General features: G+C 68.2%; 47 protein-coding genes and 2 tRNA genes (2 of these 49 cut by a window edge). 27 read left to right on the top strand and 22 right to left on the bottom strand.

Features of this window, described 5'->3' with window-relative positions; all coding sequences use genetic code 11:
* Positions 1–1,595: the 5' portion of a bifunctional lysylphosphatidylglycerol flippase/synthetase MprF gene (gene mprF, locus QE360_RS11150; RefSeq protein ID WP_309701569.1), read on the bottom strand. The gene continues 967 nt to the left of window position 1, outside the view; the window shows 1,595 of its 2,562 coding nt (coding positions 1–1,595); the start codon lies at positions 1,593–1,595; its stop codon lies off the left edge, out of view.
* Positions 1,596–1,983: 388 nt separating this feature from the next.
* Between mprF and QE360_RS11145 the strand changes: the two genes are divergently transcribed.
* The 3 genes from QE360_RS11145 (at position 1,984) to QE360_RS11135 (ending at position 4,422) form a co-directional block, all read left to right on the top strand.
* On the top strand, positions 1,984–2,412 hold the full coding sequence (locus QE360_RS11145; protein ID WP_309701566.1) for a hypothetical protein: 429 nt from the start codon (positions 1,984–1,986) through the stop codon (positions 2,410–2,412).
* Positions 2,381–3,070, top strand: a complete 690-nt coding sequence (locus QE360_RS11140) for a response regulator transcription factor (RefSeq protein ID WP_309701559.1) — start codon at positions 2,381–2,383, stop codon at positions 3,068–3,070. Before QE360_RS11145 ends, QE360_RS11140 begins: the two co-directional genes overlap by 32 nt.
* 89 nt (positions 3,071–3,159) lie before the next feature.
* Complete coding sequence (locus QE360_RS11135) at positions 3,160–4,422, top strand: HAMP domain-containing sensor histidine kinase (protein WP_309701558.1); 1,263 nt, start codon at positions 3,160–3,162, stop codon at positions 4,420–4,422.
* Between the two features lie 107 nt (positions 4,423–4,529).
* On the opposite strand, the gene QE360_RS11130 is transcribed toward QE360_RS11135, so the two are convergent.
* The gene (locus tag QE360_RS11130; protein WP_309701555.1) at positions 4,530–7,832 is read right to left on the bottom strand and encodes a glycosyltransferase; all 3,303 of its coding nucleotides are present in this window, start codon (positions 7,830–7,832) and stop codon (positions 4,530–4,532) included.
* A 190-nt stretch (positions 7,833–8,022) separates the two neighbouring features.
* Between QE360_RS11130 and QE360_RS11125 the strand changes: the two genes are divergently transcribed.
* The gene (locus QE360_RS11125) at positions 8,023–8,772 is read left to right on the top strand and encodes an AcvB/VirJ family lysyl-phosphatidylglycerol hydrolase (protein WP_309701554.1); all 750 of its coding nucleotides are present in this window, start codon (positions 8,023–8,025) and stop codon (positions 8,770–8,772) included.
* Between the two features lie 25 nt (positions 8,773–8,797).
* On the opposite strand, the gene QE360_RS11120 is transcribed toward QE360_RS11125, so the two are convergent.
* Positions 8,798–10,468 (bottom strand): alkaline phosphatase D family protein, encoded by a 1,671-nt coding sequence (locus QE360_RS11120; RefSeq protein ID WP_309701551.1) that lies wholly within the window; start codon positions 10,466–10,468, stop codon positions 8,798–8,800.
* A 174-nt stretch (positions 10,469–10,642) separates the two neighbouring features.
* Here QE360_RS11120 and QE360_RS11115 point away from each other — a divergent pair, with 174 nt between their 5' ends.
* Positions 10,643–13,075, top strand: a complete 2,433-nt coding sequence (locus QE360_RS11115; RefSeq protein WP_309701549.1) for a TonB-dependent receptor — start codon at positions 10,643–10,645, stop codon at positions 13,073–13,075.
* A gap of 98 nt (positions 13,076–13,173) precedes the next feature.
* On the top strand, positions 13,174–14,109 hold the full coding sequence (locus QE360_RS11110; protein WP_309701547.1) for a cell wall hydrolase: 936 nt from the start codon (positions 13,174–13,176) through the stop codon (positions 14,107–14,109).
* Positions 14,110–14,116: 7 nt separating this feature from the next.
* Here the strand turns inward: QE360_RS11110 and QE360_RS11105 are convergent, their stop codons facing one another.
* Together QE360_RS11105 and QE360_RS11100 are read right to left on the bottom strand one after the other, a co-directional pair.
* Positions 14,117–14,812 (bottom strand): HAD family hydrolase, encoded by a 696-nt coding sequence (locus tag QE360_RS11105; protein ID WP_309701544.1) that lies wholly within the window; start codon positions 14,810–14,812, stop codon positions 14,117–14,119.
* 94 nt (positions 14,813–14,906) lie between these two features.
* A complete protein-coding gene (locus QE360_RS11100; RefSeq protein ID WP_309701542.1) occupies positions 14,907–17,474 on the bottom strand; it encodes a PAS domain-containing protein in 2,568 nt (855 codons plus the stop codon).
* A gap of 184 nt (positions 17,475–17,658) precedes the next feature.
* On the opposite strand from QE360_RS11100, the gene QE360_RS11095 reads away from it, so the two are divergent.
* The 8 genes from QE360_RS11095 to QE360_RS11060 all read left to right on the top strand — a co-directional run bounded on the left by QE360_RS11095 (position 17,659) and on the right by QE360_RS11060 (position 25,736).
* A complete protein-coding gene (locus tag QE360_RS11095; protein WP_309701539.1) occupies positions 17,659–18,102 on the top strand; it encodes a hypothetical protein in 444 nt (147 codons plus the stop codon).
* 93 nt (positions 18,103–18,195) lie between these two features.
* The gene (locus QE360_RS11090; protein ID WP_309701538.1) at positions 18,196–19,638 is read left to right on the top strand and encodes a PepSY domain-containing protein; all 1,443 of its coding nucleotides are present in this window, start codon (positions 18,196–18,198) and stop codon (positions 19,636–19,638) included.
* Between the two features lie 71 nt (positions 19,639–19,709).
* Positions 19,710–20,228 (top strand): TspO/MBR family protein, encoded by a 519-nt coding sequence (locus QE360_RS11085; RefSeq protein WP_309701536.1) that lies wholly within the window; start codon positions 19,710–19,712, stop codon positions 20,226–20,228.
* 52 nt (positions 20,229–20,280) lie between these two features.
* A complete protein-coding gene (gene coxB, locus QE360_RS11080) occupies positions 20,281–21,249 on the top strand; it encodes a cytochrome c oxidase subunit II (RefSeq protein WP_309701535.1) in 969 nt (322 codons plus the stop codon).
* A complete protein-coding gene (ctaD, locus tag QE360_RS11075; RefSeq protein WP_309701533.1) occupies positions 21,246–23,756 on the top strand; it encodes a cytochrome c oxidase subunit I in 2,511 nt (836 codons plus the stop codon). The genes coxB and ctaD overlap by 4 nt, the downstream gene beginning before the upstream one ends.
* Complete coding sequence (locus QE360_RS11070) at positions 23,753–24,130, top strand: hypothetical protein (protein ID WP_307100101.1); 378 nt, start codon at positions 23,753–23,755, stop codon at positions 24,128–24,130. Before ctaD ends, QE360_RS11070 begins: the two co-directional genes overlap by 4 nt.
* Positions 24,127–24,705, top strand: a complete 579-nt coding sequence (locus tag QE360_RS11065) for a cytochrome c oxidase assembly protein (protein ID WP_309701531.1) — start codon at positions 24,127–24,129, stop codon at positions 24,703–24,705. Before QE360_RS11070 ends, QE360_RS11065 begins: the two co-directional genes overlap by 4 nt.
* Positions 24,702–25,736, top strand: coding sequence for a c-type cytochrome (locus QE360_RS11060; protein ID WP_309701529.1), 1,035 nt, complete (start codon positions 24,702–24,704; stop codon positions 25,734–25,736). Before QE360_RS11065 ends, QE360_RS11060 begins: the two co-directional genes overlap by 4 nt.
* 10 nt (positions 25,737–25,746) lie before the next feature.
* On the opposite strand, the gene QE360_RS11055 is transcribed toward QE360_RS11060, so the two are convergent.
* From QE360_RS11055 to lon, 4 genes are all read right to left on the bottom strand, one after another.
* Complete coding sequence (locus QE360_RS11055) at positions 25,747–26,517, bottom strand: EAL domain-containing protein (protein ID WP_309701528.1); 771 nt, start codon at positions 26,515–26,517, stop codon at positions 25,747–25,749.
* Between the two features lie 434 nt (positions 26,518–26,951).
* A tRNA-Val gene (locus tag QE360_RS11050) sits at positions 26,952–27,026 on the bottom strand.
* A 64-nt stretch (positions 27,027–27,090) separates the two neighbouring features.
* Complete coding sequence (locus QE360_RS11045; protein WP_042489856.1) at positions 27,091–27,363, bottom strand: HU family DNA-binding protein; 273 nt, start codon at positions 27,361–27,363, stop codon at positions 27,091–27,093.
* Positions 27,364–27,564: 201 nt separating this feature from the next.
* Entirely contained in the window at positions 27,565–29,991 is a 2,427-nt protein-coding gene (gene lon, locus QE360_RS11040; protein ID WP_307100110.1) for an endopeptidase La, read from the bottom strand.
* A gap of 137 nt (positions 29,992–30,128) precedes the next feature.
* Here lon and QE360_RS11035 point away from each other — a divergent pair, with 137 nt between their 5' ends.
* A complete protein-coding gene (locus QE360_RS11035) occupies positions 30,129–31,886 on the top strand; it encodes a M1 family metallopeptidase (RefSeq protein ID WP_309701527.1) in 1,758 nt (585 codons plus the stop codon).
* Between the two features lie 129 nt (positions 31,887–32,015).
* Here QE360_RS11035 and QE360_RS11030 read toward each other — a convergent pair whose 3' ends face one another.
* From QE360_RS11030 to QE360_RS11015, 4 genes are all read right to left on the bottom strand, one after another.
* Positions 32,016–33,143: an ionic transporter y4hA gene (locus QE360_RS11030; protein ID WP_309696714.1), complete on the bottom strand. Its 1,128-nt coding sequence runs from the start codon at positions 33,141–33,143 to the stop codon at positions 32,016–32,018.
* A gap of 195 nt (positions 33,144–33,338) precedes the next feature.
* Positions 33,339–33,932, bottom strand: a complete 594-nt coding sequence (locus QE360_RS11025; RefSeq protein WP_309701525.1) for a GNAT family N-acetyltransferase — start codon at positions 33,930–33,932, stop codon at positions 33,339–33,341.
* Between the two features lie 75 nt (positions 33,933–34,007).
* Complete coding sequence (gene clpX, locus QE360_RS11020; RefSeq protein ID WP_307100117.1) at positions 34,008–35,279, bottom strand: ATP-dependent Clp protease ATP-binding subunit ClpX; 1,272 nt, start codon at positions 35,277–35,279, stop codon at positions 34,008–34,010.
* Between the two features lie 112 nt (positions 35,280–35,391).
* Positions 35,392–36,078 (bottom strand): ATP-dependent Clp protease proteolytic subunit, encoded by a 687-nt coding sequence (locus tag QE360_RS11015; RefSeq protein ID WP_307100119.1) that lies wholly within the window; start codon positions 36,076–36,078, stop codon positions 35,392–35,394.
* Between the two features lie 165 nt (positions 36,079–36,243).
* On the opposite strand from QE360_RS11015, the gene QE360_RS11010 reads away from it, so the two are divergent.
* Positions 36,244–37,635 carry a hypothetical protein gene (locus QE360_RS11010; RefSeq protein WP_309701523.1) on the top strand — a complete coding sequence of 464 codons (1,392 nt, stop codon included), beginning with the start codon at positions 36,244–36,246 and terminating at the stop codon, positions 37,633–37,635.
* Here QE360_RS11010 and QE360_RS11005 read toward each other — a convergent pair.
* The 3 genes from QE360_RS11005 to QE360_RS10995 all read right to left on the bottom strand — a co-directional run bounded on the left by QE360_RS11005 (position 37,599) and on the right by QE360_RS10995 (position 40,536).
* Positions 37,599–38,531: a glycosyltransferase family 2 protein gene (locus tag QE360_RS11005; protein ID WP_309701521.1), complete on the bottom strand. Its 933-nt coding sequence runs from the start codon at positions 38,529–38,531 to the stop codon at positions 37,599–37,601. The genes QE360_RS11010 and QE360_RS11005 overlap by 37 nt on opposite strands.
* Positions 38,532–38,724: 193 nt before the next feature.
* Positions 38,725–40,392 carry a trigger factor gene (gene tig, locus QE360_RS11000; protein WP_309701519.1) on the bottom strand — a complete coding sequence of 556 codons (1,668 nt, stop codon included), beginning with the start codon at positions 40,390–40,392 and terminating at the stop codon, positions 38,725–38,727.
* A gap of 59 nt (positions 40,393–40,451) precedes the next feature.
* Positions 40,452–40,536, bottom strand: a tRNA-Leu gene (locus QE360_RS10995).
* A gap of 122 nt (positions 40,537–40,658) precedes the next feature.
* On the opposite strand from QE360_RS10995, the gene QE360_RS10990 reads away from it, so the two are divergent.
* Complete coding sequence (locus QE360_RS10990) at positions 40,659–40,817, top strand: hypothetical protein (protein ID WP_307100127.1); 159 nt, start codon at positions 40,659–40,661, stop codon at positions 40,815–40,817.
* 8 nt (positions 40,818–40,825) lie between these two features.
* A complete protein-coding gene (locus tag QE360_RS10985) occupies positions 40,826–41,068 on the top strand; it encodes a hypothetical protein (protein ID WP_307100131.1) in 243 nt (80 codons plus the stop codon).
* 263 nt (positions 41,069–41,331) lie between these two features.
* Here the strand turns inward: QE360_RS10985 and gatB are convergent, their stop codons facing one another.
* From gatB to gatC, 4 genes are read right to left on the bottom strand one after another with little or no spacing between them, the layout of a single operon-like run.
* On the bottom strand, positions 41,332–42,813 hold the full coding sequence (gatB, locus tag QE360_RS10980; RefSeq protein ID WP_309701516.1) for an Asp-tRNA(Asn)/Glu-tRNA(Gln) amidotransferase subunit GatB: 1,482 nt from the start codon (positions 42,811–42,813) through the stop codon (positions 41,332–41,334).
* Complete coding sequence (locus QE360_RS10975; RefSeq protein ID WP_307100135.1) at positions 42,810–43,226, bottom strand: hypothetical protein; 417 nt, start codon at positions 43,224–43,226, stop codon at positions 42,810–42,812. The genes gatB and QE360_RS10975 overlap by 4 nt, the downstream gene beginning before the upstream one ends.
* Positions 43,220–44,701, bottom strand: a complete 1,482-nt coding sequence (gene gatA, locus QE360_RS10970) for an Asp-tRNA(Asn)/Glu-tRNA(Gln) amidotransferase subunit GatA (protein WP_309701512.1) — start codon at positions 44,699–44,701, stop codon at positions 43,220–43,222. Before gatA ends, QE360_RS10975 begins: the two co-directional genes overlap by 7 nt.
* Positions 44,701–44,988 (bottom strand): Asp-tRNA(Asn)/Glu-tRNA(Gln) amidotransferase subunit GatC, encoded by a 288-nt coding sequence (gene gatC / locus QE360_RS10965; protein ID WP_037568622.1) that lies wholly within the window; start codon positions 44,986–44,988, stop codon positions 44,701–44,703. Before gatC ends, gatA begins: the two co-directional genes overlap by 1 nt.
* A 138-nt stretch (positions 44,989–45,126) precedes the next feature.
* Here gatC and QE360_RS10960 point away from each other — a divergent pair, with 138 nt between their 5' ends.
* The 5 genes from QE360_RS10960 (at position 45,127) to QE360_RS10940 (ending at position 51,792) form a co-directional block, all read left to right on the top strand.
* Positions 45,127–46,233 (top strand): DUF3089 domain-containing protein, encoded by a 1,107-nt coding sequence (locus QE360_RS10960; RefSeq protein WP_309701510.1) that lies wholly within the window; start codon positions 45,127–45,129, stop codon positions 46,231–46,233.
* The gene (gene ruvX, locus QE360_RS10955) at positions 46,230–46,694 is read left to right on the top strand and encodes a Holliday junction resolvase RuvX (protein ID WP_167345377.1); all 465 of its coding nucleotides are present in this window, start codon (positions 46,230–46,232) and stop codon (positions 46,692–46,694) included. The genes QE360_RS10960 and ruvX overlap by 4 nt, the downstream gene beginning before the upstream one ends.
* A 306-nt stretch (positions 46,695–47,000) precedes the next feature.
* Positions 47,001–49,370, top strand: coding sequence for a TonB-dependent receptor plug domain-containing protein (locus QE360_RS10950; protein WP_309701507.1), 2,370 nt, complete (start codon positions 47,001–47,003; stop codon positions 49,368–49,370).
* Between the two features lie 224 nt (positions 49,371–49,594).
* Complete coding sequence (locus tag QE360_RS10945) at positions 49,595–50,578, top strand: aspartate carbamoyltransferase catalytic subunit (RefSeq protein WP_294238564.1); 984 nt, start codon at positions 49,595–49,597, stop codon at positions 50,576–50,578.
* Positions 50,575–51,792, top strand: a complete 1,218-nt coding sequence (locus QE360_RS10940; RefSeq protein WP_309701500.1) for a dihydroorotase — start codon at positions 50,575–50,577, stop codon at positions 51,790–51,792. Before QE360_RS10945 ends, QE360_RS10940 begins: the two co-directional genes overlap by 4 nt.
* Positions 51,793–51,947: 155 nt before the next feature.
* Here the strand turns inward: QE360_RS10940 and QE360_RS10935 are convergent, their stop codons facing one another.
* A complete protein-coding gene (locus tag QE360_RS10935) occupies positions 51,948–53,687 on the bottom strand; it encodes a DEAD/DEAH box helicase (RefSeq protein ID WP_309701498.1) in 1,740 nt (579 codons plus the stop codon).
* A 208-nt stretch (positions 53,688–53,895) separates the two neighbouring features.
* Between QE360_RS10935 and QE360_RS10930 the strand changes: the two genes are divergently transcribed.
* The 3 genes from QE360_RS10930 (at position 53,896) to QE360_RS10920 (ending at position 56,044) form a co-directional block, all read left to right on the top strand.
* Positions 53,896–54,357 carry a GreA/GreB family elongation factor gene (locus tag QE360_RS10930; protein WP_309701497.1) on the top strand — a complete coding sequence of 154 codons (462 nt, stop codon included), beginning with the start codon at positions 53,896–53,898 and terminating at the stop codon, positions 54,355–54,357.
* A gap of 133 nt (positions 54,358–54,490) precedes the next feature.
* Positions 54,491–55,678, top strand: a complete 1,188-nt coding sequence (locus tag QE360_RS10925; RefSeq protein ID WP_309701495.1) for an NAD(P)/FAD-dependent oxidoreductase — start codon at positions 54,491–54,493, stop codon at positions 55,676–55,678.
* 69 nt (positions 55,679–55,747) lie between these two features.
* A complete protein-coding gene (locus QE360_RS10920) occupies positions 55,748–56,044 on the top strand; it encodes a hypothetical protein (protein ID WP_309701494.1) in 297 nt (98 codons plus the stop codon).
* A gap of 39 nt (positions 56,045–56,083) precedes the next feature.
* On the opposite strand, the gene QE360_RS10915 is transcribed toward QE360_RS10920, so the two are convergent.
* Entirely contained in the window at positions 56,084–57,382 is a 1,299-nt protein-coding gene (locus QE360_RS10915; protein ID WP_309704138.1) for a tetratricopeptide repeat protein, read from the bottom strand.
* Positions 57,383–57,570: 188 nt separating this feature from the next.
* On the opposite strand from QE360_RS10915, the gene QE360_RS10910 reads away from it, so the two are divergent.
* A protein-coding gene (locus QE360_RS10910) for an SPOR domain-containing protein (RefSeq protein WP_309701492.1) crosses the window boundary here: on the top strand, positions 57,571–57,671 show its start. Its footprint extends 1,009 nt past the window's final position; 101 of the gene's 1,110 nt are visible here — the first part of the coding sequence; the start codon lies at positions 57,571–57,573; its stop codon lies off the right edge, out of view.

The following is a 57,671-nucleotide window of genomic DNA, read 5'->3' as shown; positions in this document are numbered from 1 at the left end:
TCCATCGCGGGGTGGTCGGTCTCCCCCGGCGGCGCGGCGAGGAACAGCCGCCACAACCCCGCCCCCGCCAGCATCACCGCAACGCCCAGCGCCGCGCGCAGGAAACGCGAGGCATCGTCGGACAGCGCGAACCGCCACCACAGCGATTCCTGATAATCGACATGCTTATAGGCGAAGAAGCCGATCCACCCCGTCCCGACGATCACCACCGCGACGCTGAACAGCCAGGCGGGTGACAGCGGCCGCGCGACCAGCGAGGTGCGCCGGTAAAAGGCGCGGCGGCTCATCTGCAGCAGCAGCGCGATGGAGAGGCAGACCGCCGCCTCCTCGTAATCGATCCCCTTGGCCAGCGAGAAGACCGCGCCCGCGACCAGCAGCGCACGCGCCGCCAGGCTCGCCCCGTCCAGCCGCCGGTACAGCCCCGGCGCCAGCAGCAGCAGCCCGGTGCCGACCAGGCTGGCGGCGAAATGCGACGCCTCGATAAAGGGCAGCGGCAGGATATGGACGAGGTGATGGACGCGCTGCGGAATGGCGGGCAATGATCCCGACAGCAGCAGGATCGCCCCGCCGCCGAAACAGGCCGCGCTGAGCAACGTCGGGGCCACGCCCAGCAGGACGCGGCGAATGTCGCGCAACGCCTTGATCGGCCGCCGCCGCGCCTCGTCCCAGGCGAGCAGCGCAATGCCCAGGCCCAGCGGCAACAGATAATAGAGGACGCGATAGGCGATCAGCGCGGCGAACAGCTCGGTCCGGTCGACCGGCACCGTCGCCAGCACCACCGCCTCGAACACACCGATCCCGCCAGGCACATGGCTGACCAATGCGACGATGATCGCCAGCGCATAGGCGAGCACGAAGGCGGGCAGCAGCTCGGGCGACGCGCCCGGCAACAGGACGAACAGCGCCGCGCTGGCGCAAAGCAGGTCGAGCGAGGCGATGCCGATCTGCGCCAGCGCCTGCCCCGTCGTGGGCAGCGGCACGCTCCAGGCGCGCCAGCCGACCCGCTTGCCCGGCCGCAATGCGCAGAGCAGGATCAGCGCCAGCGCCCCCGCCACCACCGCCGCGCCGACCCAGCGGACCGCGCTCTGCCCCAGCACCAGCGCGTCGAGCGTGACCGGCCCTTCATGGAATACCAGTCCCAGCCCGGTGACGCTGAACACCCCGAACCAGAAGGTCGCGCTGGCGATCGCGATGACGCGCGCGATGTCGGGACCGTCCAGCCCGGCGGCGGCATAGACGCGGTAGCGCGCCGACCCGCCGGTCAGCAGCGCCAGCCCCAGATTGTGGCTGAGCGTATAGCTGGTGAAGGACGCCATCGCCGCCGTCCGCCAGCGCAGCGGCCGCCCGATCACGCGCAGCGCGATCACGTCGTAAAAGGTCAAGGCGATATAGCTGGCGACGGTCAGCGCCGCCGACAGCATGATCTGGTGCGGGTCGATCGCGTAGAAAGCCGCGCGGACATCGGCCAGCCGGATCTGGCGGGTCAGATGATGCAGCGCCGACAGCCCCAGCGCGACGAGCAGCACCACCGCCGCAACCGCGAGATAGCCGCGCCGTGCCTTGGCATAGCCAAGCGCCCGGTCGAGCCATCCCATGTCCCCCGCCCCTTCCGTCATGCGCCGCCCCCCGGCGAACGTGACGTGACGAGACGGGATAGATCGCCGCCCGCCGCCTTATGGCCCGTCATGGCCGCAAACCTTTCATCCTCTACGCACACCCACCCATCGCCCGCCCACACCCCTGCACGACGCAGCGACCCGCCATGGCCATAGGACCGTCCCTGCCCCTGTCACCTTTCGGCCACCTGACAAGTGTGTCATGTGGATACAAGCGATTTGATGACAGAAGCGTCACGTCTCGCCCACCCTCCCCTCAGGTCGCGATCGATAGAAGGACAGGTGTGAAACGCCTCGCCCGCCCTGCCTCCGCCCATGCCGCCCTGCTTGCGGCCCTGGATCGGCGCGTCCCGGCCGGACGGGCGTCGTGAAGGGGTTGCGGATCGTCGGCTGGGGCGCGGCGGCCGTCGCGCTGCTGGGCGCTGGCGCGATGGCGCTGCTCGTCGGGCACTTGCCGCTTCGCGCGGGCATGCGGACGGGCACGACGCTTTATGGCGCGACCTTCGTCCCGATGGGCGACGACCGACCGGGCCTGGTCGTCACCAGCCTGCGCAGCGACCTGGACGGCGACCCCGGCACGATCGACAATCTGCCGCTGCACGTCGGCGATACGGTGGTGGCGGTCGACGGTCGCCCCGCCACCTCCTTCTCGCTGCTGCGCGACGAGGCGCTTCGCAATCCCGAATCCCCGCTCCGGCTGCGTATCATGCGCGACCATGGCCTCCACACGATCACGCTGCTAAGGACCGGATCGGGAGGACTGCGTGGCCAACAGGATTTTGTTGATCGAAGATGATCGCTCGACGGCGGATTACATCGCCAACGGGTTGCGTGAAGAGGGATACCTGGTCGACCATGCGGCCAATGGCCGCGACGGCCTGTTCCATGCGACCGACGGCACCTATGACTGCGTCGTGCTGGACCGGATGCTGCCCGGCATGGACGGTATGGCGGTGCTGGCCGCGATCCGCGCCGCCGGGATCGAGTCGCCGGTCCTGATCCTGTCCGCCATGTCCTCGCCCGAGGACCGGGTCGCCGGGCTGACCTCGGGCTCGGACGATTATCTGACCAAGCCCTTCGTCTTCGCCGAACTGCTGGCGCGCATCCGGCTGCTGATCCGGCGCGGCGGCACCACCGGCAACGCGCCGCAGACCAAGCTGGTGTGCGACGACCTGGAGATGGACCTGCTCGCCCACCGCGTCCGGCGCGCGGGCAAGCCGATCGAGCTTCAGCCGCGCGAATATCGGCTGCTCGAATATCTGCTCCAGCATGTCGACCAGGTCGTGACCCGCACCATGTTGCTGGAGGGGGTGTGGGATTTCCATTTCGATCCCAACACCAACGTCACCGACGTGCACATCAGCCGGTTGCGCAAGAAGATCGACGAGGGCTTTGCCCGGCCGCTACTGCATACGGTGCGCGGGTCTGGCTATAAGCTGGGGGTCGAGAAATAGCCTCGGGCGTCTTCCGTTCGACCACGCTGCGCTTCGCGCTGCTGGTCTTTGCGCTCCAGCTGGTCGGCGCGGGCGCGATGGTGGCGACCGTGCGCCACCTGACCCGCGGCGAGATCGCCGACCAGGCCGAGGACGCCGCCAGCGACCTGAGCGACGAACTGGCGGGCATGTGGCGCAGCGGCGGACAGGCGGCGGTGCGCGCGGCGGTCGCGCGGCGGCTGACCACCGACCGGGTTCCCCTGTCGGTCATCCTGCTGACCGATGCGCGCGGCCGCTTCGTCACCGGCAATATCGCCGAATGGCCGCCCAACGTCCCCACCCCCGGCGCCGCGACGATCGAGATCTTCCGCATCGGCCATTCGCAGCCCGAACGGATGCGCGTGCTCGCCACCCGCCTGCCCGATGGATCGCGGATGCTGGCGGGGCATGTCGTCGAAAGCGAGCTGCGCGTCGCCCGCGCGATGGAGGAGGCGATGGCGGTCGGCATGGCGGCGGCGATCGTGCTGGCCGCGCTCGCCGCCTGGATCGCGGCGCGGATGATCGAGCGGCGGCTGGAGGATACGGTGGCGACCGCGCATGCGGTGGCGGCGGGCGAGCTGTCGCGGCGGGTCGTCACCAAGGGCGGCGACGACGCCTTCGACGCGCTGGCGGGGGCGGTCAATGCGATGCTCGACCGGATCGCGCTGCTGATGACCGAACTCAAGATCGCGACCGACGGACTGGCGCACGACCTGCGCTCGCCGCTGACCCGGTTGCGTGCCACGCTGGAACGCGCGCTGGCCGAGACCCAGGACGAAAGCGCCAGGGTGTCGGTCGGGCGCGCGCTGGAGGAAGGCGACCGGCTGCTCGCGATGCTCGACACCGCGCTGCGCATCAGCCGGGCCGAGGCGGGGCTGGGCCGCGACGCCTTTGTCGAGGCCGATCTCGCCGCCATGGCGCGCGACGTCGCCGATATGTTCGAGCCGCTGGCCGAGGATCGCGGCATGACGATCCAGGCCGAGGCGCCCGACCGGCTGGTGGCGCTGGTCCACCGCGAGCTGCTGGGCCAGGCGCTGGCCAATCTGGTCGACAATGCGCTGAAATACGGGTCAGGCGCGGTGACGGTGCGGGTCGAGTCCGGCCCGGTCCTGATCGTCGCCGATGACGGCCCCGGCATCCCGCCCGAGCGGCGTGACGAGGCGCTGAAGCGCTTCGGTCGGCTGGACGCGGCGCGCAGCGAGAGCGGCGCGGGGCTGGGCCTGTCACTCGCCAGCGCGGTGGCGCATCTGCATGGCGGGACGCTGGCGCTGGAGGATCATGCGCCGGGGTTGCGGGTCCGGATGACGCTCGCGCCCGACGCCCGTTCCGCCTGAACGACCACCTCCGTTCAGCCTGAGCGAAGTCGAAGGCCACGCTCGACGGCAAACGGCGTGGCCTGTGCTTCGACTTCGCTCAGCACGAACGGTGGTCGTCAGGGGCTTTACGCCCCGACATTCCCCGTCCGCTCCAGCTTGCCCCAGCCGACGATCCACCCGCCGATCGCCGAGCTGATCGCGCGGAGCACGACCCAGTACATGATCTGGCGATAGACCAGCCGCTGCGCGACCAGCAGATGCGCGGGGTAGCGCACCCGGTTGCCGTCCAGCCGATAGGCCAGCCATCCGCACAGCACGTCGATCGCGGTGAACGCCGTCCAATAGGCCGCCATCTGGAACACGTCGGTGCTGGTCTGCGCCCAGCCATGCTGCGCCACCCGCACCGCCGTGCCGACGATCGACAGGATCAGCGCCAGGTCGATCAGCGGCGAGATCGCGGCGAAGATGATCTGGAACAGCCAGGCCTGGGGCAGACCCACCCGCGCGAGCCCGGCGGGCCGGCCGGTGCGGATCACGCGGCGATGCTTCCACAGGCATTGCAGCGTGCCGAACGCCCAGCGATAGCGCTGCTTGGCCAGCGCCTTGAAGCTCTCGGGCGCCTCGGTCCAGGCGACGGCGCGCGGATCATAGGTGACGCGCCAGCCCGCCCGCTGGATCGCGATGGTCAGGTCCTGATCCTCGGCCAGCGTATTCTCGGGATAGCCGCCCACCGCATCGAGCGCGGCACGCCGCCACGCCCCCACCGCGCCGGGCACCACCGTCATCGCATCGAACCCGGCCAGCGCGCGGCGTTCCAGATTCTGCGCGGTGATATATTCGACCGCCTGCCAGCGGGTGACGAGGTTCACCCGGTTGCCGACCCGCGCATCGCCCGCCACCGCGCCCAGCTTCGGGTCGGCGAACCAGCGGGCGAGCTTGGCGATGGTGTCCGGCTCGAACTGGGTATCAGCGTCGAGCGCGATCACCACCTCGCCCGCCGCGTCCTGAAGCGCACGGTTGAGCGCCGCCGCCTTGCCGCCATTGGGCAGGGTCAGCAGCCGGACGCGCGGCTCATCGGCGAACGCCGCGCCCACCACCGCGCTGGTCCCGTCCTTCGACCCGTCATCGACCACGATCACCTGCAATCCGGGATAGTCGCTGGCCAGCACGCGGGTCACCGACTGGGCGATCACCCGCTCCTCGTTGAAGGCCGGGATGATGACCGAGACGCTGGGGGTGTATTCCGGCGGCACCGGCTTGGACTTGCGCCCCTGGAACCAGGCGAGCCCCGCCATCACCACCGCGCGTGCGATGCCCAGCGCGATCGCCAGATAGAACAGCCAGGCGAGCGATGCGGACAGGAAGGCCAGCACCACGAAGATCGCGACGTCGGTGCGCACCGCCAGCAGGTCCTTGCCATCGACCACCGGCATCGCCTGGTCGCGGCTGACCCCGACCAGCTGCGAGGCGGCCACGAAGCGATAGCCCTGTGCGCGCAGCGTATCGATGATGCGCGGCAATGCCTCGACCGTCTGCTCGCGGTCGCCGCCGCCATCGTGCAGCAGGATGACATTGGCCGAATTGTCGGCCGTCGCGCCGTGCACCTGGTCGATCGTCTGCTGGACGATCTGGTCGGTGCCCGGACGCTGCCAGTCATTGGGGTCGACGTGCAGCCCGACGACCGTATAGCCCAGATTCTGCGCGACCAGCGCCGGGTCGATCTCGTCGGCCGTCGTCGGCTCGGCGTCGCCGAAATAGGGTGCGCGGAACAGCGTGGTCGAGCGGCCGGTATAGGCCTGGATCAGCCGCTTGGTCGCATTCAGCTCCAGCTTGATCGTGCGCGCGCCCGTCGTCGCCATGTTGGGATGGGTATAGCTGTGATTGCCCAGCTCGCTGCCGCCTGCGACGATGCGGCGGAGCAGCTGGGGATGCTGCAACGCATTCTCGCCGATGACGAAGAAGGTGGCGGGAACATGCTCGCGCTCCAGCACGTCCAGGATCTTGGGCGTCCATTCGGCATCGGGGCCGTCATCGAAGGTCAGCGCGACCGTCTTGGGCAGCGCACCGGCGCGCTGGACGACATAGGGGGTCGGATAGGTGCGATAGACCTCGTTGCGGATCACCCCATCCTTGTCATAGCGCAGGTCGCGCTGCCCCTCGGTCGGCTGCGCGGTGATGCGCAGGATCTCGCCCGTCCCCTCGACATCGACGTTCAGCGGCGAGGCGACCGCGCCCAGCCGCGGGATGACCCCGCGCGCGGTGCTGCGGAACGCGGCGAAATCCGCCCACAGACCGGGATCTTCCGACCCCAGCTGCCAGAAGGCGATGTCGTCGATGCCGAGACGCTTCAGCGCCTGGAGCTGGTTCCAGCTGGTCGCGGCGTCGAGCATCCAGACGGTGTGATGCTCGCCATTCTCGTCATAGGCGAAACCGGCATTGCCGCTGGCCGGGTCGAAGCTGACCTTCGCCTGGCTGTCATGTGCTATCAGCCAGGCTTCCTCGATCGACTTGGATTCCGCCGGGCCCTTGGCGGGCCAGTCATAGGCATAGCTGCCGAGCGCAACGATCAGCTTGTCGCGGCCGACCTCGCGCAGCGCCTTTTCGGAGGATTGCAGGAACCAGGGCTGCGCGGCGATCGGGCCGGGGGTGCCGGTCTGCCAATGCTGGTCATAGGCCATCAGGATGATGCGGTCGACGACGCGCGCCAGCCGCTGCAACTGCCACGCCTCGTCCTCGGCGGGGACGGTGACGGCCAGCACCGCGCCCTTGGGCAGATGCGCCTTGATCCGCTGGAGCAGCCGGGGATAGCCCGCCATGGCGCTGGCGGGCAGGTTCTCGAAGTCGATGACCAGGCCCGACTGGCGATTGGCCGTCACCGACTGGCCGAGCCGGGTCGCCAGCTTTTCGGACGCCGCCGGGCTGGCGATGATCCGCGCGATCGTCGTGCCGTCCCATTCGTCGGCGGTCAGGTTCTGGACCATCGGCAACAGCCGGGGCGGCCGGGCGGCGCGGGACAACAGGGTGGCAAGCTTGGGATCGTTGCTGATCGTCAGTTCGCCCTTGGCGCCCGCGACGTTCATCAGGCTGGGCACCAGCCAGTCGATCTGCCCCATATGCGCATGGAGCGACGCCAGCGCCGAGTCATTGCCGGGCGTGTAGAAGGCGATGGTCAGCGGGCTATGCCCCTGCGCCACCGACCGGCGCGGCAACCATGCGCCGCGCCGCCCCTTCAGCTGCGCGGTCGGCTCCAGCGTCATCGCCTGGCGCCGCGCGAAGGGCAGTGGCAGCACGCCCGAATTGGGCACCGCGACCAGCGTGGTGGCAAAGGCGATCGCGGCGACGATCACCGACAGGATCAGGACGGCCACCGCACGCCGCGCCCACGCGCCCCGACGGCCCGTCGGGTCAAAGAAGATCGGCTTGGTCACTGCGTCGGTCCCCGGTTCGTTACCATATGATGCGGGTGCCCCTATGCCGCCCGCATGTTTCCATCCCCCCGCCGATGGCAGACGTCGCGCATAGAGCGGGTGATCGCGATATTACAGATTTTTCATGTGACGGCCGCGCCCCGACACATCGATGCATGGCAAGTAGCTGCCCGACCCTTTAGGAAAGGTTATGTCCGTTCTACTTTCACGTCTTGGCCGCCATCGCGGGCGTATCCTTGCCGGGGTTGCGGCATTGCTCGTCGGCGGCATCGCCATCCTGCTCTATTCAGGCAATTATTTTGCACGTGACCCGGTCACGCGCTTTCCGGCGCAAGGGCGGGCACAGCCGATCCTGGTCCTGTCCCTCTCGGGCGACATGGGGCTGCGCTATGGCATGGGGGGCGTGGTGGCGCGCGGCCTGAGCGCAGCGGGGATCGAGGTCATCGGCATCAACTCACCGGTGCTGTTCCGGATTCACCGGACGCGCGAACAGGTCGATGCGATCATCGCCGACGCGGTCCGCCGCGCCGTGGCGGAGGCGGGCGACCGGCGACTGGTGCTGGTGGGGCAATCCTATGGCGCGGATATGCTCCAGACCGGGCTGGCGCACCTGCCCCCCGATCTGCGCGCGCGGGTGGCGGCGATCGTGCTGGTGGTGCCGGGGCAGACCGCCTTCTTCCGCTCCGACCCGACCGGGATCGCCTATATGGGCAAGCCAGACAGCTATGCCATCACCACCGCCCGCACGATCGACTGGGCCCCGCTCACCTGCATCTACGGGCTGAAGGAAAAGGACAGCCTGTGCCCCTTGCTGAAGGGCGGTCCGGCCAGGGTGATCGGCCTGCCCGGCGACCATTATCTGGACCATGATGACGCAAAGCTGGTCGCCACCGTGCTGGCGGCGGTACACGGCGGCCCCTCCCCCGCCGCCCGGCGGTAACGACGGAGGAGGGGCGCGCCGCCGCTCAGACCGGCAGCGGCTCGATCGGCACGGCGGCGCCGGTCCGCGTCCGCCAGATCGCCGCACAGCCCGGCGCATAGGGCTTGGCCATGACGGTCGACACGGTCATGTAGCGCGCCGTCGCGCTGTCGCGGGTCAGCGTCAGATGCAGCCAGCCCTTGTCCTTCTGGTCGCAGAAGCGGACGACCTTCGGATTGGCCGCCGCGATCTCGCGACCGATGCCGGGCATCATGTCGCCCCAGGACGGGCTGGTGATCGAGGTGCCCGCGAATTCGGCCGCGACCAGCGTGCCGTTCGCATCGTACAGGTCGTTCGCCCAGGCCGCATGGCTGTCGCCCGACAGGACGACCGGCCGACTGCCCGCGCGGCGAAAGGCGGCATAGAGCCGCTCGCGCGCCGCCGGATACCCGTCCCAGCTGTCGAAGTTGAGCGGCAGGCCCGCGCGATACCCGGCCTGCGCCTTGGCCAGATTGCGATGCTCGGTTTCGGACAGGCGTTCGGTCAGCCTGGCATAGCCCGCCGGGCCCATCTGCTTCTCCAGATCGGGGCCGTCGATCCGCGCCATCACCACCTGGTTGCCGATCACCTGCCACGGCGTGCCCGCCCTGACCGAGCGGGTCAGCGTCCGTTCGATCCAGGCCAGCTGGCTCGCACCCAGCAGCTCGCGGTCGGGCCGGGCCCGCTCGGCCATCATGGCAGCATATTCGTCCGGCTCGGGCGCGGCACCCTTGGCATGGACCTGCTTCGACCGGGCGAGCAGCCGCGTCTCGACCATCACCAGCGTCGCCAGATCGCCGAAGTCGAAGCTGCGGTTGATCGCCTCCCAGGGCTTGCCGGGCCGGGGATCGCGGATCGGCATCCATTCGAAATAAGCCTGCATCGCCGCCGCCTTGCGCTTGCCCCAGTCGCCTTCGGTCGCGGGCTGGTGGTTCTCCGCGCCGCCGATCCAGTCGTCATTCGCGACCTCGTGATCGTCCCACACGCAGATGAAGGCGGCGCGGGCATGCGCGGCCTGCATGTCGGGGTCGCGCTTCACCTGGGCATGACGCTGGCGGTAATCGGCGAGCGTCACGATCTCGTGCGCGGGTTCGGGCAGGCGGTTGAGTTTGAGCCCGCGATCCGTGCCATAGCCGTCCGCGCCATATTCATAGATATAGTCGCCCAGGTGCAGCACCGCGTCGAGCCGCTCGGTCTTCGCGATCGCGTCATAGGCGTTGAAGAAACCGCCGGGATAAAGCTGGCACGACACCACCGCCAGCACGACATCCTCGACGGCCCCGCGCGGCAGGGTGCGGAAACGCCCCTCGGGCGAGCGCAGGCCCGCCGCCTCGAACCAGTAGCGATAGTCGCGGCCGGGCTGGAGGCCGGTCACCTCGACCTTGGCGGTGTGGTCGCGCGCGGCGCGGGCCGAGACGCGGCCCGTGCGCAGGCCCACCGCATCATGGCCGCCGATCGGCGCGACATGCCAGGTCAGCGCCACGTCCCGCGCCGCATCGCCCTCCGCCGGGGTGGCGCGGGTCCACAGGATCGCGCCGTCGGGGGCCGGATCGCCGCTCGCGACGCCGTGGTCGAAACGCACCGCGCCGGTCGCGGCCTGCGCCATTCCGGCAGGCATGGCCAGCGCGGCCCCGCTTCCCATCAGCGCCATCGCGCGGCGTCGGTTCATGATCGTCATCGTGTCAGTCCTTTCGGACGGCACGGCTAATCCCCGCCCACGACAGGGGGATGGCGTGCGGATGACGGTTTGGCGACACATGTGGAACGCCGTCACGGATTTGAAACAAGCCGGACACCGACTGGTAATCCCTGCTAACTACGAAGCCCGAAACAAAGTCCTTCGGGGGGAAAAATGCATTCGACCACAGGCCGCCTGACGGTGGCCACAATCCTGCTCGGCCTGTCGCAGACGGCCCTCATCGCACCGGCGGGGGCGCAGGCGATGATCCAGCCGCAAGGCGATCCACGCGATGCGGGCGACAAGGCCGACGTCATCGTCACCGCGCAGAAGCGCGAGCAGCGGATCGCGGACGTGCCGCTGACCGTCACCGCCGTCACCGGCGCGCGCATGGCCGATCTGGGCGTCAATTCGCTGTCCGAGGTCGCGCAATATATCCCCGGCCTCCAGATCCAGGAGCAGAGCGCGAACAGCCCCGGCTTCGTGATCCGGGGCATCACGTCGGACTCCGGCTCGGCTCAGCAGGGCGCGCGCGTCACCGTCTATTACAACGGCATCGACACCAGCCGGAAGCAGGGCGCCTATCAGGACCTGTACGATATCGAACGGATCGAGGTCGCCAAGGGACCGCAGGCGACGCTGTTCGGCACCGCCGCCGCGGTCGGCGCGATCAGCATCATCTCGGCGCGCCCCCATGCGGGGACCGAAAGCGGGATCGTCGCCTCCTATGGCAATTTCGACCGAACCCAGGTGTCGGGCTTCCTGAATGCGGGCAACGACGTGCTCGCGGGGCGCATCGCCTTCGCCTATAAATATCGCGACGGCTATGTCCGTAACATCGCCGGGGACCCGAAAATCCCCAACCAGAATCAGGGCCGCGTCGACCAGGACAACCTGAACGGACAGGATCAGCGCGGCCTGCGCGGATCGCTGCGCTGGACGCCCAACAGCTCGCTGACCGCCGACCTGATCCTGACCTATGACGGACAGCGCAATCCCGGCACCGCGTTCAAGAGCCGGGTCTTCGCCCCCACCGGCGGACAAACGGGGGATTATGGCTATGCCGAGCTGTCGGGTTCGCCCTTCTCCGCGGAAGTGCTGGGCGCGCGCAAGCTGGGGCTGACGCGCAACGTCTATGACGCCAACCTGACCGTCGCGGTCGATGTCGCGCCGGGCATCACCTTCACCACGGTCAACGGCTATCGCCGGTTCGACGCGCTCGAAATCTTCGACGCGGATGGCGGCCCCGCCTGGTATCTGGAGTTCGGCGAGGATGCACGCGGCGACCAGTGGAGCCATGAGGGCCGCTTCGCCTTCGAGGGAGCCAAGGCGCGCGCCTCGTTCGGCTGGAACGCCTTCTTCGAAAACGGGCAGCAGCGGGTGCCCTTCTCGACCGAGGAAGGCACCTATCTGGCCTGTTCGGTCGCGCGCGACTTCGCCCCCATCCGCCAGATGCTGAACGCCGCCGGACTGCCGACCGGCACCGCCTGCGTCGCGGCCAACGGCACCATCCCGGCGACGCGCGCCACCGCGATCCTGTCGCGCGGGGCCGCGACCGTGCTGCCCTATAGCGCCAGCTTCGCCAATGACGGGCGCAACAACAGCTATTCGGTGTTCGGCGACGCCAGCTGGATGCCCACCCCGGCGCTGGAGCTGACCGCGGGTGCGCGCGTGCTGATCGAGGATCGGCGTTCGGCCTATAGCTCGGTCATGCCCGACAGCCGGTTGCTGGCGGGCGCGGGCATCTTCACCAGCCTGCTCGGCGCGGCCAACACCAAGGGACAGGTCTTCACCGCGCAGCGCAGCTATGCCGCGATCCTGCCGCGCTTCAACGCGCTCTATCGGCTGGGCGGCGGGGTGAACCTCTATGCGACGATCAGCAAGGGTCGCCGCTCGCCGGTGGTCCAGCTCGATGCGCAGCGCGTCGTGCCGCTCAGCGTCGCCAATTCGGGCGCGGTGCCCCGGTTGCAGATCGTGCCCGAGGAAAGCGTCTGGAATTACGAGGGCGGCATCAAGGGCCGGGTCGGCCCCTTCTCCGGCGCCGCCTCGGTCTTCTACCAGCGTTACAAGGGCTTTCAGGTCTCCGTCTTCGAAAACGGGCTGACCGTCACGCGCAGCGCGGGCTCGGCGAACAATATCGGGGTCGAGCTGGAGGGCCATCTGGCGGTCCATCGCTGGCTGAACCTGTTCGCGACCTTCGCCTATATCGATGGCGGCATAGCCGACGATCCGGCCAATGGCGTGTTCGCGGGCAACCGCTTCCGGCTCCAGCCCGATATGACCGCCTCGGGCGGGGCGAGCCTGCGCATTCCCGTCGGCGCGTCGGCGACCTTCTATGCGACGCCCAGCGCGACCTATCGCTCCAAGGTGTTCTTCGAGCTGCCCAACAGCGCGGCGATTTCGCAGGGGGGCTATACGCTGGTCAATCTGCGCGCCGGGCTGGAATTCGGCGACCGGGGCCGGTTCCATGTCGGGGGCTTCGCGCGCAACCTGACCGACAAGCGCTATCTGATCGATGCCGGGAATACCGGCGGCATGTTCGACGCGCCCACCTATATCGCGGGCGAGCCGCGCTTTTATGGCCTGGAGGCGGGCGCGCGCTTCTGACGGCGAACAGACGCGTCCGTTTCCGGTGACTTAACCGCTTTCTAACCCTGTCCGCCTAGAGCGGCGTCCATGAACGGGCGGGTTGGAAAGCGGATGTCATGCGGCGCTGGCTGATGTTGATCGCGACATTGGCGATCGCCACCTCGTGCACGCCGGTGCGCCGGGCCCGTCCGCATCTGACGCTGGACGTGCCGCCGCCGACCACGCGGACGCTGCTGCGCCAGCTCGCGCTCGACGTGCCCGAGATCGACCTGCCCGAGACGCTGGCGCCGGGCACGCCGATCGAGATGGCCGCCGCTCCCGCCTTCAACGGCATCGCCCGCACCGCGCGAGACGCGGCGCGTGCCGCCGAATGCCTGACCGCCGCCATCTATTATGAGGCGCGCTCCGAGCCGGTCGACGGCCAGCGCGCGGTGGCACAGGTGGTGCTGAACCGCGTGCGCGACCGCGCCTTTCCCAAGAGCATTTGCGGCGTCGTCTATCAGGGTTCGGATCGCTCGACCGGGTGCCAGTTCAGCTTCACCTGCGACGGATCGATGAACCAGCCGCGCGACCCCAACGCCTGGGCCCGCGCGGCGGCGGTGGCGCAGGGTGCACTGGCGGGGCTCGTCTATGCGCCGGTCGGCGCGGCGACCTTCTACCACGCCAATTACGTCCTGCCCTGGTGGGCCTCCAGCCTGAACCGGATCGGCGAGGTGGGCAGCCATATCTTCTATCGCTGGCGCGGCGCGCTGGAACGCGACCTGTCCTTCCGACAGGGCTATGCCGGGGTCGAGCCCGCCATCCCGGTCCGCGCCGCCGCCCCGGCCATGGCCGACAGCATCGCCGCCGTCGCGCCCGAGGCGGTCAACGGCGTGACCATCCACCGGGGCGATCCCTCGCGCCTCGTCGCCGATGATGGCCCCGAGATGGCGCCCGCGCTCAAGGTGCCGGTGACGACCGCCGGGGTCCGCATCCATCGCAACGGCTTCGCGCATGACGGCCCCGATGTTTCGCAAGGGGCCATTGTCGGCGAGGAAAGCGATCCGGGCTGAAGTTCTTTCAGCTGATCGTATCGATCCAGCGGGGCAGGTCGCCCAGCCGGTCGAGTTGCCGGAAGCGCGGATGATCCTGCGGCACCTCCCCCGCTTCATGGCTCCAGGCCAGCGGCTGGGGGATATAGGCCGCCCAGGCCCCGGCCTTCAGCGCGGGCAGGATGTCCGAGCGCATCGAATCCCCCGCCATCACTGCCGCCTCCGGAGCGACGCCGTGGCGATCGAAGATGCGCGCGAAGGTGTCGGGCGTCTTGTCGCTGACGATCGCGACATCGGCAAAATGCGCCCCCAGCCCGGAGGCCGCCAGCTTGGCTTCCTGATGCAGCAGGTCGCCCTTGGTCACCAGCACCAGCCGCCCCCGCTCGGCCAGCGCCGCCATCGTCTCGGCGATGCCGTCGAGCAGTTCGACCGGATGCGCGAGCAACCGCCGCCCCGCCTCCAGCAGCCGTGCGACCAGCTCGGTCGGCAGGGTCGGCCCGGCCAGCTCCACCGCCGTCTCGATCATCGACAGGGTGAAGCCCTTCGCGCCATAGCCATAGAGCCGCAGATTGCGCCCCTCGCACGCCTCCAGCGTCGCGCGCGCCACCCGCGCCTCGGCAAAGGGGGCAAGCAGGCCGACCAGCGCCTCCTCGGTCTCGGCGAAATGCCGCATATTGTGCCAGAGCGTGTCGTCCGCATCCAGGCAGATGAGTTCGATCGCCATGCCCATATCTCCCGTTACGCGCCGCTTTCCATCACGATTTCGGGGATGATGCGCAAGCCCGGTCGGGGGCACGACCGGGTGCCGTCGCGGCGGATCACGACGCGTGGGGATCGTATCGTCGCGCGCCCGCGCCCATCGCCGCCTGGATGCCCGTGACCAGCGCATCCACCGTGAAGGGCTTGGTGAGCAGTTGCATCCCCGGCGCCAGGTGCCCGCTGTTCAGCACCGCGCTCTCCGCATAGCCGGTGATGAACATGATATTCAGATCGCGGCGGAGTTCCCGTCCCGCCTCGGCCATCTGACGCCCGTTCATGCCGCCAGGCAGCCCGACATCGGTGACGAGCAAGTCGATCCGCCGATCCGAGCGCAGCAGGGCGAGCCCGGCGGCGCTGTCGCCCGCCTCGATCACCCGATAGCCCATGTCGCGCAGCACATCGGCGATCATCAGCCGCACGGTCGCCTCGTCGTCGACGATCAGCACCGTCTCGCCCGCGCCGCTTGCGCTTTCGCGCGCGGCGGCGGGGCCGGACTGCTCCGTCTCGACCAGCCCGTCATGGCGCGGCAGATAGAGGTGGACGGTCGTCCCCTCGCCCGGCGTCGACTGGATGCGGACCTGGCCGCCCGACTGTTGGGCGAAACCATAGATCATGCTCAGCCCCAGACCGGTCCCCTGCCCCAGCGGCTTGGTGGTGAAGAAGGGGTCGAACGCCTTTTCGATGACGTCGGGGGTCATGCCGGTCCCGGTATCGGTGACGCACAGCACCAGATAGTCGCCCTCGGGTATATCGCCAAAGCGTGCATTGTCATCGGCGAGGTGCCGGTTGACCATCTCGATCGTGATCCGCCCGCCCTCGGGCATGGCGTCACGCGCGTTGATACATAGGTTCAGCAGCGCATTTTCGAGCTGCGGCGCATCGACCAGCACGGTCCACAGATCGTCCGCGCCGCGCGTCTCCAGCGTGATGGCCGGGCCGACCGTGCGCTGGATCAGGTCGGTCATGCCGCCGACCAGCGCGGCGATATCGGTCGCGCGCGGGGCGAGCGTCTGGCGCCGCGAAAAGGCGAGCAGCCGGTGGGTCAGCGCCGCCGCCCGTCGCGCCGCACCCTGCGCCGCGTCCATGTAACGGTCGACATCGGCGATGCGCCCCTGCGACAGCCGCAACGCCATCAGTTCGAGCGAGCCCGAGATACCGGCGAGCAGATTGTTGAAATCATGCGCCAGCCCGCCGGTCAGCTGTCCCACCGCCTCCATCTTCTGCGACTGGCGCAGCGCCTCCTCGGCGCGCATCAGCTCGGCGGTGCGGTCGGCCACGCGCTGTTCGAGCTGGTCGGTCAGCGCGCGCAGTTCGGCGATCGCGCAGTCGCGTTCCGCCTCCAGCGCCCGGCGACTGCCGACATCGATCAGCACGCCGGGGAAGTGCAGCGGCGTGCCGTCGGGCGCATGATCGACCCGCCCATTCGCCTCCAGCCAGTGATAATGGCCGTCGCGCCGCCGCACGCGATATTGATGCGCATAGGCGCCGCCCCGCGCGATCGCCTCGTCGATCGCCTCGGCCAGCCCCGCGCGGTCGTCCGGGTGGACCGTCTCCACCACCTGCGCCAGGCTCAGCCCGTCATGGCCAAGCGCGGGGTCCAGCCCGAAGGTGCGCGCGAACGGCTCGTCCACGGTGAAACGGTCGGTCGGCAGGTCCCAGAACCAGGTGCCGATGATCGCCCCGGCCTCCAGCGCCAGCTGCACCCGCTCGGCATTCTGTCGGGCGCGGGCCTCGCTCTCGCGCAGCTGGTGCTCGACGCGGATCCGCTGGGTGATGTCGAAGCTGACCCCCGGAAAGCGGACGCAGCGCCCCGTCGCGTCGGGAATGCAGCGGCCTTGCGCCGACACCCAATGGACCGTGCCATCGGCCTCGACTAGCCGATATTCGGAGACGAAGCGCCCCTCCCGTCCGATGCCGGTTTCCGCCATCGCGGCGCCGACCTCGGCCTGGACGCGCTCCCGATCGTCGGGGTGGATGCCCTGGAAGAACTCGGCGATCGGCATGCCCCGCTCGGCCGCCGCCGGATCGACCCCGTACATCGCCGCGAAGCGCGCATCGGAGCGGACCGAGTCGTTGCACACGTCCCAGTCCCACAGGCCGACATGCGCGCCCGAACTCAGCGCCAGGTCCAGCCGCTCGTCCGCCTCGCGCTGCCGCCGTTCGGCCAGCACCCGCGCAGTCGTCTCGCCCGTAACGCAGACCATGCCCGCAATCCCGCCGTCATCGTCGAAGACCGGCGAATAGGAAAAGGTCCAGTAGCTTTCCTCGGGCCGCCCCTCGCGCGCCAGGTCGAGCCGCATGTCGGTGACCTGCGCGACCCCGCCCGACAGCGCCTTGTCGACCAGCGGCGAGATGTCGTCCCAGATGCTGCCCCACAGGATGCGGAACGGCATGCCCATCGCCGTCGCCGCGCGATAGCCCAGGATCGGACGATAGGCGTCGTTGTAGAAGGAGATCAGGTCCGGCCCCCAGACCAGATACATCGGCACCGGACAGGCGAGCATCGTCGCCAGCTGGCATCGCAGCGCGACCGGCCATGTGTCCGGCGCGCCGAGCGACGTCGCGCCCCAGTGGAAGGCGGTGATCTCCTCCACCACCTGGCCCGACAGGCCGCGTAGGAATTCCAAAGATGATTGCGCCATCATGCCATTGTCTAACGATGCGTCGCCGGGTGCCATAATACGGTATAGAAGCAACAGTCTTCAGAAATCGTTAGCCTTTTCCCCATGACCCGTCGTCAGGGGCCCCGGTCGCGCGTCAAAGTCGATCTGTCCGGGTGACAGGCCGGACCGGGGCGGTTAGGCCGGTGGGGTGACGGCGATCCGAAGCCTGCTCGCGCAACGCCATGGGGCCGTGCTGCTGTGCGCGGCGGCGTTGCTGCTCAGGCTGATCGTGCCGACCGGCTATATGATCGGCGATGTCGGGGGCCATATGGCGATCACCCTGTGTTCGGGCAGCGCCGCTCCGCCCGCCCAGGCCGCCCCGCCGATGACGCATGGCCACGGCCACGGCCTGTCCGCCGCGACCGCCCCCGCCCATGGTTCGCACGACCATCACGGGCGCGAGCATGGGGCCGACCTGCCCTGCGCCTTTTCGGGACTGTCCACGGCCGGGCTGGCGGCGGTCGATCCGGTCCTGCTGGCCGCGTCCATCGCCTTCGTCATGGCGACGGGGCTGTTCGCGCCAGCCATATCGCGCCCGGCCGCGCCGCTCCATCTCCGCCCGCCGCTTCGGGGACCCCCCGCACAAAGCTGACCGCGTTTCGTCGGGTGTCGCACGCGCGATGCCCCTTTCCGATCCTCGTCCCGTTATCGGTCATGCCGATACGGGCCGGTCGAAAGCGCCTTCATGCTGATATCGTCCCCGCAGCCGGACCGGTTCCCGTCCGGCGCCCCCTCCGCCCACCCCGCGTCGCACGCCGCCTTTCACCGCACCATCTGGCGATGGCATTTCTGGGCGGGATTGCTGGTCGCGCCCGTCCTGCTGATGCTCAGCGCGACGGGCGCCATCTATCTGTTCAACGGTGCGTTGAACGACGCGCTCTACCCCGGGCTGCGGTTCGTCGCGCCGCATCGCGGCGACGTCCCGATGTCGCGGATGATCGCGGCGGCGCTGGCGGCGCATCCCGGCTCCGCCTCGCGGGTCGACATGCCCGACACCGCCGATCGCGCCGCGGTCGTGTTCGTGACGCCCGACCATGGCGAGCCACTGCGCGTCGCGGTCGATCCCGGCACCGGGCGCGTGCTGGGCAGCGTGGTCTATGACCGCACCCTGGTCGGCTGGGCCGACGCCATGCACCGGTCGATGCTGATGGGCGTGGCGGGCGAGCGGCTGGTCGAGCTGGCGGTCAGCTGGGCGCTGGTCCTGCTGGTGACGGGAATGATCCTGTGGTGGCCGCGCGGGGGCTGGCGCGCGGCGGGCACGCTCTATCCGCGCCTGTCGGGGCGCGGACGGCGTTTCTGGCGCGAGCTCCATGCGCCCCTGGGCCTGTGGAGCGTGGCGCTGATCGGCTTCCTGATCGTCACCGGCCTGCCCTGGGCGGGGATCAGCGGCCCGCTGCTCCACCGGGTCAGCGCGGCGGCGGGGATCGGCTATCCGCCCTCCTTCCGCCAGTACAACATCCCCCGGAGCATCCCGATGAAGGCGGCGCTGGGCGAGGCACCCTGGACCCTGGAGGATGCCCCGATGCCGCAGTCGGGCATGGCCGCCATGTCGGGCGACCATGCCGATCACAGCCCCGCCACCCCCGGCACGACGCGCGATCCGGCGGTGATCCGGGGGACCGACCAGGTGACGGCGATCCTGGCGGCGCATGGCTGGTCGGGCAGCTATCGCCTGTTCCTGCCCAAGGGGCCGCGCGGCGTCTATACCGTCTTCACCTATCCCGGCCGGCCGGAGGGGCAGAAGACGCTATACGTCGACCGATACACGTTCCGCCCGATCGGGCCGGAGGTCCGCTATGCCCAATATGGCATTGTCGGCCGTGCGGTGGAGTCCGGGGTGCAGTTGCACATGGGCCAGTATTTCGGGCTGGCGAACCAGTTACTCATGCTGATCCCATGCCTCGCCATCTGGGGGTTGACGATCAGCGGGGTCGCGATGTGGTGGAAGCGGCGTCCGGCGGGACGGCTGGGCGCGCCGCCGCGACTGTCGGGGGCGCGGGTTCGCGGGCTGGTCGTCGCTTTGGTCGTCGCGGGCGTCGTCCTGCCGCTGTTCGGCCTGTCGTTGCTGGTCGTCGCATTGCTGGACCGCATCGCGGTGGCGATGCGGCGGGGAATGGCGCGGGCGTAAATTCGCGGGTCCGCTGAACGGCGGGGGCGCCTGCTCGTTGTCGCTCCGATCGCATGAGTTTCGGAGAGACGATGATGAACGCCACCCGCTCCACCGGATTGTCGCCGCTGATCGCGGGCGGCGCGGCCGCCGCCGTGCTGGGGCTGAGCGCGCTGGTCGGGCGGCGCAACGCCCCCGACCGGTCGCATCCAGGCATCCGCCGCTGGTATGCCCGGCTCGACAAGCCCGGCTTCACCCCGCCCGACAAGCTGTTCGGCGCGGTCTGGCCGGTGCTGGAGACGCTGGCGGGCGTGGGCGGCTATCGCCTGCTGCGCGCGCCCGCCTCGCCACGTCGCAATGCGGCGGTGGCGCTGTGGCTGGGCAACAGCGCGATGATCGGCGGCTGGACCGAGCTGTTCTTCCGGGCCCGCCGCCCCGGTCCCAGCGCGGTCGCGGCAGGGGCGATGACCCTGGGCACCGCCACGCTGGCCGCCACCGCGTGGAAGATCGACCGCCCAGCCGCCGCCAGCGTGCTGCCGCTGGCCGCCTGGCTGGGCTTCGCCACCGTGCTGGCGAGCGAGGTCGCGCGTCGCAACGCGCCGGAAAAATGACGCTTAGATGAAGATCGCATGAACCGTTTCGCGACCGAAGCGTTCGGGCGGGATGCGGGGGACTAGCATCATCGGAACGATTGCGGCGGCCAGCCTGCTGGCCGGGTGCAACGCGCATCAGTCGACCCTGGCCCCGTTCGGCGCGGATGCGGTCGATATTCGCCATCTTTTCATCATCATGCTGGTCGGCGCGGTGGTGATCGCGGCGGCGGTCGCGCTGTTGATGCGCCATGCCGTCCGCGCGCCCGAGGGGGCGATCAGCCATCGGGGCGGGATGCGGATCGTGCTGTGGCTGGGCGGGATCATCCCGACGATCGTCCTGCTGGGGCTACTCGCCTATTCGCTTCCCTATATGCGGCCGCGCCCGGTCGCGCCCGCCGACCTGCAGATCGCGGTCGATGGCGAGCAATTCTGGTGGCGCGTCACCTATCGCCCCGCCGCCGGGACCCCGGTCGAGAGCGCCAACGAGATCCGCATTCCCACCGGCCGCACCGTCGCCTTCCGCCTGGGCGCGGGCGATGTGGTGCATAGCTTCTGGATTCCGGGGCTGGCGGGCAAGATGGACATGATCCCCGGCCGCACCAACACGCTGGTCGTCCGCGCGGACAAGCCGGGGCGCTATCGCGGGCAGTGCGCCGAATTCTGCGGCCTGTCCCATGCGCTGATGGCGTTCGACGTCATCGCCATGCCCCCCGCCGCGTTCGACGCCTGGCTGGCCGGGCAGCGCCGCCCGGCGGTGGCAAGCGATGGCGAGGGTGCGCGGCTGTTCGCCGCCAATGGCTGTGGCGGCTGTCACACGATCGCGGGCGTGACCGCGCGGACGCGGATCGGCCCCGACCTCACCCATTTCGGATCGCGCCGGACGCTGGCGGCGGGCATCCTGCCGATGACCCCCGCCAATGTCGCCGGCTTCATCCGCCACCCCGAAAAGACCAAGCCGGGCGTCCGTATGCCGTCCTTCCCGCAACTGTCGCAGGATCAGGCCATGGCCCTCACCCGCTATCTGCAAGGCCTGAAATGAGTCTCCACGCCCAGGACGATCCCGCCCTCCGCGCCGCGCAGGAGGAGAGGCTTCGCGCGGTATGGAAGCCGCCGAGCGGCCTGTTCCTGCGCTGGACCGACACCAACAACAACCGGGTCGGCGTCTGGTACACGCTGACCGCGTTCGGCTTCATGCTGTTCGCCGGGGTGCTGGCGCTGATCATGCGCACCCAGCTGGCGGTGCCCGACAACGACCTTGTCTCGGCGAACACCTTCAACCAGCTGTTCACGCTGCACGGCTCGGTGATGATGTTCCTGTTCGCCGTGCCGATGTTCGAGGCGGTGTCGATCATCCTGCTGCCCCAGCTGCTCGGCGCGCGCGACCTGCCCTTTCCGCGCCTGTCGGCCTTTGGCTATTGGAGCTTCCTGATCGGCGGCGTCTTCGTTTCCGGCTCCATCTTCTTCAACGCCGCGCCCGATGGCGGCTGGTTCATGTATCCGCCGCTGACCACCCGCACCGACCTGTCGGGGCTGGGCGCGGACATCTGGATGCTGGGCCTGTCCTTCATCGAGGTGTCGTCGGTCGCCGCCGCGGTCGAACTGATCGTCGGCGTGCTGAAATGCCGCCCGCCGGGGATGCGGCTGAACCTGATGCCGCTTTACGCTTGGTACATCCTGGTCGTGGCGGTGATGATCCTGTTCGCCTTCCCCCCGCTGATCGCGGGCGACCTGTTGTTCGAGATGGAGCGGCTGCTCGACTGGCCCTTCTTCGACGCCGCGCGCGGGGGCGATCCGCTGCTGTGGCAGCATCTGTTTTGGATCTTCGGCCATCCGGAAGTCTATATCGTCTTCCTGCCGTCCATCGCGCTGTTCGCGATGATGATCCCGACCTTCGCGCAGCGGCATCTGCTCGGCTATCCATGGATCGTGCTGGCGGCGGTCGGCACCGCCTTCCTGTCGTTCGGCCTGTGGGTCCACCACATGTTCGCGACCGGCCTGCCCAAGATCAGCCTGGCCTTCTTCTCCGCCGCGTCCGAGGCGGTGGCCATCCCGACCGGCGTGCAGATCTTCGCCTTCATCGCCACGCTCTGGGCGGGCAAGGTCAAATGGTCGACGCCGCTCCTCTATGCGAGCGGCAGCCTTGCCATCTTCGTCATCGGCGGGCTGACCGGGGTGATGGTCGCAGTCGCGCCGTTCGACTGGCAGGCGCATGACACCTATTTCGTCGTCGCGCACCTGCATTATGTGCTGATCGGCGGCACGCTGCTGCCGCTGTTCGGCGGGCTTTATTATTACTGGCCGCTGATCACCGGCAAGAAACTGTCCGACCGGCTGGGGCGCACCGCCTTCTGGATCATGTTCGTCGGGGTCAACCTGACCTTCTTCCCGATGCACCTGTCGGGGCTGGAGGGGATGCCGCGCCGGGTCTTCACCTATCCGGCCGAGCTCAATATCGGCTGGCTCAACCTCGCCTCGACGGCGGGCTCCTATCTGTTCGCGACGGGCGTTCTCGTGCTGGTCATTGACCTGGCTCTTTCGCCGACCCGCGCCAAGGCACCGCGCAATCCGTGGAATGCGGGCACGCTGGAATGGCTGGCGCATCCGGATGACGAGGATTGGGGCATCCGATCGGTCCCGCTGATCGAGAGCCGCTATCCGATCTGGGACCAGAAGGATTTCGTCGCCAAGGTCGATGAGGGCCGCTTCTTCCTGCCCGATGCCGAGGAAGGCCGCCGCGAGACGATCATCACCTCGGTCCTCGATGCCAAGCCCGTATCGGTGATCCGGCTGGGCACGCCCAGCGTCAAGCCGATGGCGACCGCCGTGGCGCTCGGCGCGGTGTTCATCCTGACCACCTATCACCTGTATGTGCTCGCCGCGCTGTTTGGGGTGGTGACGCTGGCGGCGATCGTCTGGTGGCTGTGGGATACCGCCGAGATTCCCGAAAAGCCCGAAAAGCCGATCGGTCACGGCATGCGCATGCCGCTCTATATCTCGGGGCCCGCCGCGCCGGGATGGTGGGCGATGTTCATCACGATGATGGCGGATGCGACCGCCTTTTCGGGCCTCGTTTTCGGCTATTATTTCTACTGGACGATCCACCCCGATTTCGGCGCCGGGTTCGATGGGCCGGGGGTCGGCGGGCCGATGCTGGCGCTGGGACTGTCGCTGGGCAGTTGGGCAGCGACGCTGGCGGCGCGAGAGGTCCATGCGCGGGGCGGCGTCGCGGCGGCGCGCCTGATGCTGCTGGTCGGCGCGGGCGCGGCGGGGGCCAGCCTGTTCGCCGGGCTCGCCAGCCTGAGCGGGCTCGACCCCGAGGCCAATGTCTATCCGGCGATCGTCTGGGTGCTGGTCGTCTGGACCGTCGTCCACGCCGCCGTCATGGTCGTCATGCAGCTCTATACGCTGGCGCGCAGCCTGGCGGGCCGGATGACGCCCACCCATGACGCCGACATCCGCAACATCACCGTCTATGCGCATTTCTTCGCGCTGACCGCGATCGTCACCTATCTGACGGTCGGGCTATTTCCGGAGACGGGGCTGTGAGGCGCTGGCTGAAGCGCGCGCATCGGCTGCGCGTCACGCTATGGACGCTGATCGTGCCGCCAACCGTCTGGGCGGTGCATTTCCTGCTCTCCTATCTCTGGGCGGCCGTCTCCTGCGCCAAGATCGGCGAATGGGCGCTGTTCCCCACCGTCTTCGCCATCGCCACGGCGGTCGCACTGGTGATCATCGTCGCCTCGGGGCTGATCGCGTGGCAGCAGTCGCGCACACCGGGCGATCCCCCGCCGCACAATGAGGGGACCGACATCGACCGGCTGCGCTTCCTGGCCTATTCGACGCTGCTATTGGCCGGGTTGAGCTTCATCGCGGTCGTCTTCACCGCGTTGCCGGTCCTCATGCTGGGGGATTGCCGGTGAGGCGCGGCATGCTGATCGCGGGCCTCGCGCTGCTGCCGCTGGGCTGGATGCTCAGCCCGCTGGGCATGACCGGGCATATGGCCGCGCACATGATCGCGGTGGCGATCGCCGCGCCGCTCGTCGCGCTGGGGCTTCAGGGCCATGCGCTCGACCCCGCCGAGCGCTGGCCGCGTCTCGCCAGCCCGATGGTCGCCGCGCTGGTCGAGGCGGTGGTGGTCTGGGGCTGGCATGTGCCTGCACTCCGGCGGCTGGCGGATCACCAGCCGGTCTGGCTGGCGGTCGAGCAGGCGAGTTTCCTGATCGCGGGCCTCTGGCTCTGGTCCGCCGTTCTGGCGCCGCGTCACCGCGCGAGCGGGGTGGCCGCGCTGCTCGTCACCTCGATGCACATGACCTTGCTCGGCGTGCTGATCGGCCTCGCCCCGCGCCCGCTCTACAGCCATCACGGCGCGGGCGCGCTGGAGGATCAGCAGCTGGCGGGCGTCATCATGCTGCTGGTCGGCGGCATCGCCTATCTGTGCGGGGGTCTCGCGATGCTCGGTCGCTTGCTTCAGGTCCGGCAGGAGGCGCACGCATGACGATCCGCATCACCTGGAAACGCGTCGTCGCGACGCTGATCGGCCTGTTCGCGCTGGGCATGGCCTTTGCCTGGTCGGGAGTCATGAACCTGGCCGCGTCGAGCGGGCACTGGGCGATCACCGACTGGTTCCTGCACTGGGCGATGCGCAACTCGGTGCGCACCCATGCGGCCTTCTCCTCGCCCAAGGACCCCGCCGACGCCAGCGGGCTGGTCAGCGCCGCTGGGCATTTCGCCAATGCCTGCGCGGTCTGCCACGGGGCCCCCGGCCAGAAGCCCGCCCCCGTGATGCAGGCGGCCACCCCGCCCGCCCCCGATCTGGCGGTCAATGCCCGCGAATGGACCGACAGGCAGCTCTTCTGGATCCTGCAGCACGGCGTCAAATATACCGGCATGCCCGCCTGGGCGGTGCAGGATCGGCCGGACGAGGTGCGGCGGATGGTTGCCTTTGTCCGCCGCCTGCCCGACATGACCCCGGCCCAGTATCGCGCGCTGGTCGCCGAGGCGTCGCTGGCAGTCGATCCGGACAATTGCACCGGCTGCCACGGCACCGACGGTCGCGGGCGCGGGAGCCGCGACATTCCGATCCTGGGCGGACAGAACCCCGCCTATCTCCTCGCCGCGCTTCAGGGCTATGCGAACGGCACTCGGTCGAGCGCGGTGATGCAGCAGGTCGCGATGCGGATGGACCCCGCCGCGATGCAGGCCGCCGCGCGCCGTTTCGCCGCCATGCCGGGGCTTGGCGGTCGTCCTTCCGGCGATGCGGCTGCGGCGCGGATCGTGACGCAGGGCCTGCCCGAGCGGCAATTGCCCGCCTGTGCCAGCTGCCACGCGCCCGGCAAGCCCTATCCGGTGATCGCCGGACAACGCGCGAGCTATATCGCCGCGCGGCTCCGCCACTGGCAGGGCGACAAGAATGTCGTCGATGCGCGCAAGAGTCATGCGACCATGCCCGTTATCGCGCGACGCATCCCCAAGGAGATGATCGACCCGCTGGCCGGCTATCTGGCGGGCGAAGGCGAGCCCCGCTGACGGGGACGGCTCAGCCCATCGCCGCCCAGGACGGTTCCTCGGGGACCGTGCCCGGCGGCAGGCACCGGAAGCCGGGCCGCGCGAACAGATAGCCCTGCATATAGCGGACGCCCAGGCGGCGCAGCGTGTCATATTCGCCGAGCGTCTCGACCCCCTCGGCCATGACGGCCATGCCCATCTTGTCGGCGATGCGGATGACCCCTTCCACGATCATGCGGCGCGGCATCGCCTCGTCGATCCCGCGGATCAGCGCCATGTCGAGCTTGATATAATCGGTCCTGACCTGCCCCAGCAGCGTCAGCCCGGCCTGCCCCGCGCCGAAATCGTCGATCGCGGTGCCGAAGCCCATATGCGAATAGGTATCGAGGATCGTCTTCAACGCCGCACCGTCGCCCGGATCGGCGCGCTCCGAAAACTCGAAGATCAACCGCTCGGGGGGCAGGTTCAGCCGCCGCGCGGTCTCCAGCGTGGGCTCCAGACAGGCGATCGGGCAATAGACCGTGGCCGGCAGGAAGTTGATCGCCAGCCGCGCATCGCCGTCGAGCAGCCCGGCGGCCACCGCCCCCTCGATCGCGGTCACCCGGCATTGCTGGTCGAAGGCATAGAGCGTGTCCGGCGTCACCCTGGCCAGGATGCTCGCCGCGCTTTCCCCCTTGCTGCCCCGCACCAGTGCCTCATAGGCCATGGGTCGGCCGGTCGAGACGTCCATGATCGGCTGAAACGCCATGGCCATGGGAAAGACGGCATATTCGGTGTGAGAGCGGCGATACCCCGGCTGCATGGCAATCTCCTTCGCCGGAAAGCATAGGGCAAAGCCACTAAATCGCCGTTAATTGTCGGAGCCTTGCCGACATAGCCATGCGAGCGGCTGGAATATTCATAATGTTTGGGGGTAATCATCGACCGTCGTCGGCATCATCTTACGATGCGGTGATATTTTCTGTTCTCTGGTGAGGATGACAGGGGGGATTGCCGCCCTCGGATGACAGCCCCGGTGTGGGGCGTCTTCGCAAGTGTCCGGTTCGTGGCGACGCCCCACCCCAACCCCTCCCCTGAAGGGGAGGGGCTGGCATGGGCGCGCGGCAATGTCGTCATGATCGAGGCGCGATGTCGAAGCCGTTGCCGACAGGATCGCGCGCGGCGTTTCCGCCAATGCAAAATGGCCGCCCGATCATCTTCCGACGGGGAAGAGACGGGCGGCCATTGCCATTTGCATGGTGGGCGCGACAGGGATTGAACCTGTGACCCCACCCGTGTGAAGGGTGTGCTCTACCGCTGAGCTACGCGCCCGGTAACCGGGAGAGGCGCCTTTAGGCGGCGGCGAACCGCCTGTCCAGCCCCAAAATCGAGAAAATCAGTTCACCGAGTCCTTGAGCAGCTTGCCCGGCTTGAACTTGGGCTGCGACGACGCCTTGATCGTCATCGGCTCGCCAGTACGGGGGTTGCGGCCGGTCGACGCCTTGCGCTTGGACACCGAAAAGGTGCCGAAACCGACCAAGCGAACCTCGTCCCCCTTCTTCAGGGCGGCAGTAATCGATTCGAACACGGCATCCACGGCCTTGACCGCATCCCCGCGCGCCAGCCCCGAGGAGTCGGCGACGGTGGCGATCAGCTCCTGCTTGTTCATTCCATAACCCCCTATGATCCCGATATTAAAACGAGCCTAACTGCTGACGCCCGAATATCAAAGTGCCGATAATGCCGGACCCGGCGGCGCTGTCAAACCCCCGTATCCCGCAAAAGCGAAGGATCGCGCAAACAGAAGCCCGTGTCAGGACGATGACAAGGGCCGCCCCTCCTTCGACGGACGGCCCTTGCGATGCGACGATCAGTGGTGGCGTTCGCCCCCGACCGCCGGGATCGGCGCGGGCGGCAGCGCCGCCAACTCGTCCGCATCGGTCCAGTCGATCGCCTCCAGCGGCCCGACCAACGCCAGGCGCAGCACCTCGTCGACATGCGCGACCGGCACGATCTTCAGGCCCTCGCGGATATTGGCCGGGATGTCGGCCAGATCCTTCTCATTCTCCTGCGGGATGAGGACGGTGGTGATCCCGCCCCGCAGCGCCGCGAGCAGCTTTTCCTTCAGGCCGCCGATCGGCAGCACGCGGCCGCGCAGCGTGACCTCGCCGGTCATCGCCACATCCTTGCGCACCGCGATCCCCGTCAGCGTCGAGACGATCGAGGTGACCAAGCCGATACCCGCCGACGGGCCATCCTTGGGCACCGCGCCCTCGGGCAGGTGGATATGGATGTCCTTGCGGTGGAACAGCGACGGCTTGATCCCGAAGCTGGGGCTGCGCGCCTGGACGAAGCTGAAGGCGGCCTGGACCGATTCCTTCATCACATCGCCCAGCTTGCCGGTGGTCTTCACCTGCCCCTTGCCCGGCACGGTCACCGATTCGATGGTCAGCAACTCGCCGCCCACCTCGGTCCAGGCGAGGCCCGTGACCGCACCGATCTGGTCCTCCTGTTCGGACAGGCCGTGGCGATACTTTTGCACGCCCGCGAACTCGTGGAGGTTTTCGGGCGTGATCGTCACCGAGGTCGCCTTGCCCTCCAGGATCTGGCGCAGCGCCTTGCGGGCGAGACGCGCGATCTCACGCTCCAGCGTGCGAACCCCCGCCTCGCGGGTGTAACGCTGGATCAGCGCACGCAGGCCGTCTTGCGTCAGCGTGAACTCGCCGTCCTTCAGCCCGTGCGTCTCGACCTGCTTGGCGACCAGATGGCGCTCGGCGATCTCGACCTTCTCGTCCTCGGTATAGCCTTCCAGCCGGATGATCTCCATGCGGTCGAGCAAAGGCTGCGGCAGGTTCAGCGTGTTCGCGGTGCACACGAACATCACGTCCGACAGATCGATGTCGATCTCCAGATAGTGATCGTTGAACTTGGCATTCTGTTCGGGGTCGAGCACCTCCAGCAGCGCCGAGGCGGGGTCGCCGCGGAAATCCTGGCCCAGCTTGTCGATCTCGTCGAGCAGGAACAGCGGGTTGGACGTGCCGGCCTTTTTCAGGTTGGTCACGATCTTGCCCGGCAGCGAGCCGATATAGGTGCGGCGGTGGCCGCGAATCTCGGCCTCGTCGCGTACGCCGCCCAGCGACTGGCGGATGAACTCGCGCCCGCAGGCCTTGGCGATCGACTGGCCCAGCGAGGTCTTGCCGACGCCCGGCGGGCCGACGAGGCACAGGATCGGCCCCTTCAGCTTGTTGGTGCGCGCCTGCACGCCGAGATATTCGACGATCCGGTCCTTCACCTTCTCCAGCGCATAATGATCCTGGTCGAGGATCGCCTGCGCCGCCGCAATGTCCTTCTTGACCTTGGACTTCTTGCCCCAGGGCAGGCCCAGCAGCACGTCGAGATAGTTGCGCACGACGGTCGCCTCGGCGCTCATCGGCGCCATGGTCTTCAGCTTCTTCAGCTCGGCGGTCGCCTTGGTCCGCGCTTCCTTCGACAGCTTGAGCGTCGCGATCTTCTGGGTCAGCTCGGCGATCTCGTCGCCGTCTCCATCCTCGCTCTCATTGCCCAGCTCGCGCTGGATCGCCTTGAGCTGCTCGTTGAGATAATATTCGCGCTGCGTCTTCTCCATCTGGCGCTTGACGCGGCTCTTGATCTTCTTCTCGACCTGAAGAACGCCGAGCTCGCCTTCCATCAGCGCATAGGCCATCTCAAGCCGCTTGGCCGGATCGGTCTCCACCAAGAGCGCCTGCTTGTCGGCGACCTTGACCGAGATGTTGGCGGCGACCGCATCGGCCAGTTGCGAGGCATCCTCGATCTCGGCCAGCTGCACCGCGGTCTCGGCGGGCAGCTTGCGGTTGAGCTTGGCGTAATTCTCGAACTGGTCGACCACCGAGCGCATGAGGGCGGCGATCTGCGCCTTCATGTCATGGTCCTGCTCCTCCAGCGCGGCCTCGTCGGCCTCGACCGGGGTCGCGTCGATCGTCGCGGTCAGGAAGGCGCCCGATTCGTCCAGCTCGGCCAGGCGGCCGCGCACCTTGCCCTCGACCAGCACGCGGACGGTGCCGTCGGGAAGCTTGAGCAGTTGCAGGACGGTGGCGGTGACGCCGATCTCATACAGATCCTCGCGCGCCGGATCGTCCTCGGCGGGATCGAGCTGGGCGACCAGGAAAATCTCCTTGTCCGCCGCCATCGCCGCCTCGAGCGCCGCGACCGATTTGTCGCGACCGACGAACAGGGGGACGATCATGTGCGGGAATACGACGATGTCACGCAGCGGAAGGACGGGATAGGACTGGTTCATGCAAACTCCGGTCGGCCCCGACCGGGGCCTCTTCATCACACTATATGGGGAGGGTTGCCGTTCCATCAATCGTCGGTGCGATCAGTGGATCGATCGATGGCTTGCCAAGCCGTCGGCGTTGCGCGACACCATGCCGCATGAATCGTATACGGAATGTCGTTGCTGCGCTGTTCGCCTCCTCTCTGCTCTGTGGGGCTGCCGCCACCTTTGCCCAGAGCCCCAAGGGCTTACCCGGCAAGGGCGAGCCGCCGCTGACCGCGCAGACCATGGTGTCGGGCGGCGTTCGCCCGCCCGAGCAACGGGCCATGCGGTTCGACAGCGCCGACCTGTCGTTCGAGATTCTGCCGGACACACGGGAATTGAACGGCATTGCGGTGCTGGACTTTACCGCAAAGTCGCCGCTAGCGCGGCTGGTGATCGATCTCGACCGCAATCTGCCGGTCAAGGCGATCGCGATCGACGGCAAGCCGCTCAAGCCCGCCGCATGGTCCAATCCGGAAGGACAGCTGGTCGTCACCCTGCCCCGCCCGCTTCGCGCCGGACAAAAGGTCAGCGCCAGGATCACCTATGGCGGCACGCCGCATGTCGCGGTGCGGGCGCCCTGGGATACCGGCGTGGTCTGGGCCAAGACGCCCGACGGGCAGCCCTGGTTCGCGACGACGACGCAGGGCTATGGCTGCGACCTGTTCTGGCCCTGCCTCGACTATCCGATGGGCGAGCCGGGCGTCGTCACGCTGCACATCACCGTGCCCAAGGGGTTGAAGGCACCGTCCAACGGCGTGCTGCTGGGCGTCGACACGCTGGCCGACGGGCGCACCCGCTGGAACTGGCGGACCAAGCATCCCAACACCTATGCCATCGCGCTGAACGTCGGACCCTATGAGGTGGTGCAGGGCCGCTACAAGAGCCGCTTCGGCAACACGATCCCGATGTTCTATTGGTATCTGCCCGGCGAGAAGCAGAAGGCCGAAGGCCTGTTCGCCGAATTCGCGCCGACGCTGGATTTCTTCGAATCGACGGTCGGCCCCTTCCCCTTTGGCGACGAGAAGCTCGGCGTGGTCGAAACCCCGCACAAGGGCATGGAGCACCAGACGATCAACGCCTACGGCAATGAATATGCCAAGGCGCCCGAGGGGTTTGACTGGCTGTTCCAGCATGAGTTCAGCCATGAATGGTTCGGCAACCAGCTGACCAATGTCGACTGGGACGATTTCTGGCTGCACGAAGGCTATGGCAGCTATATGCAGCCCAGCTATGGCCGCTGGCGCGAGGGCGAGGCGCGCTATGCGGTCATGATGGATGCGCAGCGCGGCCAGATCGCGAACAAGTCGCCCATCGTCCATGATCGCAGCATGACCGAGCAGGACGTCTATGAGGACGCCAAGGGCGGCCCCGGCCTCGATATCTATATGAAGGGGTCGTGGATGCTCCACACCCTGCGCAACCTGATCGGCGACAAGGCCTTTTGGGACGTGACACGACTTGCCGTCTATGGCCGCACCGATCCCAAGCCGGGGAATTTCACGCCGCGTTATGGCTCGACCAGGGAGTATGAGGGCTTTGTCCGGCAGGTGACGGGCAAGGATTATGGCTGGTTCTTCAACGTCTATCTGCGCCAGGCGGCGCTGCCCGAGATCGTCGAGACGCGGGCGGGCAACCGGCTGACGCTGACATGGAAGGTGCCGGGCGGCGGGCCCTTCCCGATGCCGGTCGATGTGCAGGTGGGTGACAGGGTCGAGACGCTGCCGATGACGGACGGCACGGGCACCTTGACCCTTCCCGAAGACGCACACGTCGTGGTCGACCCCTGGGCGAAGGTGCTGAAACGCTCGGTCGCGATCGAGCAGTTCCGCGCGTGGAAGGCGGAACAGGCGGCGAAGAAGAAGCCGAACTAAACACCCGCTCCGTTCAGCCTGAGCGAAGTCGAAGGCCACGGGCCGAACGGGGTTCCAGGCGTGTCCGGTCCGACCGGATTCCCTTGGCCTTCGACTTCGCTCAGGCTGAACGGAGGGTGGCGCTCAGAATCACGGCACCACCGTCACGAACAGATAGGCCGCGAAGATCACCAGATGCACCGCACCGCCCAGCACGGTGGTCCGGCCATTGCCCAGCGTCAGCGTGATGGTGAACAGCGACAGCACCAGCAGGATCATCTGCTTGGCCCCGATCCCCAGCGCGAGCGGCAGGCCGAGCATCAGCGAGACGATCGCCACCGCCGGAATGGTCAGCCCGATCGTCGCCAGCGCCGACCCGAGCGCGAGGTTGAGGCTGGTCTGCAACCGGTTCCGCTTGGCCGCCCGGTACGCCGCCAGGCTTTCGGGCGCGAGGACCAGCGCCGCGATGACCACGCCGACGATGGCGAGCGGCAGCCCGGCGTTCAGGATCGCCGCCTCGACGATCCCCGACAGCCCCTTGGCGAGCAGCACCACCCCGACCAGCGCGACCAGCAGCATCCCCAGCGCGGCCCAGGCGGCCGCATTGGTCGGCGGCTCGGCATGGGCGTCGGCGGGCATGTCCTCGTGCGCGGGGAGGAAATAGTCGCGGTGCCGCACCGTCTGCACCATCACGAAAGTCCCGTACAGGATGACGCTGACGATCGCGACGAAGACCAGCTGCGAGGTCGCATAGGTCGGCCCCGGCGCGGACGAGACGTAATTGGGCAGGACCAGCGACAACACGACCATCGCGCTCAGCACGTTCAGCGACGAACTGGCCCCGCGCAGCGAGAAGCGCTGCTCGCCATGCTGCACGCCCCCCGCCAGCAGGCAAAGGCCGACAATGCCGTTGAGGATGATCATGATCGCCGCGAACACGGTATCGCGCGCCAGGCTGGAGGCATCGCCGGCATCGGACAGCATCAGGCTGACGATCAGCGACACCTCGATCACCGTCACCGCGACCGCCAGGACGAGCGTACCGAACGGCTCGCCGACCCGGTGCGCGACGACTTCGGCCTGATGCACCGCCGACAGCACGCAGCCGACCAGGATGATCGCCGCGACGACCACCCCCACCGTCCCCATCTTGTAGAGCGAGACCGCGATGGCGAGCAGGCCCAGCAACGGGAACACCAGGGTCCACCAGGGCATCAACAGACGCTGGAGCAGCGCGCGCTTCTGTCCGGGGGAGACGATGGCATCGGGTTCGCTCATGGCTGGTCGGGTCTCCTCGTCATGGCATGATGACATTCCTGTCATGCCAATGCGCCAACCACCCTGTTGGCTCCCGATCGGGGCGGGATTCATTGCGAGATCGCAACCAAGTGCCGATCGCGCCGCCCGCTATCGTCCACCCACAGCGGGACGACATGGCTGGCATAGCGGGGCCACCCCTTCAGGCGACGGGTTTCACTTTCCCCCGACCGGCCGCATCATCGACCAGAAGCGCGGGCCGCCTTTGGGGACCGACCACGGCCCGATCAGTTCGAACCCCAGCCGCGTGTAGAGCCCGACATTGCCCTCGGTCGCGGTCTCCAGATAGGCTGGCACGCCGTCCGCGTCGCATCTGGCCAGTCCCGCCCGGATCGACGCACCGCCCAGCCCCCGCCCCTGCCGCGCCGGATCGACGCCCGCAATGTGCAGATACCAGAAGGGCTCGGCCGGGAAATGCGCTTCCACCGCATCGCCCAGCCGCATCGCGCGGGGCAGCGCCGCCCCCAGCGCGTGCAGCACCGGGATCAGCCGCCGGACAAAAGCCATGGTCGGCACCTGCGCCTGTCCGGGCGGTCGCCAGAAGCTGCCCGCATCCACCGCCTGGCTCACCAGCCGCATCCCGACCGCATCGCTGTCGAACAGCAACGCGAACAGGCGAGGCAGGCGCTTCGCCCGGTCGGCGGCATCGGGAAAGATATAGGACATGGCCGGATCGTCGGCGAAGGCGCGGCCCAGCATCCGCGCCACCGCCACCCGGTCCCCGTCCACCGCATCGCGCATCACGGCCATCGCATGATCCTCATGAAAAACGGGCGCCTCCTTTCGGAAGCGCCCGCTTTCTCGCACCGGTCACAGGGCCGGCGTTCAGGCCGCCGCGCCGTCCTTCTGCTTGGACTTTTCGGCATAGACGCGGATCGGTTCCTTGCGGCCCTCGACCACGTCCTTGTCGACCATCACCTCGTCGACGCCGTCCATGCCGGGCAGGTCGAACATGGTGTCGAGCAGGATGCCCTCCAGGATCGAGCGAAGCCCGCGAGCACCCGTCTTGCGCTCGATCGCCTTCTTGGCGACCGTGGTCAGCGCCTCGTCGGTGAAGTCGAGTTCGACATTCTCCATCTCGAACAGCTTCTGATACTGCTTCACCAGCGCGTTCTTCGGCTCGGACAGGATCTTGACCAGCGCCGCGATGTCGAGGTCCTCCAGCGTCGCGATGACCGGCAGACGGCCGACGAATTCGGGGATCAGGCCGAACTTCAGCAGATCCTCGGGCTCGGTCTGACGCAGATATTCGCCGGTCCGCTTCTCCTCGGGGGCCGCGACATAGGCGCCAAAGCCGATCGACTTGCCCTGCAGGCGGTCGCCGATGATCTTTTCCAGACCCGCGAACGCGCCGCCGCAGATGAACAGGATGTTCGTCGTGTCGACCTGCAGGAACTCCTGCTGCGGATGCTTGCGGCCGCCCTGGGGCGGAACGCTGGCGGTCGTGCCTTCCATCAGCTTGAGCAGCGCCTGCTGGACGCCCTCGCCCGACACGTCGCGGGTGATCGAGGGATTCTCGGCCTTGCGGCTGATCTTGTCGATCTCGTCGATGTACACGATGCCGCGCTGCGCCCGCTCGACATTGTAATCCGACGCCTGGAGCAGCTTGAGGATGATGTTCTCGACATCCTCGCCGACATAGCCCGCCTCGGTCAGCGTCGTCGCGTCCGCCATGGTGAACGGCACGTCGAGGATGCGCGCCAGCGTCTGCGCGAGCAGCGTCTTGCCGCAGCCGGTCGGGCCGACGAGCAGGATGTTCGACTTGGCGAGTTCGACGTCGGCGCCCTTCGCGCCGTGGTTCAGGCGCTTATAGTGGTTGTGCACCGCGACCGACAGGACGCGCTTGGCCTGCTTCTGCCCGATGACATAATCGTCGAGCACGTTGCAGATTTCCTGCGGCGTCGGCACGCCACCATCCTTCTTGGACACCAAAGCGGACTTGGTCTCCTCACGGATGATGTCGTTGCACAGCTCCACGCACTCGTCGCAAATGAAGACGGTCGGCCCCGCGATCAGCTTGCGCACCTCGTGCTGCGACTTGCCGCAGAACGAGCAATAGAGGGTGCTTTTCGAGTTGCCACCGCTCACCTTGTCCATCAATCACCTCTCGCACCCATCAAACGGTGCGCTACCGTTGCCGGGGTGCGCATCGTACCGCACCCCGATAAAGTCACAATCGAAATAAACCGTTCACGCGGAACGACCCGTCTTACGCGGACGTCGCGTCGTCGGCCGGGACCGGACGCTTGTCGAACACCTGGTCGATCAGGCCGAATTCCTTGGCCTCCTCGGCGCCCATGAACTTGTCGCGGTCCATCGCACGCTCGATCTCCTCCAGCGGCTTGCCCGTATACTTGGCATACAGCGAGTTCAGGAAATGCCGCATGCGCAGGATTTCGCGCGCCTGGATCTCGATGTCCGCGGCCATGCCCTGCGCCCCGCCCGAAGGCTGGTGGATCATGATGCGGCTGTTCGTGGTCGCTACGCGCATGCCCGGCTCACCCGCCGACAGCAGGAAGCTGCCCATCGAGGCGGCCTGGCCGATGCACAGCGTGCCGACGCGCGGCCGGATATACTGCATCGTGTCATGGATCGCCATGCCCGCCGTGACGACACCGCCCGGCGAGTTGATGTACATGAAGATGTCCTTCTTCGGATTTTCCGACTCGAGGAACAGCAGCTGCGCGCAGATCAGCGACGCCATCCCGTCCTCGACACCGCCGGTGACGAAGATGATGCGCTCGCGCAGCAGGCGGCTGAAAATATCGAACGACCGTTCGCCGCGGTTCGACTGTTCGATGACGATCGGAACCAGACCGGCCTGCGTCTGCCGCAGCCCGACGCCGGCCTGTGCCAGCGGGCTCGCGAAATCGCCGGTCTCGAACGGATTGTGCATGGATATCTCTCTTATGCCCAGAAGAGCCCCTATGTCGCGTGATGCCAGCGCATATTCAAGCCCCGGCGACCGCCCCGCATGCCGCGATGCAGCGTTTACCCTTTTTTACGCGCGCGCACGCTACACCGGTGCGCAAGGACGCGAGAGGCGGTATCCGGCAAAATCATGACGTTGGCACGAACGCCGTCTCCGGCCCTGACCACGGCGCTTCGCGTCATGCGACCACGTGCGCTGCTTCTCGGCGCGGTGAGCGGGGCGGTTATCGGCGCGGTCCTGTTCCTGCTGTTCCTGCTGGCCAATCACGCCGCGATCGGACTCGATCTGCCCGCAGCACGCGCGCATGTCCGACAGGCCTTTGCCGAGGGTGCGTTGCAGGACCGCGACTATCTGAAGGGTGATACCGCGATCGGATGGCATCAATATAATGACTGCCTGATCCTTCGCCTCGCGCTCGACCAGCGCGCCAGTGCGACGGCGCTGACCGTCAGCCCGCTGGTCACGCCGCCCATCGAACCCCGGACCCAGTGCAGCAGCCTGCGCGGCTTCCTGGCGGGCGAGCGGACGGGCACGACCAGCTATTATCACCGCTATATCCATGGTCACACGCTGCTCGCCCGGCTGCTGCTGCGCCGGCTGTCGGTGGCGGCGATCCGGGGGATCTATCATGGCCTGTCGACATTGCTGGTGCTGGCGGGGATCGTCATCGGGCTGCTCGCCTTGGCACGGGGACGGCGGCGGGCGGAGGGGCTGTTCTGGCTGATCGTCTTCCTCGCCTTCGCACGCGGGTTCGGGCTGGAAAGCTATGGCCAGTCGCTGGGCCATGGTCCGGCGGACATCGTGCTGATCGGCTATCTGCTGATGCTGGCGGCGCTGGGCACGGGGCGCGGGATCGGGGCGCGGATGGCGATGCTGAGTGCCGGACTGTTCGGCGCGCTGACCCTGACCTTCGAGTTCCTGACCGGCGGCATTCCGCTGGGGCTGGCGGCGGTGATCGGCGGCCTGGCCTTTGCCGCCAGGCCGGGCGAGGAACGCGCCTCCGCTCCCCTGCCCGTCGCGCCGCTGGCGGCCTATCTGGGCGCGATCGCGACGATGGCGGCGCTGAAGATCGCGCTGGTCGCGCAGGTGTTCGGCGTCCGGGCGCTACGCGCGGATGCGGGGCAGCTTCAGGTCCGGCTGGGCCTCGACGCCTCGCATGGCGAGACGTCCGATCTGGGCATCGTCCATATGGCGCGCCAGCTGGCCAAGGGCATTGACGGGCTGGCGGCGGGAATGCCGCTGATGGCGGGCGCGGTCGTGCTGATCGCGCTGGTGGCGGGCATGTGGGGCGCGCGGCGGCTGCTCGCCCGTCCCGACCCGGCGATGCGCGCGCGGGTGGTCGCGCTCCTGCTGTCCAATGGCGCCATCGCCGCCATGCTCATCCTGTTCTGGCAGCATACCATGATCCATGTCTGGTTCATGGAGCGGACGCTGGTCTGGACGATCGCCAGCGGCTTTGCGCTGTTCGCGCTCGCCCTGCCCGCTCAGCCCGCCGAGCCGGGGGCGGGCTGCGCCAGATAGGCCAGCCGCCGCACCTCCTGCCGCCCGCGCACCACGGTATCGAGGATCAGCCCGGTAAAGACGTTCAGCGCCGCCAGCAGCATCAGCCCGGTCGACAGGATCGCGGTCGGGAAGCGTGGCACCTGATGCGTGTCGAGATAGGTCAGGATCAACGGCACCGCGAGCAGGATGGCCGCCGCCGCGAACAGCGCGGCGATCGCGCCGAAGAACCAGAGCGGCCGCTCGATCCGGTACAGCTTGATGATGGTGCGCAGGATGCGCCAGCCGTCCGAATAGGTGCTCAGCTTCGATGCCGACCCCTCGGGCCGCGCGAAATAGGGGGTCGCCACCTCGGCACAGGGCATTTTGAGTTCGAGTGCATGGACGCTGATCTCGGTCTCGATCTCGAAGCCGACCGACAGGACGGGGAAGCTCTTGACGAAGCGCCGCGAGAAGACGCGGTAGCCCGACAGAATGTCGGAGAAGCTGCGCCCGAACAGCCGCGCCAGCATCCCGGTCAGCATCGCATTGCCGAAGCGGTGCCCGCGCCGATAGGCGAGTTCGGCCTCGCTCACACGCTGGCCGACCACCATGTCGAGCTGCTCCTCGACCATGCGCGCGACCAGCCCCGGCGCGGAGGCCGCGTCATAAGTCGCATCGCCGTCCGCCATGACATAGATATCCGCGTCGATATCGGCGAACATCCGCCGCACGACCGCGCCCTTGCCCTGGATCCGCTCCGACCGGACCACCGCCCCGGCGGCGCGCGCCACCTCCACGGTGCGATCCCGGCTGTTATTGTCATAGACATAGATGGTCGCCAAGGGCAGCGCGGCGCGGAAGCCCGCAATGGTCTGCGCGATCGCGGCCTCTTCGTTATAGCAGGGCAGCAGCACCGCGATCCGGGGTTCGTTCACAACCTATCCTCGTCAAAAGGCGGGCGATCCGGCCCCCCGTCACTACCCACAGCCCCTATGCGCCAACGCGGCCGGGCGGGACAGCCCGTACACCCCTGCAAGGGGAGGAACAGATGGCCTTCACGCAGGAAGGGCGACCGCTTGCGCGACCGCCCTTCCCCGTTCGTTCACGAACCGAAGTCCGATGCCGTCCTTACTCGGTCGGCGCGGCCTTCTTGGCACGCGGCTTCTTGGCGGGCGCTTCGGCCTCGGCCTCGCCTTCCGCCGGAGCAGCGGCCTTCTTGGCGCGCGGCTTCTTGGCCGGGGCTTCCTCGGTCGCCTCGGCGGCATCCGCCTCGCCTTCGGCCGGAGCGGCCTTCTTGGCGCGGGTCGCCTTCTTCGGCGCGTCCTCGGCGCCTTCCTCGGCGGCGGCGTCCTCGGTCACGTCGGCCTTCTTGGCCTTCACCTTCGACTTCTTGGCCCCGTGGTCATGGTCATGGTCATGATCATGGTCGTGGTCATGATTGTGGACGTGCGTGCCGGTCGCGAAACCGTCCTCGCTCTCGATCGCGGCTTCCAGTTCCTCGCGCGTGGTTTCGCGGTCGGTGATCTCGGCCTTGCCGAACAGGAAGTCGACGACCTTGTCCTCATAGAGCGGGGCGCGCAGCTGGGCGGCGGCCATCGGCTCCTGCTGGATATACTGGATGAAGCGCTGGCGATCCTCGGGGCCGTACTGCTGCGCGGCCTGCGCGATCAGGCGGTTCATCTCCTGCGCGGTCACTTCGACGCCATTGGCCTGGCCGATCTCCGAGAGGAGCAGGCCCAAACGGACGCGGCGCTCGGCGATCTTGCGATAGTCGTCGCGCTCCTTCTCCATCTCGGCCTTGGCGGCCTCGGGGTCTTCCTCATGGGTCGCTTCATGCTCGAGCTGCGCCCAGATCTGCGAGAACTCGGCCTCGACCATCGACGGCGGCACTTCGAAGTCGTGACCATCGGCCAGCTGGTCGAGCAGCTTGCGCTTCATGTAGGTGCGGGTCAGGCCGTTATGCTCCTGCTCGATCTGCCCCTTCAGCAGGCCGCGCAGCTGCTCCAGGCTCTCGAGGCCCAGATTCTTCGCCATCTCATCGTCGATCTTGGCTTCGCCGGCGGTCTTCACCGACTTGATCGTCAGGTCGAAGGTCGCGGGCTGACCGGCCAGGTCCTTGGCGGGATAGTCCTCGGGGAAGGTGACCGAGATCTGCTTCTCTTCACCGGCCTTCACGCCGACCAGCTGGTCCTCGAAACCGGGGATCAGACGACCCGCGCCGATCTCGACCGCCATGTCCTCGCCCGAGCCGCCCTCGAAGGCGACGCCGTCGGCGGTCTTGCCGACGAAGTCGACGGTGACCTGGTCACCCTCGGCCGCAGCCTTGTCGCCCGCATCGTCCCAGCGCTTCTGCTGGTCGGCGAACTTCTGGAGTTGCTCGTCCACCGCCTCGTCGGCGACGGCCACGGTCAGACGCTCCAGCTTCAGCGCGTCGATCGCGGGGGTCGGAACGGTCGGCAGAACCTCGAGCGTGACGTTCAGCGTGGCATCCTTGCCCTGCTCATACTCACCGACCAGCTCGACCTGCGGCTGCATCGCGGGGCGCAGGCCCTGCTCGACGATCAGCGACTGCACGCCTTCCTGCAGCGCGGTGTTCAGCGCGTCCTGGAGGAGCGCCGGGCCGTGCATCTTGCGGACGAGGTTGGCGGGCACCTTGCCGGGGCGGAAGCCGGGCATCTTCATCTGCGGAGCGATGCGCTTCAGTTCGGCATCGACCTTGCCCTCGATATCCTGGGCGGTGATGGTGAGCGTGTAGGCGCGCTTCAGCCCCTCGTTCAGCGTCTCGACAGTCTGCATCTAAAGGCCTTCAATCTGGAGAAATTCCGTGTGGCTGTCGCCCCGTTTTGACCGGGGACTGGTGCGGGCGAAGGGACTCGAACCCCCACATCTTACGATACTGGAACCTAAATCCAGCGCGTCTACCAGTTCCGCCACGCCCGCACGAGGACACCGCCGATGGGCGCGCGTCTATATCACCATGGGCGGCTTCGGCAAGGGACAACAGGCAACATGTGCGGTCGCGATGCGTTTATCCCCTCCCCAGTCCGAATTGGAGAGCGAGAATGGCCACCCAGCCCCCGCCCGAAAGCCCGCAGCCGACCCAGCCCGCGCAGCCCGACGCGCCCCCGCCCGAAATCGTGCCGCCCGGCCCCGATATCGACCAGCCCGCCCCCGGCACCGGCCCCGGCGATCCCGGCACGCAGCAGCCCCCGCAGATTTGAGGAAGACGATGGCGACCAACCCCGAAAACCATCCCGACAGCCCGCCCGCCGAGGCGCCGGAGAACAACCCCGACAGCCCGCCGCGCGAGGACGAGCGCAGCGATATCGAGCAGGCGGTCGAGGCGCGGTCCGACGCGGTCAAGCGTGGTGAGGGTGGCGAGGAGCCGGTGACGTTCACCAGCAGCGGCGAGCATGACGGCGTCGGCGGGACCGGCGGTGTCGTGCGGAACCAGGATCTGGACGCGCAATAGCAGGGCGCCGGTCTCGGTGAGACACCCTTGCCCCCCCCAGCCCCTCCCGCCTGCGGGAGGGGAGAAGCTGGCGGCAAGGCGAGAAGATTATCGAAGGCCGTTCGCTAGATTCGAAGCTCACGACAGCGCATGTCGCTCGCCAAAGGCACGCCCCTCCCGCAAGCGGGAGGGGATGGGGGAGGGAAAGCCACAGGCGATGCCCCCTGAGAGACACCAGGCCCTCCCCCGGCCCCCTCCCGCTTGCGGGAAGGGGGGGCACTACATCACCCCGCCAGCGCCTTCTTGAGCAGGTCGTTGACCACCGCCGGGTTGGCCTTGCCGCCCATCGCCTTCATCGTCTGACCGACGAAGAATCCGAACAGCGCCTCCTTCCCCCCGCGATACTGGCCCAGCTGGTTGGGGTTCTTCTCCAGAACCTCGGCGATCACCGCCTCGATCGCGCCGGTGTCGCTGGTCTGCTTGAGGCCACGCTCCTCGACGATCTTCGAGGGGCCGTCACCCGTCTCCAGCATGATCTCGAACACCTGCTTGGACAGGCTGCCCGACAGCGTGCCGTCGGCGACCAGCGCCAACAGTTCGGCCGCCTGGGCGGGGCTGACCGGGCTTTCGGTGATGTCCTTGCCCAGCCGGTTGAGCGCGCCGAACAGTTCGGCCGCGACCCAGTTGGCCGCCTGTGCGGGCTTGGCGCTCGTGCCTTCCAGCGCCTCCAGCAGGCCATCGAACCAGCGCGCCGTCTCGACCTCGGCGGTCAGCACGCCCGCATTATACGGGGTCAGGCCCAGCGCCTCGTAACGGCGACGCTTGGCGTCGGGCAGTTCGGGCAGGCTGGCGCGGCATTCCTCGACGAACGCGTCGGTCAGCTCCAGCGGCAGCAGGTCGGGATCGGGGAAGTAGCGGTAATCATGCGCATCTTCCTTCGACCGCATCGAACGCGTCGTGCCGCTCTCGACGTTGAAGAGGCGCGTTTCCTGGACGATCTTGCCGCCATCCTCCAGCACCGCGACCTGCCGCTTGGCCTCATACTCGATCGCGGCCATGACGAAGCGGACCGAGTTGACGTTCTTCGTCTCGGTCCGCGTGCCGAACTCGTCGCCGGGCTTGCGCACAGACACGTTCACGTCGGCGCGCATCGAGCCTTCTTCCATATTGCCGTCGCACGACCCGACATAGCGGAGAATGGCGCGCAGCTTGCGCAGATAAGCCCCTGCTTCGGCGGGCGAACGCATGTCGGGGCGGCTGACGATCTCCATCAGCGCCACGCCCGAACGGTTGAGGTCGACATACGACCGCGTCGGATGCTGGTCGTGCATCAGCTTGCCCGCATCCTGCTCGACATGGATGCGCTCGACGCCGATCGACTTGGTCGGGCCGTCGGGGTTCTTCTCATCCAGGCTGATCTCGATCGCACCCTCGCCCACCAGCGGGTGGTAGAGCTGGCTGATCTGATAGCCCTGCGGCAGATCGGCGTAGAAATAGTTCTTCCGGTCGAAGCGCGACCATTTGTTGATCTGCGCGTCGATCGCCATGCCGGTGCGCACCGCCTGGCGGATGCACTCCATATTGGGCACGGGCAGCATGCCGGGCATCGCGGCATCGACCAGCGAGACCTGGGTGTTGGGCTCCGCGCCGAACGCGGTCGCCGCGCCGGAGAACAGCTTGGCGTTGGAGGTGACCTGGGCATGGACTTCCAGGCCGATCACGACCTCCCATTCCCCCGTCGCGCCCTGGATGCGATATTCGCTCATGTTCGATCTCGATGATGAAGATAGTTGATCGCCGTCAGGACGGCGTTGCTGCCCAGCAGGGCGACGATCCAGCAGGTCGACAGGATGCGCAGGACCGACGTCTCGAAACCGAGATGCCGCGCCTCCCGCAACCCGATATAGGCCGCGCCCGCCCCCAGCAGCAGGAACAGGATGCCCAGCCGCACCTCGCCGCGCAGGATCACGCTATTGCCCACGCACAGGCACAGGATGAACCCCGCCACGCCCAGGAAGAACCGCGCCAGCGTGTGATGGTCGAAGGGCTGGCTTTCCATATGGCTGAGCGACACGCCGACATAGGCGCTGAGGATCGCCCCGAACGCGACGTTCAGGGCGCCCTGTGCTTCCCGCAACACCGCGATGTTGCGGGCCGTGAAGGCGCGGTCGCTTACCACCAGGCCTGCGGACGGGCGGTGAAGCCCGCGCGCTGTTCGATGGCGAGCCCGGCGTTCAGCACGCCCTGCTCGTCCAGCGGCTTGCCGATGATCTGGAGGCCGAGCGGCAGCCCGTCCTTGTCCAGACCGCCCGGCACCGACATGGCGGGCAGCCCGGCCAGCGAGGCGGGCACCGTGAACACGTCGTTGAGATACATGGCCAGCGGATCGGCCTGCTTCTCGCCCAGCGCGAACGCCGCCGAGGGCGCGGTCGGGGTGAGGAGCACGTCGCATTGCTCAAACGCCCGCTCGAAATCGCGCGCGATCAGCGTGCGGACCTTCTGCGCCTGGGTGTAATAGGCGTCGTAGAAGCCCGCCGACAGCACATAGGTGCCGATCAGGATGCGACGCTTCACCTCGTCGCCGAACCCGGCGGCGCGCGTCGCGGCGTACATGTCCTGCAACCCCGCCCCTTCGGGCAGGTCGCGCAGGCCGTAGCGCACGCCGTCATAGCGGGCGAGGTTGGACGACGCCTCGGCCGGCGCGATGATGTAGTAAGCGGGCAGCGCGTATTTGGTGTGCGGCAGCGAGACCTCGACGATCTCGGCACCTGCATCACGCAGCCAGTCGATGCCCTGCTGCCACAGCGCCTCGATCTCGGCGGGCATGCCGTCGACGCGGTATTCCTTGGGCACGCCGACCTTCTTGCCCTTGAGGTCCGCCGACAGCGCGGCTTCCCAATTCGGCACGTCCAGCTTCAGCGAGGTCGCATCCTTGGCGTCGAAGCCCGCCATCGCCTCCAGCATGATCGCGCAGTCGCGCACGTCGCGCGCCATCGGCCCCGCCTGGTCGAGCGAGGAGGCAAAGGCGATCGTGCCCCAGCGCGAGCAGCGGCCATAGGTCGGCTTGATGCCCGAAATGCCGGTGAAGGCAGCGGGCTGGCGGATCGAGCCGCCGGTGTCGGTGCCGGTCGCACCCGGTGCCAGGCCCGCCGACACCGCCGTCGACGAACCGCCCGACGACCCGCCGGGGGCGAGCGCGGCGGTGTCGTTGGGGCGACGCCAGGGCGAGATGACGTTGCCGAAGGCGCTGGTCTCGTTGGACGAGCCCATGGCGAACTGGTCGAGGTTCAGCTTGCCGAGCATGCCTGCGCCCGCATTCCACAGATTCTGCGAAACGGTGGACTCATAAGGCGGCACGAAGCCTTCCAGGATCTTGCTGGCGGCGGTGGTCGCGACGCCCTTGGTCGCGAACAGGTCCTTCATGCCGATCGGCACGCCCGCCAGCGGCTTGAGCGTCTCGCCCGCCGCGCGCGCCGCGTCCGCCGCATCGGCGGCGGCGAGCGCGTGATCGGGGGTTTCGACCAGGAAGGCGTTGAGCGCGCGCGCGCCCGCGACCTTGGCGTTGAAGGCCTCGGCGACCTCGCGCGCCTTGAACTGGCCGTCGCGCACGCCGTCGCGGATGGCGGCGATGCCGAGTGTGGTGAGATCAGTCATTATTCGATCACCTTGGGCACCGTGAAGAAGCCATGTTCGGCCTGCGGCGCATTCTGCATGAGGAGGTCGCGGATGCCGCCGTCATTGACGACGTCGTCGCGCAGGCGAAGCTGGTTCGGGATCACCGCGGTCATCGGCTCGACCCCTTGGGTGTCGACCTCGCCCAGTTGCTCGATCCAGCCCAGGATATTCCCAAGCTCGGGGGCGAGGCGCGTCGCGTCCTCCTCGGTGATCGCGATGCGGGCGAGGCTCGCGATCTTCTTCACGGTTGCGGTATCTACGGACATGGATTTGCGGCTAGCATCGCCGCGCGGCTTCGCGCAACGCTTTTGCCGTCTCGGCGATTGCAACGGGGGCAAGTCAGGCGTCATGGATAGCAATTGCGGGCCGCCCAATTTTGCTGCAACGCACAATGGAGTGAGGATTTGGCGCGCAAATTCCTGTATGTGGTGGCGGCACTCATCATGCTGACGATCGCCGCCGCCTTTGCCTATCGCCTGTTCGGCAACCAGCTGCTCCGCTGGTCGACGGTGCCGTCCGAGTCGTTCAAGGCCCAGGCAGCGCCCCCGGCCGACCTGTATGAGCGCAAGGTCCTGTGGCTGGCGCGGCCCGACATCCCCGGCAATCCCGCCCTGTGGGTTCCGGCGGGCTACACGCCCGGCAAGCCCGGCACCGGGGCCGCCATCTTCTTCATCCACCCCACCTCGTACATCAACAAGTCGCACTGGAATGCGCCGATCGACGATGCGGACACGAATGCGCGTGCCGAACTGTTCCTGCGCGGACAGGCCAGCGCGTTCAACGCGGCGGGCGACATCTGGGCGCCCCGCTATCGGCAGGCGACCTTCGGGGCCTTTTTAACCAGCGTTCAGGATGCCGAGCGCGCGCTCGACCTGGCGTACCGGGACGTGGATGCCGCCTTCACCGCCTTTCTGGCGCAGGTCGATCCCAACCGTCCGCTGATCCTGGCGGGGCATAGCCAGGGCGCGCTGCACCTGTCGCGCCTGCTGACCGACCGGGTGGCGAAGAACCCCGCGCTCAAGCGGCGGATCGTCGCGGCCTATGTCGTGGGCTGGCCGATCTCGATGACCGCCGACCTGCCCGCCATGGGGCTGCCCGCCTGCGAGCGGGCCGACCAGACCGGCTGCATCCTAAGCTGGCAGAGCTTTGGCGAGCCCGCCGATCCGTCGCTGATCCTCGACGTCTTCGACATGACCAACGGCTATACCGGGGCACCGCGCAAGGACACGGCGATGCTGTGCACCAATCCGCTGACCGGCACGCCGGACGTCGCGGCGCCCGCGACCGCCAATCTGGGCACGCTCTATCCGTCCGCCGACCTGAAGACGGCCGCGATCGCGGCGGGCAAGGTTCCCGCCAAGTGCGAGGGGCGCGGCATCCTGACCATCGGCGAGGGGCCGAATGTCGGCCCCTATGTGCTGCCGGGCAACAACTACCATGTCTATGACTATAGCCTGTTCTGGGCGAATGTCCGCGCCGATGCGGAGCGCCGTTTGAAAGCCTTTCGATGAGCCTGATCACCACCGACCGTACCGAATTCCGCAACGCCCTGCCCTCGGGCGGGCGGCTGATCGGGCTGGACGTCGGCACCAAGACCGTGGGCACCGCGCTATGCGATGCCGGGTGGAGCTTCGCCAGCCCCGCCACGCTGATCCGCCGGACCAAGTTCACCAAGGACAAGGAACAGCTGATCGCGATGATCGCGCAACAGGGTGTGCAGGGGCTGGTCATCGGCCTGCCGCTCAATCTCGACGGCAGCGAGAGCCCGCGCTCGCAATCGACCCGTGCCTTTGCCCGCAACTGCGCCGATCTGGGCCCCATATTGCTGTGGGACGAACGCTGGTCGACGGTGGCGGTCGAACGCACGATGATCGAGCAGGATATGAGCCGCGCCAAGCGGGCGGAGCGGATCGACAATCTCGCCGCCGCGCACATCCTTCAGGCGGCGATCGACGCCTTGGTCATGGCGTAACCACCTCCAGCCCATCGACATTTTTCTATTCCTCCCCTGCAAGGGGAGGTGGCAGGCCGCAGGCCTGACGGAGGGGTGTCCCGGCTGGAGGGGTTGGACCGCATTCACGACCGGTTACACCCCTCCACCATCCTTCGGATGGTCCCCCTCCCCTTGCAGGGGAGGAAAGAAAGTATGGAGTTCGACTGACCGCAAAACGACCGCTCCTCGGTTAAATGTCATAGATCGGTCTCTAACCAGTCGCCGACCCGTCACTCAAGCCCCCTAGCTGCGCCGCTTCCTACGAAGCCTTTGGGGGGCCCAGCCGTGCAGCGTTTTTCCACTCTGTCCCGTTCGATGCTGATGATCGGCGCCGCCGTCATCGCCATGCCCGCCCGGGCACAGCAGCAGCCCGATACGGCGTCGCCCGAGGCCGCGACCAATGGCGACCAGATCGTCGTGACCGCGACCCGCACCACCCGCTCCTCGGTCGAGCTGGGCGCGGCGGAGATCCAGAAGGCGCTGCCCGGCGCCAACCCGGTCAAGGCGATCCAGACGCTGCCCGGCGTGCAGTTCGAGACGGCCGATCCCTGGGGCAATAACGAGCAGAATATCTCGCTGTTCGTGCACGGCTTCAACCAGAACCAGCTCGGCTTCACCATGGACGGCGTGCCGCTGGGCGACCAGTCCTATGGCAATTACAACGGCCTGACGCCGCAGCGTGCGGTCATCAGCGAGAATGTCGCGCGCGTCCGCCTGACCGCCGGTGCCGCCGACCTGGGCACCGCCTCGGCCAGCAACTTGGGCGGCGGGATCGAGACCTATTCGAGCGACCCGGCCGCGACGATGGGCGTCCGCTTCGCGCAGACGCTGGGCAGCTATGACGCCAGCCGGACCTTCCTGCGCATCGACAGCGGCGAGGTCGAGGGGCTGGGCGGCACCAATAGCGGCTATATCTCAGTCGTCCGGCAAAAGGCCCGCGCCTGGGAATTCGATGCGCGTCAGGGCGGATGGCAGGGCAATGCCAAGTTCGTCCACAAGGGCGAGAACGGCACGCTGACCGGCTATTTCGACATTTCGGACAAGGCCGAGCCCAATCAGGATTCGGTCGCGCACAATGCGGGCGGGATCGAGCCCTATTACCGCTCGTTGCTCGATCCGAACTGGCAGGCCGCGCTCGCCTATGTCGATGCCAATGGCGCGCCGCCGTCGAACAACCCCAATAATTACATGAACTATTTCGGCGATGCGCAGCGCACCGACTATCTGGGCTATATCAAGTACGAACATCGCTTCGGCGATGCCGTGACCTGGACCAACCAGGTCTATTATCATCATGACGAAGGCCAGGGGCAGATCACCGGCCCGATCGCCGCGGCGGGCCTGCCGGGCCTGTTCCGCATCTATTATCCGGGGCAGGATCTGAAACAGGTCTTCGGCGGATCGGGCTATGCGCTGCGCACCACCGAATATGGCATCGACCGCAAGGGCGGCATCTCGACGCTGGCCATCCATGCGGGCGATCACGAGATCGAGCTGGGCGGATGGTATGAGCATAACCGCAACACCATCTTCCGCCGCTGGTATGCGGCCCCCATCGACAACCCGCCCTCGCCCTATGAATGGGCCGATCCCGCCAAGCGCCGCCTGACCCAATATGCCGCGATCACGAAGTACGACCTGATCCAGACGCATGTGCAGGATCGCTGGCACGTCACCCCTACGGTGACGGTCGAGGCGGGTTTCAAGTCCAGCCTGCAATTCGCCGATGGCCGCGTGCCGACCCAGCCGCTGCCCGGCGCGCTGCCCGGCACCTCGACCGGCTATCCCGAGGGACGGCTGAACACCAAGAAGTGGTTCCTGCCCGCGATCGGCGCGATCTGGGACGTCTCGGCCAACGACCAGTTGTTCGGCCATATCCAGAAGAATGTCCGCCAGTTCCAGGCCTCGGTCGCGGCGGGCCTGTCGCCCTTCGCGGTGGGCAGCCAGCAGGCGTTCGAGCAGATCAAGGCGAACACCTCACCCGAAACCTCCTGGACCTATGAGGCGGGCCTGCGGTCGCGCCACGCACTCGACCTGGGGCCGCTGACCGCGATCGAGGGACAGGTCAGCGCCTATCATGTCGATTTCGACAATCGCCTGCTCCAGATCAGCGCGACGCCGGTCATCGCCTCGGTCATCGGCGGCGTGTCGATCCTGCAGAATGTCGGCCGGGTGCAGACCAATGGCGTGGATGCGGCGGCGACCTTGCGCTTCGGCCCGCATCTGTCGATCTACAACGCGCTGTCGTACAACAGCTCGAAATATCGCGACAATTACGTCAGCGGCACCAGCACCGTCCTGACCGCGGGCAAATATGTCCCCAACACCGCCAAGTGGCTGAACAAGACGGTCGTGTCGATCAATGACGGCCCGTTCGAGATCCAGGCGATCGGCGATTATGTCGGCCCGCGCTTTGCCACCTATACCAACGACCAGTCGATTGGCGGACGCTATCTGGTCAACCTCCAGGCCAGCTACACCCTGCCGCAGATCAACGGGTTCGGGGTCAAGGACCTGAAGCTGTCGGTCAACGTCACCAACGTCACCAACCGCAAGGGCATCTACGAACTGGTCGTGGGTGCCGCGTCCAGGACCTGGAACAGCTATGCCCAGCCGCCGCGCATGGGCTTTATCACCCTGTCGGGCGCGTTCTGATCACCTGCCCCTCCACCACCGGGCTAACGCCCGGCGGTCCCCCTCCCCAAGCCAAGCTTGGGGAGGATTTGAGAAACACAATCCTCCCCATCACCGATGGGGAGGGGGACCGCGCTCGAAGAGCGTGGTGGAGGGGCGGGCAACCCAGCAACGCTTCCCCGATTATCCGAAACGGGGAGGATTTACTTGCCCATCGCGCCGCCGCTCGCTACCCGGCGGCTTTAATGCAGACCTCGGATCATCGCCCCGGCACGCTCATTCAGGGTGGCGCCGTTTTCCCGCACCGGCATCTGACCGGAATCGACGGCCTTCAACCGCATGAGATCATGTTCCTGCTCGACGAGGCGGAACATTGGCTCGATCGCGGCGCGACCGACACGCCCGACACCAGGCTGGCGGGCCTCACCCAGATCAACGCCTTTTTCGAGAACTCGACCCGGACGTTGCTGTCCTTCGAGATTGCCGGGAAGCGCCTGGGCGCGGACGTGGTCAACATGCACGCCGCGCAGTCGAGCGTGAAGAAGGGCGAGACGCTGATCGACACGGCGATGACGCTGAATGCGATGCGCGCCGACGTCATCGTGATCCGCCACATGGCGAGCGGCGCGGTCCGCCTGATCGCCGACAAGGTCGACTGCCCGGTGCTGAACGCGGGCGACGGGCGGCACGAGCATCCGACGCAGGCGCTGCTCGACATGCTGACCATCCGTCGCCGTCGCGGCAGCGTCGCGGGGCAGAAGGTCGTGATCTGCGGCGACATATTGCACAGCCGGGTCGCGCGTTCGGACATCCTTGCCCTGACCGCGCTGGCGGCCGAGGTGCGGGTCTGCGCGCCCTCCACGCTGATGCCCAAGGGGATCGAACGCATGTTCGTCACCCCCTTCACCGATTTCGACGAAGCCATCGAGGACGCCGATGTGGTCATGATGCTGCGCGTCCAGAACGAGCGGATGGCGGGCGGCTATATCCCCTCCACCCGCGAATATCGCCTGCGCTACGGCCTTACGCCTGAACGCCTCAAGCGCGCCAAGCCCGGTGCGCTGGTCATGCACCCCGGCCCGATGAACCGGGGCGTTGAGATCGACTCGGAGGTGGCGGACGGTCCGCAATCGGCGATCACCGAGCAGGTAGCGATGGGCGTCGCGGTGCGTATGGCGTGCCTGGACGTACTGACCCGCCGAGCCCGCAAGCTGGAGGGCTGGGCATGAGCGTCACCGCCTTCACCAACGCCGTGCTGGTCTGCCCGGTCGGCGGCGAGACCCGGGGCCAGGCTTTGCTGGTCGAGGACGGCGTCATCACCGGCACCGGAAACGCGCCCGAGGGCGCGACCGTGATCGACTGCGGGGGCAAGATGCTCGCCCCCGGCATCGTCGATCTGGGCGTGTTCAAGGTCGACAATGCCGCCTTCCGCGCGGGCGGGATCGTGCGCATCGGCCTGATGCCCGACCAGTCGCCTGTGCTCGATGATCCCGGCGTGGTGCAGCGTGCCGCGCTGATCGGGCGGCCGGACCTGTGGATCCACCCCATCGCGGCGGCGACCCGCTCGCTGGCGGGCACCGATCTGGCCGAGATGGCGGTGTGCGTCTCGGCGGGTGCGAAGGCGGTCGGCACCGGGCGCGGCTGGATCGCCGATTCGGGCGTGATGCACCGGGTGCTCGCCTATGCGGGCGATCTGGGCCTGACCGTCATCGCCCATGCCGAGGATGGCGGCCTGACCGCCGACGCGGTCGCGACCGAGGGCGAGACGGCGAGCCGCCTGGGCCTCCCCTCCGCCCCCGCCATCGCCGAGTCGCTCGCCATCGCGCGCGACCTGATGCTCGCGGAGGAAACCGGGGCCAAGCTGCACATCCGGCAGGTGACGACGGCAGCGGGCTTCGACCTGATCCGTGCGGCCAAGCGGCGGGGCGTGAAGGTGACGTGCGGGATCACGCCCGCGCATCTCCACCTGTCGGACATCGCGATCACCGATTTCCGCACCTTCGCCCGCCTCTCGCCCCCCTTGCGCGACGAGAGCGACCGGCAGGCGGCGCTGGCGGCGGTCGCGGACGGGACGGTCGATGTGATCGGATCGGGCCACGACCCGCATGGCCCGGAGGCGAAGCGCCTGCCCTTCGTCGATGCCGAGGCAGGCATGGCGGGGGCGGAGACGCTGTTGCCGCTGGCGCTGATGCTGGTGCGCGACGAGCGGATCACCCTGCCCCGGCTGTTCGCGCTGCTGGCCGCCAATCCGGCCAGAGTGCTGGGCCTCGACACCGGCACGCTGGAGCCGGGCAAGCCCGCCGACCTGATGCTGTTCGATGCGGAAACGCCGTGGATGGTTTCGGGCGACGCCTTCGCATCGGCGGGCAATACGCCGTTCGACGGCTTCCCCGTCCAGGGCCGCGCGCAGCGGCTGTGGAAGGCGGGTCGGGAAATCCTCTGAACTTCGCGAGGCCCGTCGCCCCAGCGCAGGCTGGGGCCTCTGGCGAATCTTTCCCGAAAGCCGAGAAAGGCCCCAGCCTGCGCTGGGGCGACGTTGAACAAAAAAGCCCTCCCCGAGACGTCTCGGGGAGGGCTTTTTGTTGAACCGTACCTGGCTTAGCCGCGACGGGGACCGCGCGGGCCGCCCTGGGTGGGGCGCGGCGAGTAGCGGCGCGGGCCGCCGGGGCCGCCAGCGGGACGGCCGCCCATCGGACGGTTGCCGCCCGGACCGCGACGCGGACCGCCATGACCCGAACCACCGGCGGGCGGGCCGTCGGCCTGCTCGATCGCGATATCGTCCTCTGCATGATCCGCCTCGGTCCGCTTCAGCGCGGCGACGAAGCGCGACGCCAGCGCGGCCGGGATCTCGAACAGCGTCTCGCTGGGCTGGATGCGGATCGCGCCGATCTCGTTGCGAGTGATGTGCCCGCGACGGCAGATCAGCGGGAGGAGCCAGCGCGGATCGGCATTCTGGCTGCGCCCGACGCTCATCCGGAACCAGACGGTGTCGTCAAAGCCTTCGCGACGCTCGCGCGGGGCGGGCGCATCGCCCTCGATCAGTTCCTCGGCCTGGGGCAGCGCGGCGCGGTGCGCGCGGACCAGCGCGGCGGCGATGTCCTCGGCCGACTTCTCGGCGAGCAGGCGGGTCGCCAGTTCGCGATCGGCCTCGTCCACCTCGACCGGCGCGAGCAGCGCGGTCAGCAGGCGCTCGCGGTCCTGCGCCCGGATTTCCTCCAGCGTCGGCGCACGCCGCCACTGGGCGTCGATCCGCGCACCGCGCAGCATGCCCTCGACCCGGCGACGGCGCGGATAGGGGACGATCAGGATCGCGGTGCCCTTGCGGCCCGCGCGGCCGGTGCGGCCCGAACGGTGCTGAAGCGCCTCGGCATCGCGGGGGATCTCGACATGGATCACCAGCGTCAGGCCGGGAAGGTCGATGCCGCGCGCGGCCACGTCGGTCGCGACGCAGACACGGGCGCGACCGTCGCGCAGGGCCTGGAGCGCATGGTTGCGCTCGTTCTGCGAATGCTCGCCCGACAGCGCGACCGCCGAGAAACCGCGCTCGACCAGGCTGGAATGCAGGTGGCGGACATTGTCGCGCGTGGCGCAGAACAGGATCGCGACCTCGGCCTCGTGCAGGCGCAGCAGGTTGACCACCGCCGCCTCGATATCGGCGGGCGCGACCGTCACCGCCTGATATTCGATGTCGCTATGGCCCTTTTCCTCGCTGATCGTCTCGATCCGCTTGGCGTTGTTCTGATAGCGCTTGGCGAGCTGGACGATCGGGCGCGGCATGGTGGCCGAGAACAGCAGCGTGCGACGCTCGGACGGCGTGCCGTCGAGGATCTGCTCCAGATCCTCGCGGAAGCCCATGTCGAGCATCTCGTCCGCCTCGTCGAGCACCACCGCCTTGAGCGACGACAGGTCGAGCGCGCCGCGCTCCAGATGGTCGCGCAGACGGCCGGGCGTGCCGACGACGATATGCGCGCCGTGGTTCAGCGCCCGCCGCTCGCGCGAGGCATCCATGCCGCCGACGCAGGTGGCGATGCGCGCCCGCGCACCGGCATAGAGCCATTCCAGCTCGCGGCTGACCTGCAGCGCCAGTTCGCGGGTCGGCGCGATGACCAGCGCCATCGGCGCACCGGCATGGGGCAGGTTCTCGCCATCGACCAGCAGGTCGTTCGCCATGGCCAGGCCGAAGGCGACGGTCTTGCCCGACCCGGTCTGGGCGGAGACGATCAGGTCGCGACCGGCGGCGTCCGCCTCGATGACGGCGGCCTGGACGGGCGTGGGCGCGGCATAACCACGCGCGGAAAGAGCGGTCGAAAGGACCGTGGGCAGGGCAGAGAAAGGCATGGGGACTCCAACGAAAAAGGAGCGCGTACCGCCGAACCAAGGGACCCATCCCTCTCGGTTGGCGGATACACCCATGCGGCACGGGTGAATGTTTGCGTTCCGTGAAAGCGAGGCCCTATACACGCATTGCCGGAAAACTCAACCGGGCTTGCGGCGAACCGATCGCCCCGCCATGGAGCCGCGCCATGACCCGATGCGTTGATCCCCGATGAGTGTCGCCTTTCGCCGCGAATCCGATGAGGAGCATCTCGAACCCAAGTTCGAGCTGCCGATCCCGCCCGGCCCCAATCTGGTCACGCCGCGCGGGGCCGAGCTGACCCGTGCCAAGGTGACCGAGGTCGAGGCCGCGCTCGCCGCCGCATCGGACGAGGAGGAGCGGACCCGGCTCCAGCGCGAGCTGCGCTACTGGAACACCCGCGCCGCGACCCTGGAACTGGCCCCCGCCCCGGCGGAGGACGAGATCGGGATCGGCAGCGTGGTGACGATCCGCCTCAACGGGCAGAAGAAGACGCTGACCATCGTCGGCCATGACGAAGCCGACCCCGCCCATGACCGCATCGCCTATGCCGCGCCGCTGGCCCGCGCGCTGATGGGCGCGATGGAAGGGGAAACCGTCGCGTTCGGGGGCAAGGCCGATGCGGTGGAAATTCTGAACGTGGCAAGCGCCTGACTCTCCCCTCCCGCCTGCGGGAGGGGTCGGGGGAGGGCCAGGAGTCTCACAGAGACCATCGCCTGCGGGAGAGGAACGCCAAGACGAGGCCCTGCCCCTATCCCGCCCCGCCAAATCCCCCTAAAGCGCCGCCATGCAACATCATGACGTGATCATCCTGGGCGCGGGCGCGGCGGGCCTGATGGCGGCGGCGACCGCCGGGCAGCGGGGGCGGCGGGTGCTGGTCCTCGACCATGCCGACGCGCCGGGCAAGAAGATCCTGATCTCCGGCGGCGGGCGGTGCAACTTCACCAATATCGACACCGTGCCCGACCGTTTCCTGTCGGCGAACCCGCATTTCGCCAAATCGGCGCTCGGACGCTACACCCCGGCCGATTTCTTGGAACTGGTCGAGGCGCATGGCATCGCCTGGCATGAAAAGACGCTGGGCCAGCTCTTCTGCGACGGGTCGGCGCGGCAGATCGTCGCGATGCTGCTCGACGAAGCCGACCGGGCGGCGCGGTCGGGCGGCATGGTCGACATCGCTTTAGGCCAGCCGGTCGAGGCGGTCGCGCATGACGGGACGCAATTCCGGGTGACGCGGGGCGGCCGGGTGTATACCGCCCCCCGCCTGATCGTCGCGACCGGCGGGCCCAGCATCCCCAAGATGGGCGCGACCGGCTATGCCTATGATCTGGCGCGCCAGTTCGGGATGAAGGTGGTCGAACCGCGCCCCGCGCTCGTGCCGTTGACGCTGGGCGGCGACGAGACGCTGTTCCGCTCGCTCTCAGGCGTCGCGGCGGAGGTCGTCGCACGGTCGGGCAAGACCCGCTTCCGCGAGGCCGCGCTGTTCACCCATCGCGGGCTGTCGGGTCCGGCGATTCTGCAAATCTCCTCCTATTGGCGGCATGGCGAGGCGATCGGGATCGACTTCCTGCCTGATTGCGCGGCCGACTGGCTGCTCGCCGCCAAGCGCGCCGCCCCGCGCACCTCGCCCCGCCGCCTGTTGGGCCAGCATCTGCCCGACCGGCTGGCCGAGACGCTGGCCGAGCGCCTCGCGCTGCCGGGCGAGCTGGGCGCGGCGACCGACAAGGCGCTGTCCGCCGCCGCCGCCCGACTGGCCGACTGGCCGTTCCACCCCAATGGCAGCGAGGGCTATGCCAAGGCCGAGGTGACGGTCGGCGGCGTGTCGACCGCCGGGCTGTCCTCGCGCACCATGGAGGCGAAGGCGGTGCCGGGGCTGTATTTCGTCGGCGAGGCGGTCGACGTCACCGGCTGGCTGGGCGGCTACAACTTCCAATGGGCCTGGGCGAGCGGGCGCGCCGCCGGCGAAGCCGTCTGATCCGAGTCCGGGCGCGCCGACTGGCGCGTCGTGCGCGGGCGGTCTATCCTGCCGGGCGAAAGGATCCTTATGCCGCTGCTTGATCTGTCCCGCGCGCGCCCTATCCGCCACTGGCGGGTCCCGCTCTGGTCGATGCTGGCCCTTATCGTCCTCGCCCCCGCCGTCGCGATGCGCTTCACCGGCGAGGTGAAATGGGATGCGGCCGACTTCCTGATGGCGGCGGTCCTGATGGGGACGATCGGCGTCGCGTGCGAAGTAGCGGCACGCCTGCCCGCGCAGGCCCCCATCCGGGCCTTGATCGTCCTCGGCTCGACCCTGTTGGTCCTCACGATATGGGCGGATGCCGCCGTCGGCCTGTTGGACTGAGCCCTGTCGGACGCCGCCCGCCCGGACGATCGATCGGCCCTATAGCGAGGCCAGGCCGATCCCCGGCCGTGCCCAATGCGCCATCCGGTCGTCGGCCTGGCGGCGCACGAAGCAGGCGCCCCCGGTCCGGCGATAGCGCCCGCACAGCGCATCCGCCTGGTCCCGGCTGAGCCCCCCGACCGACAGGCGGTGCAGCTCGCCCCCCGAATGCCGGATCGTGCCGCTCTGCGGCGCATAGTCGGAAAGCCCCGCAAATTGCCGGGTCAGCAGAGCCCAGGCACGCTGCGCCCCGTCCTCACGGCCAAAGGCGCCGATCTGGACGTTCCACTCGCCCTTGGGCGCGGCGACGCGGCGTTCCTCGGCCCGGCGGAGCAGCGCCGGCGTGGTGACGAGCGCCGCCGCCATGCGGGTCGCGCGCTTGTACGGGGTCGGCTCGGCATCGATGATGGCGGCCTGTTCGACCAGCGGGCCGGGCGGCGGGAGGTCCTCTCCCTTGGCGGCCATCGCGACCGGCGCGTCGGTGTCGGCCGGGCGGGGCAGCGCCTGCACCATGTCCTCCACCACCGCCGCCGAGGGTGCGGCGTTGAGCGCCAGCGCCAGCGGCTGGCCGCTATCCACCGCCGGGCGGATGCCGAGCAGCGCGGACACCTGATCCGCCGGGCTGGTCGTGGCGACGAAATCGGCCCATTCGCGCATCCGTGCCTCGACATCGGCGGGCGCCATATCGGCCAAGGCGGCCATGCGCGCCATGTCCCATTGCCCCGCCAAGGCCAGCGCCAGCGCCAGATTCTGCCGGGTCTTGACCGACGCGCCGGGTTCGCGCGCGGCGGCGGTCAGGATGCGTATGCCGTCGCCGGGCGATCCGGCCAGCGCCACGGCCAGCCCCAGATCGGTGGCGGGGATCATCGCCGCATGGCGCTCCAGCATGGCGCGCGCGCCCGCGCCATTGCCCCCGACGATCATCGCCAGCGACAAGTTGAGCGCGGCGCGCCCGTCCTTCGGGTCCAGTTGCAATGCGTCGGTAAAGGCCTGTCGCGCCGAGGCGAAGCGCCCCGCCTGGAGATAGCTTTGCCCCAGCAGCGCACGATAGCCCGCCTGATGCGGGTCGGCCGCGACCAGCCGTTCGGCCAGCGCCACCGCCCCCTCGCCGTCCCGCTGCGCCAGCACGCGGCGCGTCCGGTCGGCAAGCGCGGCGGTCGCCTGCGCCTCGCCGCCATGCCCCGCCCCGTCGGCCAGCCGCGCCGTGCGGCGATCCGCCGACGTACAGCCGGTCAGGCCGCCGCCGATCATCAGCGCGCCGATGCTGCAGGCCATGAGAGTGCGGATCGTGGTCATCATCGTCACCAGCCAAAAGCCATGGGGTCGCGGGCTCCGGGCACGCCGCCGCGCCCATGGCGTTATCCGTTTCCCCGATCGGGGCCGACGCTATCCGGTGACGCGCTAAGGAACGGTTAAGCCTTGAGGAACGCTTTACCCGCGCCCCGCCTCGGGGCATGACGGACGCGACAGCTATTGGGGGAAGAAGGATGATGCGCAGGTTCCCGGTCGTCGGCGCGGCGCTGGCCACGCTTGCCACCTGCCTCCTCGCCACGCCTGCGCTGGCCGATGTGAAGGCGGGCGTCGATGC

The sequence above is a fragment of the Sphingomonas sp. SORGH_AS_0789 genome (assembly GCF_031453055.1).
GTDB lineage: Bacteria > Pseudomonadota > Alphaproteobacteria > Sphingomonadales > Sphingomonadaceae > Sphingomonas.
The sequence above is the reverse complement of the archived record's forward strand: the minus strand, read 5'-3'. Positions and strand labels throughout refer to the sequence as shown.

Excerpts from the sequence above, each read along its gene's own strand:
- QE360_RS11125 (WP_309701554.1), top strand. The coding sequence starts at position 8,023 with ATGTCCGTTCTACTTTCACGTCTTGGCCGCCATCGCGGGCGTATCCTT.
- QE360_RS11120 (WP_309701551.1), bottom strand. The coding sequence starts at position 10,468 with ATGACGATCATGAACCGACGCCGCGCGATGGCGCTGATGGGAAGCGGG.
- QE360_RS11115 (WP_309701549.1), top strand. The coding sequence starts at position 10,643 with ATGCATTCGACCACAGGCCGCCTGACGGTGGCCACAATCCTGCTCGGC.
- QE360_RS11110 (WP_309701547.1), top strand. The coding sequence starts at position 13,174 with ATGCGGCGCTGGCTGATGTTGATCGCGACATTGGCGATCGCCACCTCG.
- QE360_RS11105 (WP_309701544.1), bottom strand. The coding sequence starts at position 14,812 with ATGGCGATCGAACTCATCTGCCTGGATGCGGACGACACGCTCTGGCAC.
- QE360_RS11090 (WP_309701538.1), top strand. The coding sequence starts at position 18,196 with ATGCTGATATCGTCCCCGCAGCCGGACCGGTTCCCGTCCGGCGCCCCC.
- QE360_RS11085 (WP_309701536.1), top strand. The coding sequence starts at position 19,710 with ATGATGAACGCCACCCGCTCCACCGGATTGTCGCCGCTGATCGCGGGC.
- coxB (WP_309701535.1), top strand. The coding sequence starts at position 20,281 with ATGCGGGGGACTAGCATCATCGGAACGATTGCGGCGGCCAGCCTGCTG.
- ctaD (WP_309701533.1), top strand. The coding sequence starts at position 21,246 with ATGAGTCTCCACGCCCAGGACGATCCCGCCCTCCGCGCCGCGCAGGAG.
- QE360_RS11060 (WP_309701529.1), top strand. The coding sequence starts at position 24,702 with ATGACGATCCGCATCACCTGGAAACGCGTCGTCGCGACGCTGATCGGC.
- QE360_RS11055 (WP_309701528.1), bottom strand. The coding sequence starts at position 26,517 with ATGCAGCCGGGGTATCGCCGCTCTCACACCGAATATGCCGTCTTTCCC.
- QE360_RS11045 (WP_042489856.1), bottom strand. The coding sequence starts at position 27,363 with ATGAACAAGCAGGAGCTGATCGCCACCGTCGCCGACTCCTCGGGGCTG.
- lon (WP_307100110.1), bottom strand. The coding sequence starts at position 29,991 with ATGAACCAGTCCTATCCCGTCCTTCCGCTGCGTGACATCGTCGTATTC.
- QE360_RS11035 (WP_309701527.1), top strand. The coding sequence starts at position 30,129 with ATGAATCGTATACGGAATGTCGTTGCTGCGCTGTTCGCCTCCTCTCTG.
- QE360_RS11030 (WP_309696714.1), bottom strand. The coding sequence starts at position 33,143 with ATGAGCGAACCCGATGCCATCGTCTCCCCCGGACAGAAGCGCGCGCTG.
- QE360_RS11025 (WP_309701525.1), bottom strand. The coding sequence starts at position 33,932 with ATGGCCGTGATGCGCGATGCGGTGGACGGGGACCGGGTGGCGGTGGCG.
- clpX (WP_307100117.1), bottom strand. The coding sequence starts at position 35,279 with ATGGACAAGGTGAGCGGTGGCAACTCGAAAAGCACCCTCTATTGCTCG.
- QE360_RS11015 (WP_307100119.1), bottom strand. The coding sequence starts at position 36,078 with ATGCACAATCCGTTCGAGACCGGCGATTTCGCGAGCCCGCTGGCACAG.
- QE360_RS11010 (WP_309701523.1), top strand. The coding sequence starts at position 36,244 with ATGACGTTGGCACGAACGCCGTCTCCGGCCCTGACCACGGCGCTTCGC.
- tig (WP_309701519.1), bottom strand. The coding sequence starts at position 40,392 with ATGCAGACTGTCGAGACGCTGAACGAGGGGCTGAAGCGCGCCTACACG.
- QE360_RS10990 (WP_307100127.1), top strand. The coding sequence starts at position 40,659 with ATGGCCACCCAGCCCCCGCCCGAAAGCCCGCAGCCGACCCAGCCCGCG.
- QE360_RS10985 (WP_307100131.1), top strand. The coding sequence starts at position 40,826 with ATGGCGACCAACCCCGAAAACCATCCCGACAGCCCGCCCGCCGAGGCG.
- gatB (WP_309701516.1), bottom strand. The coding sequence starts at position 42,813 with ATGAGCGAATATCGCATCCAGGGCGCGACGGGGGAATGGGAGGTCGTG.
- gatA (WP_309701512.1), bottom strand. The coding sequence starts at position 44,701 with ATGACTGATCTCACCACACTCGGCATCGCCGCCATCCGCGACGGCGTG.
- gatC (WP_037568622.1), bottom strand. The coding sequence starts at position 44,988 with ATGTCCGTAGATACCGCAACCGTGAAGAAGATCGCGAGCCTCGCCCGC.
- ruvX (WP_167345377.1), top strand. The coding sequence starts at position 46,230 with ATGAGCCTGATCACCACCGACCGTACCGAATTCCGCAACGCCCTGCCC.
- QE360_RS10945 (WP_294238564.1), top strand. The coding sequence starts at position 49,595 with ATGCAGACCTCGGATCATCGCCCCGGCACGCTCATTCAGGGTGGCGCC.
- QE360_RS10940 (WP_309701500.1), top strand. The coding sequence starts at position 50,575 with ATGAGCGTCACCGCCTTCACCAACGCCGTGCTGGTCTGCCCGGTCGGC.
- QE360_RS10935 (WP_309701498.1), bottom strand. The coding sequence starts at position 53,687 with ATGCCTTTCTCTGCCCTGCCCACGGTCCTTTCGACCGCTCTTTCCGCG.
- QE360_RS10930 (WP_309701497.1), top strand. The coding sequence starts at position 53,896 with ATGAGTGTCGCCTTTCGCCGCGAATCCGATGAGGAGCATCTCGAACCC.
- QE360_RS10925 (WP_309701495.1), top strand. The coding sequence starts at position 54,491 with ATGCAACATCATGACGTGATCATCCTGGGCGCGGGCGCGGCGGGCCTG.
- QE360_RS10920 (WP_309701494.1), top strand. The coding sequence starts at position 55,748 with ATGCCGCTGCTTGATCTGTCCCGCGCGCGCCCTATCCGCCACTGGCGG.
- QE360_RS10915 (WP_309704138.1), bottom strand. The coding sequence starts at position 57,382 with ATGATGACCACGATCCGCACTCTCATGGCCTGCAGCATCGGCGCGCTG.